The organism is bacterium (genome assembly GCA_016703265.1).
Lineage (GTDB): Bacteria > Krumholzibacteriota > Krumholzibacteriia > LZORAL124-64-63 > LZORAL124-64-63 > CAINDZ01.
This window is the reverse complement of sequence record JADJCK010000003.1, coordinates 574529-632199: the sequence shown is the minus strand read 5'-3', so window position 1 is coordinate 632199 and position 57671 is coordinate 574529. Positions and strand designations below refer to the sequence as shown.

The 57671-nt window shown below is 67.5% G+C and carries 46 protein-coding genes (2 of these 46 running past the window's edge); 29 read left to right on the top strand and 17 right to left on the bottom strand.

What is annotated here, in order from left to right:
• Nucleotides 1-726, top strand: the final stretch of a protein-coding gene (ggt, locus tag IPG61_06940; protein ID MBK6733815.1) for a gamma-glutamyltransferase. Its footprint begins 990 nt before the window's first position; the window shows 726 of its 1716 coding nt (coding positions 991-1716); its start codon lies off the left edge, out of view; its stop codon occupies nt 724-726.
• Here ggt and IPG61_06935 read toward each other — a convergent pair.
• The 4 genes from IPG61_06935 to IPG61_06920 form a co-directional block, all read right to left on the bottom strand.
• A complete protein-coding gene (locus IPG61_06935) occupies nt 723-3227 on the bottom strand; it encodes a fused MFS/spermidine synthase (GenBank protein MBK6733814.1) in 2505 nt (834 codons plus the stop codon). The genes ggt and IPG61_06935 overlap by 4 nt on opposite strands.
• Before the next feature lie 102 nt (nt 3228-3329).
• Complete coding sequence (locus tag IPG61_06930) at nt 3330-3872, bottom strand: PepSY domain-containing protein (GenBank protein ID MBK6733813.1); 543 nt, start codon at nt 3870-3872, stop codon at nt 3330-3332.
• 84 nt (nt 3873-3956) lie between these two features.
• Nucleotides 3957-5135, bottom strand: coding sequence for a hypothetical protein (locus IPG61_06925; GenBank protein MBK6733812.1), 1179 nt, complete (start codon nt 5133-5135; stop codon nt 3957-3959).
• A gap of 2 nt (nt 5136-5137) precedes the next feature.
• Nucleotides 5138-6238, bottom strand: a complete 1101-nt coding sequence (locus IPG61_06920) for a hypothetical protein (GenBank protein MBK6733811.1) — start codon at nt 6236-6238, stop codon at nt 5138-5140.
• A 134-nt stretch (nt 6239-6372) separates the two neighbouring features.
• Here IPG61_06920 and IPG61_06915 point away from each other — a divergent pair, with 134 nt between their 5' ends.
• The 8 genes from IPG61_06915 to IPG61_06880 all read left to right on the top strand — a co-directional run bounded on the left by IPG61_06915 (nt 6373) and on the right by IPG61_06880 (nt 16018).
• Complete coding sequence (locus IPG61_06915; protein ID MBK6733810.1) at nt 6373-7008, top strand: class I SAM-dependent methyltransferase; 636 nt, start codon at nt 6373-6375, stop codon at nt 7006-7008.
• A 20-nt stretch (nt 7009-7028) separates the two neighbouring features.
• Nucleotides 7029-7418 (top strand): rhodanese-like domain-containing protein, encoded by a 390-nt coding sequence (locus IPG61_06910; protein MBK6733809.1) that lies wholly within the window; start codon nt 7029-7031, stop codon nt 7416-7418.
• A 57-nt stretch (nt 7419-7475) separates the two neighbouring features.
• Nucleotides 7476-7958, top strand: coding sequence for a DinB family protein (locus IPG61_06905; protein MBK6733808.1), 483 nt, complete (start codon nt 7476-7478; stop codon nt 7956-7958).
• 63 nt (nt 7959-8021) lie between these two features.
• Nucleotides 8022-9206, top strand: a complete 1185-nt coding sequence (locus IPG61_06900; protein ID MBK6733807.1) for a hypothetical protein — start codon at nt 8022-8024, stop codon at nt 9204-9206.
• A gap of 761 nt (nt 9207-9967) precedes the next feature.
• On the top strand, nt 9968-10915 hold the full coding sequence (locus tag IPG61_06895; GenBank protein ID MBK6733806.1) for a hypothetical protein: 948 nt from the start codon (nt 9968-9970) through the stop codon (nt 10913-10915).
• 317 nt (nt 10916-11232) lie between these two features.
• Nucleotides 11233-13899 carry a CRTAC1 family protein gene (locus IPG61_06890; GenBank protein ID MBK6733805.1) on the top strand — a complete coding sequence of 889 codons (2667 nt, stop codon included), beginning with the start codon at nt 11233-11235 and terminating at the stop codon, nt 13897-13899.
• A gap of 16 nt (nt 13900-13915) precedes the next feature.
• Complete coding sequence (locus tag IPG61_06885; protein MBK6733804.1) at nt 13916-14815, top strand: T9SS type A sorting domain-containing protein; 900 nt, start codon at nt 13916-13918, stop codon at nt 14813-14815.
• An 18-nt stretch (nt 14816-14833) separates the two neighbouring features.
• Complete coding sequence (locus IPG61_06880; GenBank protein ID MBK6733803.1) at nt 14834-16018, top strand: right-handed parallel beta-helix repeat-containing protein; 1185 nt, start codon at nt 14834-14836, stop codon at nt 16016-16018.
• 274 nt (nt 16019-16292) lie between these two features.
• Here IPG61_06880 and IPG61_06875 read toward each other — a convergent pair whose 3' ends face one another.
• The 4 genes from IPG61_06875 to IPG61_06860 all read right to left on the bottom strand — a co-directional run bounded on the left by IPG61_06875 (nt 16293) and on the right by IPG61_06860 (nt 23216).
• Nucleotides 16293-17333, bottom strand: a complete 1041-nt coding sequence (locus IPG61_06875) for an HNH endonuclease (protein ID MBK6733802.1) — start codon at nt 17331-17333, stop codon at nt 16293-16295.
• 95 nt (nt 17334-17428) lie between these two features.
• Nucleotides 17429-18907: an MFS transporter gene (locus tag IPG61_06870; protein MBK6733801.1), complete on the bottom strand. Its 1479-nt coding sequence runs from the start codon at nt 18905-18907 to the stop codon at nt 17429-17431.
• A complete protein-coding gene (locus tag IPG61_06865) occupies nt 18904-20253 on the bottom strand; it encodes a VCBS repeat-containing protein (GenBank protein MBK6733800.1) in 1350 nt (449 codons plus the stop codon). Before IPG61_06865 ends, IPG61_06870 begins: the two co-directional genes overlap by 4 nt.
• On the bottom strand, nt 20250-23216 hold the full coding sequence (locus tag IPG61_06860) for a transglycosylase domain-containing protein (protein MBK6733799.1): 2967 nt from the start codon (nt 23214-23216) through the stop codon (nt 20250-20252). Before IPG61_06860 ends, IPG61_06865 begins: the two co-directional genes overlap by 4 nt.
• Before the next feature lie 266 nt (nt 23217-23482).
• On the opposite strand from IPG61_06860, the gene mtgA reads away from it, so the two are divergent.
• Nucleotides 23483-24289 carry a monofunctional biosynthetic peptidoglycan transglycosylase gene (gene mtgA, locus IPG61_06855; GenBank protein MBK6733798.1) on the top strand — a complete coding sequence of 269 codons (807 nt, stop codon included), beginning with the start codon at nt 23483-23485 and terminating at the stop codon, nt 24287-24289.
• Between the two features lie 68 nt (nt 24290-24357).
• Here the strand turns inward: mtgA and IPG61_06850 are convergent, their stop codons facing one another.
• The gene (locus IPG61_06850; GenBank protein MBK6733797.1) at nt 24358-24840 is read right to left on the bottom strand and encodes a hypothetical protein; all 483 of its coding nucleotides are present in this window, start codon (nt 24838-24840) and stop codon (nt 24358-24360) included.
• 300 nt (nt 24841-25140) lie between these two features.
• Here IPG61_06850 and IPG61_06845 point away from each other — a divergent pair, with 300 nt between their 5' ends.
• A complete protein-coding gene (locus IPG61_06845) occupies nt 25141-26364 on the top strand; it encodes an MFS transporter (protein ID MBK6733796.1) in 1224 nt (407 codons plus the stop codon).
• Between the two features lie 60 nt (nt 26365-26424).
• Here the strand turns inward: IPG61_06845 and IPG61_06840 are convergent, their stop codons facing one another.
• Nucleotides 26425-27852, bottom strand: a complete 1428-nt coding sequence (locus tag IPG61_06840; GenBank protein ID MBK6733795.1) for a hypothetical protein — start codon at nt 27850-27852, stop codon at nt 26425-26427.
• Between the two features lie 356 nt (nt 27853-28208).
• On the opposite strand from IPG61_06840, the gene IPG61_06835 reads away from it, so the two are divergent.
• The 13 genes from IPG61_06835 (at nt 28209) to IPG61_06775 (ending at nt 37650) form a co-directional block, all read left to right on the top strand.
• On the top strand, nt 28209-28784 hold the full coding sequence (locus IPG61_06835) for a hypothetical protein (GenBank protein ID MBK6733794.1): 576 nt from the start codon (nt 28209-28211) through the stop codon (nt 28782-28784).
• 30 nt (nt 28785-28814) lie between these two features.
• Entirely contained in the window at nt 28815-29447 is a 633-nt protein-coding gene (locus tag IPG61_06830) for an energy-coupling factor ABC transporter permease (protein MBK6733793.1), read from the top strand.
• A complete protein-coding gene (locus IPG61_06825; protein ID MBK6733792.1) occupies nt 29444-30004 on the top strand; it encodes a hypothetical protein in 561 nt (186 codons plus the stop codon). The genes IPG61_06830 and IPG61_06825 overlap by 4 nt, the downstream gene beginning before the upstream one ends.
• Nucleotides 29991-30800 (top strand): ABC transporter ATP-binding protein, encoded by an 810-nt coding sequence (locus tag IPG61_06820; GenBank protein MBK6733791.1) that lies wholly within the window; start codon nt 29991-29993, stop codon nt 30798-30800. Before IPG61_06825 ends, IPG61_06820 begins: the two co-directional genes overlap by 14 nt.
• A 184-nt stretch (nt 30801-30984) precedes the next feature.
• Entirely contained in the window at nt 30985-32013 is a 1029-nt protein-coding gene (locus IPG61_06815) for a 4Fe-4S dicluster domain-containing protein (GenBank protein ID MBK6733790.1), read from the top strand.
• A gap of 14 nt (nt 32014-32027) precedes the next feature.
• Entirely contained in the window at nt 32028-32879 is an 852-nt protein-coding gene (locus IPG61_06810; GenBank protein ID MBK6733789.1) for an FAD/NAD(P)-binding protein, read from the top strand.
• On the top strand, nt 32879-33628 hold the full coding sequence (locus tag IPG61_06805; GenBank protein MBK6733788.1) for an NADH:ubiquinone oxidoreductase: 750 nt from the start codon (nt 32879-32881) through the stop codon (nt 33626-33628). The genes IPG61_06810 and IPG61_06805 overlap by 1 nt, the downstream gene beginning before the upstream one ends.
• Nucleotides 33625-34932 (top strand): Ni/Fe hydrogenase subunit alpha, encoded by a 1308-nt coding sequence (locus IPG61_06800; GenBank protein ID MBK6733787.1) that lies wholly within the window; start codon nt 33625-33627, stop codon nt 34930-34932. The genes IPG61_06805 and IPG61_06800 overlap by 4 nt, the downstream gene beginning before the upstream one ends.
• Before the next feature lie 6 nt (nt 34933-34938).
• On the top strand, nt 34939-35388 hold the full coding sequence (locus tag IPG61_06795; protein ID MBK6733786.1) for a hydrogenase maturation protease: 450 nt from the start codon (nt 34939-34941) through the stop codon (nt 35386-35388).
• Nucleotides 35381-35776 (top strand): response regulator, encoded by a 396-nt coding sequence (locus tag IPG61_06790; protein ID MBK6733785.1) that lies wholly within the window; start codon nt 35381-35383, stop codon nt 35774-35776. Before IPG61_06795 ends, IPG61_06790 begins: the two co-directional genes overlap by 8 nt.
• Nucleotides 35777-35801: 25 nt before the next feature.
• Nucleotides 35802-37175 carry a HAMP domain-containing histidine kinase gene (locus IPG61_06785; GenBank protein MBK6733784.1) on the top strand — a complete coding sequence of 458 codons (1374 nt, stop codon included), beginning with the start codon at nt 35802-35804 and terminating at the stop codon, nt 37173-37175.
• Nucleotides 37172-37462, top strand: a complete 291-nt coding sequence (locus IPG61_06780; protein MBK6733783.1) for a hypothetical protein — start codon at nt 37172-37174, stop codon at nt 37460-37462. The genes IPG61_06785 and IPG61_06780 overlap by 4 nt, the downstream gene beginning before the upstream one ends.
• Before the next feature lie 2 nt (nt 37463-37464).
• Complete coding sequence (locus tag IPG61_06775) at nt 37465-37650, top strand: hypothetical protein (protein MBK6733782.1); 186 nt, start codon at nt 37465-37467, stop codon at nt 37648-37650.
• Nucleotides 37651-37671: 21 nt separating this feature from the next.
• Here the strand turns inward: IPG61_06775 and IPG61_06770 are convergent, their stop codons facing one another.
• The 4 genes from IPG61_06770 to IPG61_06755 all read right to left on the bottom strand — a co-directional run bounded on the left by IPG61_06770 (nt 37672) and on the right by IPG61_06755 (nt 44176).
• Complete coding sequence (locus tag IPG61_06770) at nt 37672-38937, bottom strand: HDOD domain-containing protein (protein MBK6733781.1); 1266 nt, start codon at nt 38935-38937, stop codon at nt 37672-37674.
• A gap of 50 nt (nt 38938-38987) precedes the next feature.
• On the bottom strand, nt 38988-41429 hold the full coding sequence (locus IPG61_06765; GenBank protein MBK6733780.1) for a glycogen/starch/alpha-glucan phosphorylase: 2442 nt from the start codon (nt 41427-41429) through the stop codon (nt 38988-38990).
• A gap of 184 nt (nt 41430-41613) precedes the next feature.
• Nucleotides 41614-42981, bottom strand: a complete 1368-nt coding sequence (locus tag IPG61_06760; GenBank protein ID MBK6733779.1) for a hypothetical protein — start codon at nt 42979-42981, stop codon at nt 41614-41616.
• 1 nt (nt 42982) lies between these two features.
• The gene (locus tag IPG61_06755; GenBank protein ID MBK6733778.1) at nt 42983-44176 is read right to left on the bottom strand and encodes an FIST C-terminal domain-containing protein; all 1194 of its coding nucleotides are present in this window, start codon (nt 44174-44176) and stop codon (nt 42983-42985) included.
• A gap of 205 nt (nt 44177-44381) precedes the next feature.
• Between IPG61_06755 and IPG61_06750 the strand changes: the two genes are divergently transcribed.
• Both IPG61_06750 and IPG61_06745 read left to right on the top strand, forming a co-directional pair.
• A complete protein-coding gene (locus IPG61_06750; GenBank protein MBK6733777.1) occupies nt 44382-46268 on the top strand; it encodes a protein kinase in 1887 nt (628 codons plus the stop codon).
• On the top strand, nt 46192-47076 hold the full coding sequence (locus IPG61_06745) for a PD40 domain-containing protein (GenBank protein ID MBK6733776.1): 885 nt from the start codon (nt 46192-46194) through the stop codon (nt 47074-47076). Before IPG61_06750 ends, IPG61_06745 begins: the two co-directional genes overlap by 77 nt.
• Nucleotides 47077-47170: 94 nt before the next feature.
• Here IPG61_06745 and ppk2 read toward each other — a convergent pair whose 3' ends face one another.
• On the bottom strand, nt 47171-47998 hold the full coding sequence (gene ppk2, locus IPG61_06740; protein MBK6733775.1) for a polyphosphate kinase 2: 828 nt from the start codon (nt 47996-47998) through the stop codon (nt 47171-47173).
• A 261-nt stretch (nt 47999-48259) separates the two neighbouring features.
• Here ppk2 and IPG61_06735 point away from each other — a divergent pair, with 261 nt between their 5' ends.
• Both IPG61_06735 and IPG61_06730 read left to right on the top strand, forming a co-directional pair.
• Nucleotides 48260-49291: a S41 family peptidase gene (locus IPG61_06735; protein MBK6733774.1), complete on the top strand. Its 1032-nt coding sequence runs from the start codon at nt 48260-48262 to the stop codon at nt 49289-49291.
• A 212-nt stretch (nt 49292-49503) separates the two neighbouring features.
• Nucleotides 49504-50007: a hypothetical protein gene (locus tag IPG61_06730; protein ID MBK6733773.1), complete on the top strand. Its 504-nt coding sequence runs from the start codon at nt 49504-49506 to the stop codon at nt 50005-50007.
• A gap of 113 nt (nt 50008-50120) precedes the next feature.
• On the opposite strand, the gene IPG61_06725 is transcribed toward IPG61_06730, so the two are convergent.
• Both IPG61_06725 and IPG61_06720 read right to left on the bottom strand, forming a co-directional pair.
• Entirely contained in the window at nt 50121-54536 is a 4416-nt protein-coding gene (locus IPG61_06725) for a T9SS type A sorting domain-containing protein (GenBank protein MBK6733772.1), read from the bottom strand.
• Nucleotides 54537-54554: 18 nt separating this feature from the next.
• Complete coding sequence (locus IPG61_06720) at nt 54555-55169, bottom strand: hypothetical protein (GenBank protein MBK6733771.1); 615 nt, start codon at nt 55167-55169, stop codon at nt 54555-54557.
• A 765-nt stretch (nt 55170-55934) separates the two neighbouring features.
• On the opposite strand from IPG61_06720, the gene IPG61_06715 reads away from it, so the two are divergent.
• Nucleotides 55935-57671: the 5' portion of a T9SS type A sorting domain-containing protein gene (locus IPG61_06715; GenBank protein ID MBK6733770.1), read on the top strand. 354 nt of this gene lie beyond the right edge of the window; 1737 of the gene's 2091 nt are visible here — the first part of the coding sequence; the start codon lies at nt 55935-55937; the stop codon falls past the right edge of the window.

Here is a 57671-nt window from a genome sequence, read left to right as displayed (position 1 = left end):
TACTACGCCGATCCGCTCTTCGCCAAGGTGCCGGTCGCGGGCCTGCTCTCGAAGGACTATGCCCGCGAACGCGCCCGCGGCATCAGCCTGGAAACTGCTGCTTTACGCGACCTGCCCGGCGACCCGCCCGCGCTCAGCCGCATGGAGACCACCTACCTGTGCGCGGCCGACAGCAGCGGCATGATGGTCTCGCTCATCCAGTCCAACTACACGGGTTTCGGTTCGGGCTACGTGATCCCGTCGCTCGGCTTCTGCCTGCAGGATCGCGGCAACCTCTTCGACCTGCAGCCCGGCAGGCCGAATTCGCTGGAGCCTGGCAAGCGGCCCTTCCACACCATCATCCCCGCGTTCGTGACGAAGGACGGCCGGCCGCTGATGGCCTTCGGCCTGATGGGCGGCGACATGCAGCCGCAGGGCCATGCGCAGGTCATCGTCAACCTGGTCGATTTCGGGATGAACCTGCAGGAGGCGGGCGATGCGATCCGCTTCCACCACACGGGCTCGTCCGAACCGACGGGCACGGTGATGACGGACGGCGGCGTGCTGCACATCGAGGACGGATTGCCGGCAGCGGTGCTGGAGGAACTGAAGCGGCGCGGCCACACGCTGGAAAGCGAACCGGTGGGCGCCTACGGCGGCTACCAGGCCATCCGGCGCGACCCGGACACCGGCGTCTACTGCGGCGCCACCGAGAAGCGGAAGGACGGCTGCGCGCTCGGCTACTAGCGGTACAGCTTCAGCAGGAACGGAAGCTCCATGTCGCCGGGATCGCCGGCGCGCGCTTCCTCGAGCAGGGCCAGGCCGCCGGCGTGATCCCCGTCGAGCAGGTGCGCCAGCGCCTCGGTCACCTTCGCCTGGCTGCGGGCCGCCACGGCCAGCCGCGCCTCGTCCGGCACGTTGCTGAACACCGAGGCCGGCGCCACGCGCGCCGCGGCCAGCAGCCGCAGGTTGCGCACGAGGTTGTCCGGGTCCAGGCAGCCGGGCGCGAAGAATTCCGTGTAGCAGCGATCGTCGGTGTTCTTCGGCAGTGCGCCGCACAGGCGCTCGATGGCCGCCGCGTCGAGCACGAGCGTGGTGGCCAGGTGGTACGGCTCCAGGTGGAAGCTGGAGTCGCGGCCCAGCGAGCCGACGCGCGCCGACCACTGCGCGAAGTCCAGCCGCAACGGCGTCGTCGTGCCGAGCAGCACCGCATGGTACTGGCCCAGCCAGACCGTTCCCTCGGGAAACACCGAATGGAACGTGCCGATGATGCCCAGCAGCTCGCGCTCGCCCAGCTTGTGCAGCGGCAGGTACTGCGAGACCATGCCGCCGGGGTTCAGGTGGTCGCGGCATAGTTGGAACCATTCGGCCGTGTAGAGGCCGCCCGAACCGAGGATGGGGTGCGTCGGGTCGCACGAGATCAGGTCGTAGCGCCGGCCCGAGCGCTGCAGGTGATGACGGCCGTCGCCGGCAATCAGGCGCAGCCGCGGGTCGCGAGCCACGTCGCGATTGAGCTCGCGGTAGTGGATGGCCGCATCGCGTAGCCCCGGCACCAGTTCCACGCACTCGATGCTCTTCACGCCCGGCTGCGCGGCGATGGCCGAGGTGGTCACGCCCATGCCGAAGCCGACCACCAGCACGTCCTTCACGTCCAGGCCGGCCAGGTACGGCAGGTGGCCGACCATCTTGACCGCCTTCACCGCGTCGTACGAGGAGCCGATGACGGCGCTGTTGTTGACGAACGAGTACTTCGTGGCCTCGGGACCGCCGCGATCGCGCCCCACCGAGAGCGTGCCCTCGACCGTCTCGCGATAGACCAGCAGGTCGCGCCCGAACTTCACGAACGAGGGCGGCAGGATGGGCACCACCGGCAGCAGCAACGCCGTCACCAGCACGACGGCCGCCGCGGCGCCCGGCGCCAGCCGCTCCAGCGTGGGCCGGCCGCTGCGCGGGCCGACCAGCGCGGCGGCGCCCAGCAATGCGGCAGCCACCAGCAGCACCGAACGCACCGCGCCCAGCCAGGGCAGCAGCACAAGCGCCGCCAGCACCGGGCCGAGCACCGAGCCGGCCGTGTTGACCATCAGGGTGAAGCCCACGTCGCGACTGAGCGAGCCGCGGTCGCGCACCACCAGCCGGCAGGCCAGCGGCAGCGCATAGCCCGCGCAGGCCGCCGGCGGTAGCACGATGAGCAGCGCGGCCACCAGCGGGATCACCAGCACGCGCAGGTACGGATCGGCCAGCGCCGACTCGAAGGGGAACATGAGCACCTGCGGCAGCTTCGCCGCCAGCGCCAGGGCCACCAGCGTCAGCAGGCCGAACAGCGCGATGGCGCGCGACAGCGCGCGTGGCCGGCGCTCCGGCCGCGGGCCGCGGCGCGCCAGCCAGGCGCTGCCGGCAAACGAACCGGCGATGGCCACCGCCGCCACCAGCGCGAACGTGTAGCTCGTGTTCGTGAAATAGACGCGGAACATGCGAAACCACAGCACCTGCAGCGCCAGGCTGGCCAGGCCACAGGTGAAGGTGGCGAGCAGAATCGCGTTGCGCGCCACGCTGCCGCCCGCGACATCCGCCGGCTTCGCCTTGCGGCCGGCCGTCGACGCAGGCGCCTCCATTGTCGGTGCAGCCGCCGCCATCGCAACGCCCGACCCCTCATGCCGCCGCGACCACGCCAGCAGCCAGCCCGCCAGCAACAGGTCCATCACGACAGCCAGCGCGATGGTACCCCGCTGCCCCAGCGCGCCGAGCAGCACGAATCCGGTCGCCAGGGCGCCGGCGGCGCTGCCCAGCGTCTCGATGGCATAAAGCCGTCCCAGCGAACCCGTGATCGAAGCCTTCGCGCCGATCGCCAGCCGACTGAGCACCGGGAACAATCCGCCCATCAGGAACGCGGGCACGAGCAGCGCGATGATCGCCACGGCGTAGGAAGCGGCGACCGGCGCCCCGGCCAGCGCGGGCACCACGCCGGCCACGATCGCCTGGCCCGCGGCGCTCAACACGCCGATCCCGCCGAGCAGCAGGGCCAGCAGCCGCGCGGGATGCGTGTCGGCATCGGCACGGCGGCCCCAGGCCCAGGCCCCGGCGCCCAGCCCGGCCATGAAGGTGCTGAGCACGACCGTGGCCGCGGACACCGTGGCGCCGAGGCTGAGCGCCAACTGGCGGTGCCAGCACACTTCGTAGACCAGGAAGGTGAAGCCGGACAGGAAGACGACCAGCGGCAGCAGGCGGATGTCGCGACGGTCGGGGCTCATGACGCTCGCAGACTGGGGCGTGACGACAACAAGGCGACGGCCCCTCGCCGTCGCGCGAAGCCCAAGCATAACATCGCGGCCCGGACCAGCGATAGCCTGCGTTCAGGCCGCCTTGCGCATCGCTTCAGGCCGTCGCAGCCGGCTTCGCCGCCGCTTCGCCAGCAGCGGGGCCGCGAACATCCAGATGCCCGTCACCCACATGACGAACAGGATGATGCCCGCGGGCAGGAACACGCCCAGCCGCCCCGCCTCGCCGCCGAAGAACGAACCGTCGTGCAGCGACTCGATCAGGTCTGAGCGACGGTAAGCGCTCTGCAGCACGCGACCGGTGCCCAGGTCCACCTGCGCCTCCCAGCCGTTCTTCAGCCAGACCTTGGCCACCCCGCGCCCCGGGCGCACGTCCAGCCGGCGCACATCATCCCATCCGGCCACCTGCAATGCGGGTACGGCGCGCACGCCGTCGAGGATGGTCTCGAACCCGACCACCGGCACGGTCCCGGTGCCGCGCTGCTCGGGCGGCTGCACCCAGGTCCAGTGCTTCTTCACCTGTAGCATCAGCCCGGTGGTGATGATCACCAGCACCGGCAGGGCGACCAGGGCGGTGGCCCAGTAGTGGGTCCGGCGGTTGAGCAGGCTGGCCTTCATGGAGATGCGGCCCTTTCGGAGGTCGCGAAGCAGGGAAGGGGGCAACCGGTTTGATACGCGGCAAGGCGGGCGGCGGTTCCCGGGCTAAGGCGAGAACGTCACCACGGCGCCGGCCGTCCACCAGCCGTCGAGCCCGTCGGTGACGTCGACCAGCGCCGCGTGGCGACGCACGGTCAGGCCGTAGTCGTGGCCGTGGCTGTCGCGCAGGCGCAGGCCGAGGCCGAGATGGGCCGAGGTGAACACGTCGTTGGCCAGCGAGACGCCGAGGCCGCCGTCGAGCCACGGCCGCCAGCCGGCGGTCGCCGGCGTCCAGCGAAGGTCGAGGCTGATCGTCGCGATCGACTGCAGTTCGGTGTAGGTGCCGTTGCCGCTGCTGGGCGGTACGTCGGCGCGCCCGCCGAGCGCGTGGAAGCGGATGACCGGTCCCAGATCGACCCCGGGCGCCGGTCGGCCGAGCAGGCCGGCGCCCAGTTCCAGGCCTTTGGTATCGTAGGTGTCGCCGGCCGCGGCGGCGTGGCCGAACTCGACCAGCACACGGGTGTAGACAGGCGGCTTTTCGATTGGTGACTTGTCTGTCTGTGACTTGTCGCTCGCAGCAGCCACCCGCGCCGCGGCGATCGCCCCGGCGCGCGCCTTGTCGTCTTCCGGCCACACAGCGTGCCAGGCGTGGCTCGTCGCACCCACGCCGGCGCCAAGCAGGCTGCCGGCCATGCCCGTGACAGCACCGCCGGCCATGGCGCAGCCGATGATGACGGGCACGTCACTGGTCTCCTCGCCGCCCAGCCCCGCGAGTGCCGAACCCACCAGGCCACCGAGAAGCGCGCCGATCACGAACCCGGATCTTCCGCCCGTCTCGCGGCCTTCGGCGGCGCCCGATCGCCGCTGCTGCACGCGCGCAACCTGACTGAGGACCACCGGCACGCGCCGGCTGTCCTCGGCGTGCGGCGCCAGCCAAAGCGTGTCGCCGGTGATGGCGCGGGGAAAACCCTCGAACTCCTCGCGCGAGAGCAGCGACAGGCGCAGCATGCTGCGGCCGCCCAGCGCCCTCAGGAACGCGTGCAGGCGCGCGGTTTCGGCGGAATCGGCGGATGCTGATCGGGATGCCCGCGCGGGTGGCGCCGGCGGTGCCGGCGGCACGGGCCGCGGCAGCGGCGGCAGCGGCGCCGGCGGCACGTTGGGCTGCGGGGGCATGCGCAGCGGGTACTGCGCCGCGGCCGGGCAGGCGGTGCACAGGCAAGCCAGCAGGAGGAGTGTTGCGCGCATGCTCACGGTCCGAACGTGATTCCCGCGGACACGGCCCAGAATCGGCCGCGCTCGCCGTCGGTGCCGGTCAGCGCGAAGTAGCGTCGCAGCGCCAGGCTGTACTCGTTGTGGTTGTCGCCCCGCCAGCGCAGGCCTGCGCCCAGATGGGCGCCCAGGAAGAGGTCACCCGCAGCGCACCAGCCGATGCCGCTGTCGAAGAACGGCCGCGACCCGACCGTCGTACTGTTCACGCGCACATCCAGGCCGAGCGACAGCTGGCTGCTCGTCGAAGTGGGATACGGCACGTAGTCGTCGTAGGGGTAGTAATACTGGTACTCGTTCAGGACCAGGCCCCTGATGTTGTGGTACTCGACGAAGGGACCCATCTCGACGCGATCGCCCAGGCGTCGCAGGATCCCCAGGCGCCCGCCGGGTCCGCTGCCGTCCTCGATCGCGTCCGTGTCGTGCGACCAGCCCGCTTCCACGCACATCCGCGTGCGGGCGACGGTCCCGTCGGGATGTTCACCGCCCTGGCTGTCACCCAACGGCCAGATCGTGTACCAGTCGTGTGTCATGGCCCCGACGCCGGCGCCGATGCCGCTGCCGAACAACGCGCCGGTGCCCGCGCCCATGAGGCTGGCCATCGCGACCACGCCGACATCGCCGATATCGTCGTCGCCGTCTTCGGAGATGGCCGCCACGACCACGCCCAGCAGCACGCCGAGCCCGCCGCCCACCAGCGCGCCCGACTTGGCGCCCCAGCCGGCGCCCCGGGCCAGGCCCGATTGACGCTGCTGCACCCTGATGATGTCAGTCACGGGCGCCGCCAGCAGGTGCGCCGGGTCGGGGGTCGCGATGCCGGCGGCGTACTCGGTCGGCGGCACCAGCAGCAGCGTGTCGCCATAGACGCGCCAAGGATGGCCTTCGATGATCTCGCGGGTCGATAACGTCACGCGCAGCGGGTACTTCGCGTCGACGGTGGCCAGGAGCTCGCGCAGGTCGCGCGGCGCCACCGGCTCCGCCAGCGGTCCGGTCGCGAACTCCGTGGAGCGGTCGTCGGCGCGCGCGCCGCTGGCCACGGCCAGAACCATCATCGGCAGCAGCAGGCGGGCAAGACGGGACATGGATGCTCCGGTTGGCCCGGGTACAATGCTGAATACGGCCGGTCGGCCACCGTGAACATAGTCATTGCCGATAGCGCTGTCAGCCGGTTAGTGATGGTGTATCATGATGGGTACCCCGAAAGCCTGGAGGGAACATGGCGCACAATCCCTGGCTGGAGATTCCGCTGGCGGACTACGAGGCGCACATGGCGCTGCCGCAGGTGGCGCAGGCCGCCCTGCTGGGCGATGTCCTGGCTGACCTGCTGCGGGCGCATCGCCCGGCCTCGGTGGCCCTGCTCGGCTGCGCCGGCGGCAACGGCTGCGAGCTCATCGACCCCGCGGTGACGCGGCGCGTGGTGGCCGTGGACCTGAACCCCGCGTATGTGAACACTTCCCGCGCGCGCTTTGCCGACCGTTTCGCGTGCTTCGAGACGATCTGCGGCGATGTGGAGCAGGACCTGCGCTGCGAGCCCGTGGCACTGGCCTACGCGGCCCTCCTGTTCGAGTATGTCGAAGTGGCGCCGGCTCTGCGCACCGTGGCCGCCATGCTGGCCCCCGACGGCGTGCTGGCCGTGGTGCTGCAGGAGCCGAGTCCCGATGTGGCCGCCGTGACGCCGTCGCCGTACGTCAGCCTCGGCGCCCTGGCCGCGCGCCTGCGGCACGTGGACCCGGACGCGCTGGCCGATGCGGCAGAAGACGTGGGCCTGACCGAAACCTCATGCCGGCGGGAGTTGTCCGCCGGCGGCAAGAATTTCGTCGTGAAGACTTTCCAGCACGGCTCCAGGCCGTGACAACCGGGAGCAGATGCCAGGTGGACGACCAACTCAGCTTCTACGAGAGCAAGCTTGCCTTCGAGATAGACAGCTTCGACCTCAATGAACTGCGCATGACCAATGCCGCCGTCGTCGTGATCGACGCCCGCTCTGCAGCGGCCTACGAACGCGAACATATTCCCGGCGCCATCAGCCTGCCGCATCGTGAAATCAACGCCGACACCACGACGACATTCGACCGCTCCGCGCTCTACATCACCTACTGCGACGGCATCGGCTGCAACGCCTCGACGAAGGGCGCGCTGGCCCTGTCGCGCCTGCGTTTCCGCGTGAAGGAACTGGTCGGAGGCGTGGAATGGTGGAAGCGCGACGGCTTCCCCACCACCGGCGGCAAGGGCGCAGGCAACAGCAGTTGCGGCTGCGGCTGAACCGGCGCCGTTGCGCCGGCGCAAGTATCCACCGACTCTGCCGGGAAAGGCCCGCCCATGCACACACCCGAGGCCCTGCTCGACCTGCACGATCGCTGCCACCGCAACCTGCGCGACCTGCTCGCCCACTGCGCCACGCTGGACGCCGCCGACCTGAACCGCGAACTGCCCGGCTTCGGCTATCCCACCGTGCGCCTGCAACTGCACCACGCCATCGGCGGCGAGGAGTACTGGATCGGCGTGCTGAACGGCATCGTCCGGGTCGACGACAACGATGCCGACTTCCCCACCATCGCCACGCTCGAGGCCTGGCGCGCCCGCGTCTTCGCCGCCACGGAGTCGTACCTGCGCGCCGTCGCCGTCGAGACGCTCAACACCGCGCGCCCGCACGCCACCTGGGGCGGCCGCACGCGCACCTTTGCGCCGGCGCACGCCGTGCTGCGCACACAGACGCATCTGTATCATCACCAGGGCCAGGTCGTGGCCATGTGCCGGTTGCTGGGGAAGCCGTCGGGAGGGTTTGATTTTCCGATGTGGTAGGTGGTCGCTGGGCTTGGCTCGCGATGGCTGTCGACCGGCGGGCGTGCGCTGGAGGAGTGTTTCATGCGAACGTTGCTTCTATTGTCAGCATTGGTCTGCGCTGCGCCTGCAGCTGGCGCCGTACTGCGTGTAGAGCGCGACGGCCACGGAGACTACTTGTCGATCCAATTGGCGGTAGATGCGGCGGCCAGTGGCGATACGATCCTGATAGGGCCGGGACGCTACAATGAGGGTGCGATCTGGACAACGCCCGGCTGGACCGCGTTCGTACGCGTTGTTGTGAGGCAAGCAGAACTCACTTTGATCGGGGCGGGCCCCGAGTTGACGATAATCGGTCCCACAACAACCTGGGATCTCACCCAGGGCGGGAATCGGGGAATGGACGCGGGCACGTATTGGGGCAATCGGCGCGTCTTTGTTTCGGGCATTGGCTTCGAGAACATGGGATACGGAGTGACTTGTGCTGAAGCACCTGATGCCGCAGTCTTCACGAACTGTCGTTTTCGGGCCAACGCCCATTCGATGTTGTGTGCATTCGGCGGCTCCCTTGAGGTTCGTGATTGCAGCTTTGACCAGGTATACCGCAACTATCAGCACATTGTGGCATCCGGGCTGTCATCCGTATTGATCAGTGATTGCGACTTCAGCCTGGCAACGGTCAACACCTGGAGTCAGACCGGCGTTCATCTACAGGGTGTACCATCCGCAGTCGTGACGGACTGCAGATTCCTTGGCGGAGCTTCTGGCTTGGCGCTTCTTGGCGTAGATGCCGCCACGGTTTCGAATTGTATGTTTTCCACGCAAACGGCAGGCAGAGTCGAAGTGTCGAATGGCATGATCATTGGCTACAGTACGGCGAACTTGACAGACTGCACATTTGACTCTCAGGTGAATGCGGTGTGGGCCAGCGAGCGCCCCAATATCCGGATGGAACGAGTCAGCATCTTGGATGTCGCAATGGCCTCATTGAACTTCGACTCGATGAACTCATTGGTGGTGCACGAGAGCCTTCTTGCTCGGGGCGCACAGTACACTATCCTGCAAAACTACCCTTGCGATGAGAGTCCGCAGGGCGAAGGGTTGCCCCATTTCGACCTGACAAACAATGACTGGGGAACGTCAAGCGCCGACAGCATTGCCTCGTGGATCCGTACGTGCGACTACATTGTGGACTTCGTCCCATTCATCGGGCAGCCGGTGGCCGTTGAGAAAAGGTCGTGGGGGGATCTTAAGGCGCTTTTTCGGTAAAGATTTTCCATTTTTCTCTCTCGCATTCACGCTGCGCGCCCCGACCGAGGAGCTAATCATCTTTCGCACGGGAATCGACAGGGGTCTTGGTGGACTACGTTTGAGAACGGCGCTCACCCGCGCCCAAGCCCGCGCCGCCCTGCGCATGTTGAATCCGACTTTGCTTGCAGTGGAGCAGCGGCTGGCGCCGCGCGTGATCATGTCTCCGTCGCGGCCCGGGAAAGTGGCGACGTCGTCAGTGGCCGTTTCCGTAGCTAGGAAGGCACGACGCAACATCGCGCGCTACCCTTGGCTGATTCGGTGATCGCGATGACTTGCGCGCGCCATTGACGACGAGAACCATTGCATTGCCGCCCCCACGAGCGTGAAATTGCTGCGAGCAAGACAATTTCATTTGACGATACCAATGCGCGGCTGTAGCCTCATCTCGATTTCTATCGCACCGCCTTGTTGCGGCAGTATCCAGCGCAGTTGCCCAAGGCTGGATTCAGCATGGCTCAGATTGGGGCGAAACGTGATGGGGGGTGTCTCGCCGGCATGATTCGGCCCCGTCCATTTGTGCTAAGGTTCCGGACCGCGGCGCAAGCCTGCACTATCCATACCCCAAGTGGGCAACGAGTTTCGCCGGGCGATTCAGCTTTCAACAAGACTCGGACGGATCTATTCGCTCTAGCGCGGTATGCCTGCGCCGTCAGTCCCCAGCCAAGCATACGACAGCATTCGCTGGCCTCGTGCAGGACATTTGCGAATCGGAGGATGACATGGTTACGGCAAGATTGGACCAGATCGACGGCCGACGGCTGCTCTTGGCAGCGCTGCTGCTTACCTGCGTTGCTGCCGTACCGCCGGTGTACGCGCAAGAGGTGATCTTGTCGGTTTTTGGTGATGCTGCCGGCGGGCCGGGACAGGATTATGGTGCTGCCGCAGCATCGGGCTACTTCAACAACGACGATCAACTGGATTTGGCCGTCGGCGCCCCCTATCACATGTTGCACGGAGGCGCCGTATTTGTGTTGTGCGGCCCGTTTATCGACGGGGTGCCGGCTGGAGGTGCGATCAGCCTCCCGCAATTGCCCAACGACAACGGGGAGTTTGGGCGTGCGGTCTCGTTCGCTGAATCATATACAGTCGATTCTGTCCTGGGTGTTCGGCCGACATGCGTCGTGGGTGCCCCTTACGCAAACAACCAGCGCGGCCGAGTAGTTGACTACGCGCAGCTTTCGCAATCTCTGGAAGAAGATGTGCTGTCGTTCTCTATTGGTATTACAGATTACCTGGATACTGCAGACCATGCGGGCCACGTGGTATCGTCCTGCGATTTCAACGGAGACACCTACGCCGATGTGATTGTTGGCACAGACCACCACATCTCCGATGCATTGACGGGGAAGGTCTTTGTCTTCTTTGGCGGGCCCAATAAGGACAACCGATTCGACGTCATCATACGGCCGACATATCAGCGCGTGGGTGGCTGGTCGCAGTTCGGCGGGGTGGTCGCTGGAGTTCGAAGCATCACTGGGGACAACTGCGGAGATCTGATCATCGGTGACGCCGATCGCGGCTCTGTCTACATAGTCTTCGGCCGGCCCTTAGAAAAGAGCCACGACGATCCACCATTCGAAATCCTCATTTCTGGCAGCGGCGGGGAAGCACTTGTGAAGACTGTTCCTATCGATGGGATTGTGCAAGCGGCCGGGGTGGCGATCTAACTGGTGACACCGTCGCGGATATAGTATTGGCAACCCGCACGTCGTCAACAGGCACCGTGTACGTGTGCCCTGGGCCGATCACGGTCTCCGGGCCGCTTTCGTTTCACGCGACAATAGATGGACCGGCTACTTTTGGCGAGCAGCTCGACTTGCGGGGTGACGTGGATGGCGATGAATTCAATGACCTAATCATAGGGGGTCGGCGCGTAACGACCTATGGACAGAGCACCGGCCGGGTCTCCATTGTACTTGGTGGCCCTCGGCTACTGCAAGGTGCAGTGGTTCACTGCCCCTGGAACGCAATAACGACCAGATCAGTGTGGCAATTGGTGCCGCCGGGCCTGGAGAACGGCGCAGAATTCGGCTCATCCGTGGGGTACCTCGGCGATCAGGACGGCGATGGAAAAGACGAGATCTTTGTGGGAGCGCCCGCAGCGGGTACTCCGACTGGGCAACCGGGAGAGCTATTCGGCTTCAATCTTTCGGAATCGGCAATTGACATTGCCGCAGAGGCCGCGCCGATAACGGCAGGGCCTACCTGCGGCGCTTCTAACCTATTAGCGGTCCATGTTGAGTCGCCGGCCGCGGTCGATGTCTTTGCCGACGTATCTGACCTTGGCGGCGGCGCTTACCCGGTGCAGCTCTTCGACAACGGTCTCAATGGCGATGTGACGCCAGGTGACCTCATTTACTCCGCAAACGTTGCTGGTGCTCTCTATGACACCTCAACGAAGACAGTCGAGGTGTTCGCACGCGGCCAGGCAGCTAGCGGCGGCTTCGCAATCAAGAATGTCCAGGTACCAATCCTCCCCTCGCCGCTGGTTGCCCCGTACGCCGAGTATCCGCTGTCCAAGTCAAGTCCTGCGCTCCCACTATTTGCCGTACGAGTCTCCCCGTGCGGTGGCGCGCCTACGCAAGTAAGAATGACCGCTCCATCCGGCTTCTACTGGGGCCAACTCAATCTGACCGATCAAGGGCCGCCCGGCGATTTGGTTGCGGGAGACGGCATATGGTCTTATTCGGGAAGCGACACGGACATCATCCTGCCGCCACCGGGGTTTTACGACTTCATCTACATCGTGAACTACCCAGATGACATCTTGTCAGGAACGGCTAAGTTCCAAGTCATTGAGCCGACGGCCGTCAGTTACGTGAATAAGTCGAGCGGGACCGGGCTCGACTATGCTGGCCAGCCGTACAGCAGCGTTGCCGTTGATTTCACGCCGGGTCCGGGTGCAAAGGACTTGTTCATCAGCATGCTCGCCGAACGTGGCGCGTTGTACAAGTGTAGTTTCGTTAGTTCGGCGGGTGTCCCGCATTTCCAGTCCGGCTCGTCGAGCGACACTGGTGGCGAGTTGCCCCCAGTCGGCATTTTGGGACTTGCGGCAGCAGACTTCAACAACGACGGCCGCGATGATCTGTTTGTTGCGGCACAGGAGCAGGGAGGGGCTCGTCTATATCAGGCCGCGGCGTCCGGCAATGCCGTATTGCAGAACGTGACGAGCGCTTTGATTCCCAGCGATGCACTTGATAACTCCCTTACTGGAGCTTGGGGTGATTACGACCGCGACGGTCGCCTGGACCTTTTCGTGGGCTGCGGCGTTGTAACAGGGGAGCCAGGCGTTGACTCCGGTACACCAGCAAACGGAATCCTGTTGCGCAATGACACCCGCAGTGGTGGCGGATTCGTGGATGTTTCCGCCTCGACTGGGGTTGGTAATCTGGCCCAATACGCCGTAACTGCCACATGGGGTGATATCAACGGCGACAAGTTCCCAGACCTCTTCGTCGGCGATGCAAGTGAGTCCGGTACCGCCAGCAGGCTGTTCAGGAATGGCAAGGATGGCGGCTTTGCCGACGAAGGCAGCACTCGTTTCGGCGGGAATCTGAATTCGGTGGTCGGAGCTTGCTTTGGAGACGTGGATGCGGACGGCGATCTAGATCTGACCGTGGCGACGCGTACCGGAGCCGCGATTCGAATCAACACAAGTGCAGGAACCTACACTTCAATCGTCCCAGTAGGCGCCGCGACGACTGTTAGTGGCGTGAACGTATTTGACTTCGACTACAATGGTGTCCAAGACGTGCTCTTGCTGTCCGCGGATAGTGCATCGACGCCGAAGCTTTTCAGGGGTGCGTCGAGCGGCGGCAATCTGTCGTTCGCGGACGTAACGAGTGCTGTGGGCCTGAACTGGCCAGGTAAGATCGGCGGAAGTGTACTGTCTGACTTCAACAACGATGGCGACCTTGACTTGTATCTCGGTCGAGCCATTGCTGAAAGTGCACACTTCTTCACCGCTGCCGGACTGGACCCGACCACCGACGCATATACGCAGAATTGGCTGCGAGTGACGCTCACGTCGAACCTCGGAGTTCCCAACAACTACAAGGGGATTGGCGCCAAGGTAACCGCAACGCAAGGCGCAAATCAGTTTGTCCGTGTTGTCGACGGCGGCAGCGGCCGCGGGGGACAAGATGACAGTGTGCTGATATTTGGCTTGCCTAGCAGTGCCCCTGTGGATCTTGTGTCCGTTGCGTGGCCGAACGGATACGTCCAGAGTATCAGCGGGCCAATCTCGGTGGGCACTGTCTTTAATGTGGTGGACGATACGCAGGCGTTCTCCGTAACGCAAGCCACGGGAGGCTACGAGATCATTCCCTGCGAGGGCGTGAATCGGTGGAATTTCACGTGGAAAACTAGCGTCGGCACAAATCCGGCGCTTGATCGTATCGTATACAAGATCGACGACGCGGACCTGCAAAATGGTGGCACCATGGTGTTGGCGACTGACGCGGGTGTCAGCCATCTGTGTACCGTGAATGCTGCCGGCGCGTACGTGCATTCAATATCGTACGTAGTGCCATGCGGTGCTGATCGCGTCGTCTATTTCGCTGCAACTAGTGCGGCGGTGACGGAGACTACCAGCCAGACTAGGAGCTTTGCAGAGTCCATTTGCTCGGTCTGTGACCCCAACCAGCAGTAGAAGGAGCGTGGGTACAATGGTCAACAAGCACGCAGTGACAATGTTAGCGCTGGGGCTGCTGACGTCCGGGGTCGCGCTTGCTGGCAGCGGTCAAGCCGCGGGTGACCTGCCAGCAGTCAGTGGCATTCTGAAGATGGAGCCGGTCACGGAGCACAGCTACATCGCTGCGTGGCTCCCCGTTCCCGACGGAATGAGCCTGGCGGGAATCAAGTGGTTCAACAACGACGAGTATGCGCCGTTTCCCGAGGTGATGGAGCTCCACGACAGTGAGGATGGCCTGGGGAGCGTTGGCGCGTGCACGATGATTGCCAATGAGGTTGACGGCGTGTCGCTCGGCTGGAGCGAATTGACTTTCGGTCTGCCGATTGCCTGCGGCGGCGACGGGGCCTTCGTCATATTTCGCATTCCCGCCAACGCTGCGGTGACTGCGGATGGTGCGGGTGGTGGGGCCGGCGTTGGCTTTGCGAGCGGCGACGGAGCCCGCGGCTGGGTTACTGTGGACGGACAGAACTGGGTCGGGATTGACTCGTCCTTTGGCTTGGCTATCGAGCCGATACTGGTGGCCTACTCCTCTGCCTCCGGCAAGAGGGCAACGGACGCTGGTCGCGACGGCCAGCTAGCCTTGGATGCGGCGCATTACGAGACGGGTCTGTGTTCCGTTTCTCCCAACCCGTTCAATCCAGATACTGAGATTCAGTTCACCTTGCGCGAGGCGACGAGGGTCGCAATCTCTGTGATTGATGTCAGCGGCCGCCGGGTGGCCAGCCTTGTCGACGATTCGCTTGACTCGGGGCTGCATTCGGTTCGATGGGACGGGCGCGACAGTACTGGCCGAGGTGCCGCGAGCGGTGTATACTTCGTTCACATGACGGCAGGCGAGCTGGCCTTCAGTCGGCGAGTGCTGTTGGTGAAGTAGTGACCAGGAGCGGCTTTGGTGCATATGTTGACGTGGATTGATTGGCGGGCCCCCTGGTGGGGCCTGCCCCTTCTGTTGGTGGTAATCCTTGCGGCGCCGCCTGCCGAATCTAGGGTCTGGCGTGTCGAGAAGGACGGCTCCGGTGACTACGCGGTGATCCAGGACGCCGTCGACGCCTCGGCCAGTGGCGATACGATCATGATCGGTCCGGGGCGATTTTCGGAATTCACCGACCATATATACGCGGGCAATGTCTGGCATACTTATGTGCACTTGGTGTCTGGTTCGCTCACGTTTATCGGTGCAGGTGAGGGTGCCACGGTAATTGGACCGGAATCTCCTGGGACATGGGAGTCATGGGAGTATGCCACCGGTGTCTTCTACTGGCCGGCTACAACAAGCAGCGAACTTGTGCTCGAATATCTAATGGTTGAAGATGTAGTGATAGGAGCTTATGCCGAGAGTGGCTCGGTTGCGATCAGCAATTGCGCGCTTCGTCGAGCCAAGGCCGGGATCTGGACGCACACACCGGGAACGGTGCAGTCGTGTAGGTTCGAGGGCGTATATGATACCGGGGTTATCGCATCAAGCCCGTCACATGACGTTACGGTCGCGCAGTGCGAATTCCGTAATACGAGAACTGCATTCTATTTTAGCGGTGTGGCAAATGTCGCAGTTCGTGACAACAATGTCGCTGAATGTGAAAATGTAGGTTACTTGAATCAGTGCTCAGGATCGGTAGTTCGCAACTCCCTTTCAGTGACCACAGGAGATGGCCTGATTGTCTATGGACCCGGGTCCTACACAGTTGCAGACAACGTCTTTGACGGGGGAACAGCTAACATCTATTTCGGGCTCGGAGCCAGCAATGCCATCTGCGAGCGCAACGTGTTTCGTGGCTCACGCGACACCGCAGTCGATATCGTTAGTTGCACTCCCCGAATCATAAGAAATGATATCTTCAAGGACCGCGGTCGCGCTGTGATTCTCGGGGGCTATCCACAATTGCCAGATCGCTTCGTCGACATGACGGGCAATTACTGGGGCACGGCGAATCCCGATTCCATCTCCGCGTGGATAGTGGATGGTCACGACATTGTAAGTCCCCAGATTCACGGTTTTGTGAATTTCCAGCCGTTTTCATCCGCGCCGGTACCGACAGAGAGGACGAGCCTTGGGGGCGTGAAGGCGCTGTTCAGATAGCGGCATCCAGTTTCTCTCTCTCCCGTTCACGCTGCGCGCCCCGACCGGGGAGCCAATTCAAATGGGGCTCGGAACGTGAATCCCACCCCCACGAGTTAACTCCGATCCCGGCGCGGATCGGAGTTTTCGTTTGTCCGCACCCGGACGTCGATCGCGGTCACCGATGACGGCACCACTTGGACGATGGGTATCGACCTGAACGGTGGTGCAATCCTGCGTATCCGGTGCCGCCGATGATGCTATATTCGCGTCGTCGCCGCCACGGAGTCGTACCTCATCGGTTCGCTGACGCGCCAACTCCCGGCACCAGCTCCCGCACTGCAACCTGCGTGTTCTTCTCATGCGCAAACGCATGGCACCGGCTGCACATCGTGACCAGGTTCTCTTCCCGATTCGAACCGCCCAGGCTTCGCGGCACCACGTGATGCACTTCGAGGAATCGCGTAGCCCCGCAACCGGGCGTCGCGCAGCGATGCCGATCGCGCGCCAGCACCGAAGCCCGCACCTTCGGCGGGATGATCGCCTTGTTCGCCCCGCCGGGCTCGCGCACCCGCGCGTCGCAGGCGAGCGCCGCGACTTGCGCCGGCGCAAGTGCCTGTTCGCCGAGCGAGGTGACTACCGCAGCGGCCTCGCAGTCGGGGCACTTATGAACGATGACCTGGACTGCCGGCCCCTGCGACGGTGCGGCCGCCGCGGCCACCAGTGCTTCCAGTCCGTCCAGGATGACATCCAGCCGCTCGGCGCCCGCCGCCACGAGCCCCAGCTTGTAGGCCTTCTCGATCAGTGCCTCGAAGCGGGCGCGTTGGAGGCCGTCGGCGCGCAGGCTGATGGTGGTCGACACGGCGGTCGCCGCCGGCACCGCCGGCACCGGTGCAAGACTCAGCTGGGCCGGCGCATCTTGACGACGGGCCGACTTGATCGCGACAGCCAACGACCGCCGCCCGCTCGTAGCCGCCTGCGCCACCCACGCGGATTGCGTTTCCGCGGTCGCGACACGCGCCACCTGCTGGGCCTTGGTCCAGCCCACCTCGCCGGAGGCCACCGCGGCGCGCAGCACCGGCAGGCGCTCGAGGTCATCGGCCAGCCTCTTGAACTGCCAGTAACGGTTGTCGCTGAAGCCGAGGGCCACCCGCGCGTAGATCTGCAGCGAGGCGTGGCCGAGTTCGCGGTACAGCTCGCGCTTCTGCACTTCGGCGAACCAGAGGACGGCGCATTCGCGCGCGCGGTCGCAGGCGGTCAGGGCCTGGCGGAGCGCGGCGTCGACCTCAGGGGCGGGCTGGTTTTCGGCGAAATCGGGCAGTGCGATGGTGGTCATGATGGGCTCGGCTTTCCCGGGAGGGTGACCGAAATTGTCGATGGCGTAAATATAGCAAAATTAAAATTAACGACAACTGAAATATGGCAATAAATTTACAAACATACTGTATACAGTATTGCGATTGTGCCTGGCCTTAAGTGGCAAACATGCGGCGCGATGGCGCTCGACAGGAACCGAGAACCCCGCGACTTGCGCCGGCACAAGCAGGATCGCCCGCCCTCACCGCCCCGCCACCGCCACCCCCGCCCCCCAGTCCTCCTCAACCTCCGCCACAACGCCACCGAAGAAACCGCCGACGCCACGAACAACCCGAACGCCAGCCAGAACACCGCGCGCAGGCCCCACAGTTCGTAGACCGCGTAGCCGACCAGTGGGCCGATGGTGCCGCGGATGCCGACCATCGCCACGTGGATGCCCTGGTAGTAGCCGCCCTGGCCCTTGGGGGCGAAGGCCATGCTGCCCACGTTCCAGGTGATGTTCACGCCGGCCATGCCGACGGTGTAGATGGCGAACGCGAGATAGACGAGGGGCAGGGCCGCGCCGGCGTCGGCGATGCCGGCGGCGTCGAGGGCCACGGGGTAGAAGGCGAGCGCGAAGAAGGCGACGGCGCACAGGCGCACGGGGTGGTAGCGGTCCATGACGCGGCCCATCAGCGGGCCGAGCATGGCGACGCCGACCTGGCCGACGAGCACGCGCGCGGTCGAGATCTCGTGGTAGCTCAGCTTCAGTTGTTCGGTGAGGAAGACCGGGACGACCGGGCTCAGGCACATGAACGCCGCGCCGTAGGTCATGAAGTTGATCTCGAACCAGTTGAAGGCGCGGTCCTCGCGGTAGATGCGCATGGCGTCGGCGAACGGGCGCGCGATGCCGCGCCAGATGCGGCCGGGCTGGAAGGGGCCGACGGCGCGCGCGGGGAGCGGGAACGGGCTGCGCAGGCGGAAGGGTGTGGCGTCGGGCGGCGTGCCTTCGGGAACGGGCGCGCGCGAGAGCAGGAACAGGTAGAGGAAGCCGCAGACGCCGAGGAAGGCGTAGACCCAGCGGAAGAGATCTGGGTCGCGGTCGAGGATGCGACCGAGGCCGAGGCTGGCCACCACGGCGACGCCGTTCTGGATGCCGGTGGCCCAGCCGAACCAGCGGCCGCGCATCGTGGGGCGGAAGTTCTGTTCGAAGATGTTGTTCTGCGCCGGGTAGACCATGGCGGCGAAGAAGTAGACCACGGCCAGCAGCAGCGACATCTGCACGGCCGAGTGCACGAACAGGGTGAGCAGCATCACCAGCCGTCCGAGCACGCCCGCCCAGACCAGGTAGGCGCGGCGGCCGCCCCGCGTGGCCAGCAGGTGGCCCCAGTAGAGGGCCAGGAACATGCCCAGGTTGTCGAGCACGGCCGACAGGGTGATGAGACCGGTCGAGGCGTGCAGGCTCTTGGCCAGCACATAGGGGATGAGCAGGTAGCCCGACCACCACAGGCCCTGCAGCACGGCGCCCGGCAGGAACAGGCGCAGGGTGGCGCGCTCGAGCGGCGTCGGCACCACCTTGACGCGGGCCGCGGGGGCTGTGCGATTGCGGCTCATGGGCGCCTCAACAGCAGCAGCCAGGAGCGGCCGGGCAGGCGGCGGTCGCCGCTGCCGGTGGCCAGGATGATTTCGTTGAGGCCGTCGCCGTCGACGTCGCCGACGGCGGGCCAGGACGATTCGACGTGTTCCTCGCTGAAGTCCACCAGCAGTTCCTTGCGTGTGCCGCCCTCGGGATAGACGTCGTAGCGGTAGACGTGGCCGAGGCGTTCGCTGGTGATGCCTTCGGAGCCGCCGTCGCCGCGCGTGGTGACGATCAGCTCGTTGCGGCCGTCGTTGTCGGCGTCGGCAATGATCATCATCTTCTCGAAGTACGCCAGGTCGAGGTCGGCGGTTTCGCGGTCGAAATCGTACACGGGCACTGCCTCGTGAGCGATGCGGTAGCCGAGCAGCGTGGCCCGGTTGACGGCCTGCTCGCGCTTCCAGCCCACGATCAGGTCGTTGCGGCCGTCATTGTCGATGTCGCCGACGGTGAGCGAGGCGTAGAAGCAGGGCCGGCCGTCGAAGCCGTCGAGCACCAGGCGCGGCTCGGGTTCCGGGTCGCCGCCCGCGTCCAGTTCGTGGATCTGCACGCGGGCCTGGCCCTCGCGAAAAGCACTCACGACGAGAAGTTCGAGCCGGCCGTCGTTGTCCACATCGGCCAGCTGCGCGTCCTCGCCCGATCCCGACAGGTGGAGCACCTTGCGCGCGGCGACATCGCGCAGTTCCGGGTCCGCGTCGTAGCGCACGACCTCGCCGCCGCCGCAGAACGCGGAGATGATCTCCTGCACGCCGTCGCCGTCAAGGTCGGCTGTCGCCAGGCCGTGCGTGTAGGCGCTCAGGTTGCAGAGCGGGCGCGAGACGAGACGGCTGCCGTCGGCGCGCAACAGGTGCAGCATCGCGGGGGTGCCGTCTTCCTGGCCGGTGCCGGCGATGATCTCGCGCCGGCCGTCGCCGTCCAGGTCGACCACGCGGACGCCCAGGGCCATTCCCGGCGGCGGGCCGGCCAGCTGGTCGGCCAGCAGGCGCACGCTGCGGTCCTCACCATCCAGCGTGAAGAGGTAGAGGCGGCTGTCGGGGGTGGTCGAGGTGAGGATGTCGGTGCGGCCGTCGTTGTCGCCGTCACCGATCTCCACGTCCCAGCCGGCGTACGACTGGTCGATCTCGGCGATGACCTCGGCCGTCCAGCCGTCGGCGTACCAGGCCAGTTCGGACGCGGTACGAGGTGCGGCAGGCGCTTGGCCGAGGGCGGGGTCGTAGCTGATGGCGGCCAGACCCAGGCACGTCGCCGCCGCCACGAACGATCGCCGCTTCCCGCCTGCGCCAGCCGGCCTTCGAGCGGCGATGGCGCGGGCGGGTGCGTTCACGGCGTGGTCGTCGCGACCGGCGCGGGCGAGGGCGCCGGCGCTGTGGTCGGTGGCGGCGCCGCCTCCGTGAGCGGCGGCGAGAGGATCAGTTCCTGGAGCTCGGGCGCCAGGACACCGAGGATCGCCACGGGCAGCGAACTGGTGAAGCCGTAGCGGTCGGCCTGTTCGCCCGGCACGTAGGCCGTCAGCACGCCGTAGAAACGGTCGCCGATCAGGAAGGCGAACGTCGACGTGCGGTTGATGGCCGTCGAGCTGATCTCGTTGCCGCGCGAATCGTACGTGGTCGAGCGGTTGTCGCCGGTGCCCGTCTTGCCGCCCACGGGGATGGGCGTGCCGTCGGGCATGCGGTAGGCGCCCTTCAGCCGCACTGCGGTGCCGCCCTCGACGATGCCGATCAGTTCCGGGCGCACCGCCTCGGCGATCTCGCGGCGGAGCACGCGCTCACCCTGGGTGGGCGTGCGGCGCAGGCGCGTCTCGAAGGGCGTGCCGGCGCCGAAGGTCATGCTCGTGATGCGCGCCGAATTGAAGCGCACGCCGCCGTTGACGATGATGCCGACCAGCTCGGCCAGCGCCGCGGGCCGGTCGGCCGAGCTGCCGATCGCGGTAGCGTAGGAAGGCACCAGCGACTCGAACGGATAGCCGAGGCGCTTCCAGCGCGCGTGCACCGAGTTGAAGGCGTCCACTTCCATCAGCGTCTGGATGCGCCAGTCCTGGCGCTGCTTGTGGCGCACCTTGAACAGCCAGGAATAGGCGTCCTGCCGGGCGGCAGCGCCGGCCTTGGTGATCTCCGAGTACGGGGCGCCGGGGTGCTCGCGCATGTAGCTGAGCAGCCACAGTTCCAGCGGGTGCACGCGGCAGATATAGGCGCGATCCTGCAGCGAGAAGTCGTCCACCGAGTAGCGGTCGTAGAGGTCGCTCAGCGCACTGTCCGAGATCTTCGAGCCGGGCATGTGCGAGCGCATCCAGACCTTGAACTCGTCGAGGTCGGCCCCCGGCACCACCGAGCGGTGGACCACCGCCAGCTTCGTCGGCGCGCGCGACATGTTGTCGAGCAGCACCTCGATCTGCTCGTCGGAGGGCAGTTCCTTGTACTTCTTGTAGAACTTGTTCATGAACACCTGGCCTTCGCGGTCGGCGAAGCGCTGCAGGTATTCCAGGCGCCGGGGGTCGTCCTTGTCCTCGAGCAGCTCGGGCAGCGACTCGTGCCGCGACAGTTCATAGCGCACGATGTCGCGCATCATGCGGATGAACACCAGGTTGATGGAGCGCCGCAGGCCCTCGCGCACCGTGACGGTGCGATGGTCGTCGTCGGGCTCGAAATTGGAGAAGCGGTGCACGCCGCCGCCGGTGAAGAACGACTCGCTCGTATTGGCCGAATAGCTGCGGTTGAGCGCCGCATCCAGTACCGCCGCCAGCGAGGTGTCGCCGCCGGCCGAGAAGTAGTCGACGGCCCAGCGGCCGAGGCGGTCCGAGGGCGCCACGTTGACAGCGCGCAACGAGTCGGGCCCCATCACGCTCAGCTTCGCCTGCAGCTCGCCGATGCACTCCAGGTAGGTGACCAGCGTGCGCAGCTTGGCCGTCGAGCCCAGCTCCAGCTTCACGCCCTCGTTGATGTTCAGCGGCTGGTTGTAGTTGTCCACCTGCACGCGCAGGACGTCGGCGCCCTCCACGTGTTCGTACAGCGTGAAGCTGTAGATGACCTGGCGCGGGTCGCCGCGTTCCAGGAGGCGGAAGCCGCGCAGGCCGTGCGAGTCGAGGAACGCCGGGTCGCCCATCTTCGACAACACGCGCGTGACGCCCTCCTGGGCATTGCGGTCCAGCGTCGTGTGCACGATCAGGTCGAGGCGGTCCAGGTCGTAGAGCTGCGGCACGTCGAGCATCGTCAGCAGGCGCGGGCGCACGGCGTTGGCGGCCTTGCGCTCGATGTAGTCGGTGCGCCGCTTGCCGGGATCGGTCGGCTTCAGCACGAGCTTCTGCGCGAGCGCGGCCTCCAGGAGGTCGGCGGGAATGACGCCCTCGCGCCCGAGCACGTTCAGGTACTCGTTCGTGCGCTCCTCGAGCGCGTCGCGCTTGGGATCCAGGTAGTAGGCCGGTCGCCGCTGTGCGAGCAGCAGGCTCAGCACCTGCTTGTAGGCCATGGCGCGCTTCTGCAGGTCGGGCTGGCCGTCGGCGGCCGGGGCCAGCAGCTTGTTGACCTGGTCGAAGTCGGCGCCGTACCAGGCCTCGACGCCGTCGCCGACGCCGATCACCTCGCCGTGCCCCGGCACCGCACCCAGCGGCAACGCGTTGATGTACTCGGTGACGATGCGCTGGCGCGCTTCCATCGTCTCCTCGCCGTGCAGGTAGGCGCGCAGCGAGGCCGAGGCGACCTGGCGGAACTTCTCGCTGACGTTGGAGGTGCGCCCCTCCGGCGAATGGCGGAACTTCTCCATCTGCGTGGCCAGCGTGCTGCCGCCGGTCACGCGCTGCTCGGGATCGAGCTGGTGGATGCCCAGCTGCAGGATGGAGCGCGCGAGGCGATCCCACTCCAGCGCCGGGTTGCGGTACGGGTACTTCGGGTCGAGCAGCTCGCGGTTCTCGATGAACAGCAGCGACTGCACGGTCAGGTCGGGCACCGCGGCGAAGTTGGCATAGGTGCGCGTGGGGCGGCGCGCGTCGTACATGGGCTCGTCGTCGTCGGCCATCAACACCAGGCCGGCGCGCGTCTTCTCCCAGTAGGTCGTGAACAGGCCCTTGTCGGTCAGCTCGCGCATGCGTTCGGACCAGCGGGCCTGCGCCTCGACGGTGAATCCGCGCGCGGTCGCCAGTTCGACGAACGTGGGGATGCCCACGTAGCCGTGGCGCACGTCGTAGGGACCGTCTTCGGGAAAGCGGATGTCCTGGCTGGCGCCCGGCTCCACATCCCAGGTCAGGTCGCTGGCCAGCCGGCTGATGTGCCGCGCCTGTTCGCGCGATGACTTCATCTCGCGGGCGACGAACACCACCGCGGCGATGATCAATAGAAAGGAGACGCCTATCACCAGGCGTCCGATCAGTCCCGGCCTCCAGTCGAGGCGGGCGCGGGGAAGCGTGACCACGGAGCTCCTCTCCAAGGCATGCCGGTTCAAACCGATTCCTGTCCGGCTCCAACAACCTAGTATACTGCGCCGGAGTCAAGCCTGTGAACGGGCATTGCGACGCACTATCGGCGACCGGCGCCCCGGCTTCAGTCACGATCCGGAAGGAACCCATGGATTCCGGCCCGACCCACCCTGAAGGCAGCCCGTACCCGGCCGGGATCCCGGAGGGTCCGGTACCCCCGATCCGGCCGGTTCGCCCGGCCCAGCCACGCCGCCGCGTGCGGCGTCTGGCCCGGCTGCTCGTGCGCCTGGCCCTGCTCGCCATCGTGGGCTCGGTGGCGGCGGTGGCCCTGTGGCGGTTCGCGCCGCCGCCCCTGTCCGGGGTGATGGCCCAGCGCTGGCTCGAAGCCCGCCTGCACGGCCAGCCCTTCCGGCTGGACTACCAGTGGACGCCGCGGCGCGATATCGCCGCCACCCTGCCACTGGCGGTCATCGCCGCCGAGGACCAGCGCTTCTTCCGGCACGATGGCTGGGACGGCGAGGCCATCCGCCAGGCCCTGGAGGAGGCGAAGGAGGGCGGCCGCCGCCGCGGCGCCTCGACCATCAGCCAGCAGACGGCCAAGAACCTCTTCCTCTGGACGGGCCGCAGCTGGCTGCGCAAGGGCCTCGAGACCTGGTACACGTTCTGGATCGAGTTGCTCTGGCCCAAGGAGCGCATCCTCGAGGTGTACCTGAACCTGGCCGAGTGGGACGAGGGCGTGTTTGGCGTCGGCGCCGCCTGCCGCCGCCACTTCGACACCACGCCGGCGCGCCTCGATCGCGCCCGCGCCGCACGCCTGGCCGCCGTGCTGCCCAACCCGCGCCGCATGGACGCCGGGCATCCCTCAGCCTACGTGCTGCGTCGGCAGGGGCAGATCCAGGCCCAGATGGGGCACCTGGACGGCTCGGAATTCACGGCCCCGCTGCGCGGCTGGTAAGGCCTGCCGCCAAAGATCGCGCGGCCGGCGGAAGCCTCCACCGGCCGCGCGGATCCTTGTCGCCGGTGCTACTCGTCGACCTCGACCTCTTCCTCGATCTCGGCCTCGATGCCCGGCGTCGACTTGTCGTCGTCGGCCAGGCGGGTGCCTTCCAGTTCGACGGCGTTGTCCTGGTTGTCCTCGCGCAGGATGGGGATCTCCTCGAAGGCCTCCGTCTTGCCGGCCGCGACCTTGGCGTTCGGGTCGACAACCACCGCGACCTCGGTCTTCACGCCCTCGACCTCGATCATTTTGATCTCGCGCACGACCACCACACGGTCCTCGTGCATGAGCTCCCAGCCCACGACCAGGCCCACGGGCACCACCCAGAACCGGCGACCGCGCACCATGCGCAGGGCCACGCGACGGCGCACACGGCGGCGGATGCGGCGGCGCACGCGGCGACGGCGACGGCGACGGCGCGCGGGCGTGGCGGCATCGGCCAGGTGCGGCAGCAGGGTCAGCGACACGGCGCCGGCCACCAGGCCGGTCAGGAACTGCCTGCGATCCATGGTCTCCTCCTCGGCTGTCGGGGCCCGGGCCGCAGGGGCGCGGGCGGATCTGAAAGACCGTTCGGGAAAGCAAGCGGCAGGCCATTCCGGGGTAGAATCGATCGTCGATGCAAGATGTAATCATGAAACAAGTTGCGCGTTCGTGCGCAGGTGCCCGCCGGGAACGCCCGCGCGCCCCGGTACCCCGGGGAACATCACCTGTTCCCGACCGGAAACGCCCGGACCGGCTGACACCCGGCCCTGTCGCCCTTATCATGGCGCGCTTACGCGACACCGTCGCGCAGCCGGCAAGGACCTCCCGTGAACAAGTACCTGACATTGCCGAGGACCGTCCACGTCCTGTGCGTGGGCATCCTCATCAACCGGGCCGGCACGCTGCTGGTGCCGTTCCTCACGCTGTACCTGCAGAGCCGCATGGGGCTGGGCATCGAGACGGCGACGCGCATCCTGGGCGCCTACGGGGCCGGCGCGCTGGTGGCGGCCCTGGTCGGCGGGCAACTGGCCGACCACTTCGGGCGCAAGCGCGTGATGGTCGGCAGCCTGGCCGGCGGCGCCGCGGTGCTCGCGCTGTTCCCGTTGCTGCATTCGTCGTGGCAGATCGCCGGGGGCCTGTTCGTCTTCGCGATGATCGGCGAGATGTACCGCCCGGCCACGCAGGCGATGATCGCCGACCTGGTCGAGCCCGAGCGCCGGCCGCAGGCCTACGCGTTGATGTACGTGGCGGTGAACGTCGGCTTCGCGATCGCCCCGGTGATCGGCGGCCTGCTCGCCGCCACGAACTTCCGCTGGCTGTGCTGGGTCGACGCGCTGACGAACGCCGCCTACGCCGTGATCCTGCTGGTGATGGTGCGCGAGACGCATCCCGCTACCGCCGCGGGCGAGGCCGGCGCCGTCGTCGACCGCGTCGGCTGGCGCGCTGCGCTCGGCGTCATCTCGCGCGACGGCACCATGCTCGCGTTCTGCGCCGGCATCGTGCTGGTGGGGCTGTCGTTCATGCAGGTGGCCTCCACCTTCCCGCTGTACCTGGGCCAGCTGGGCATCGACGCGAAGCAGTACGGGCGCATCATCGCCGTCAACGGGCTGATGATCACGGTGCTGCAGCTGCCGTTCTCCTCGCTGGTGGCGCACTGGCGGCGCGACCGGGTGATGATCGCCAGCGGCATCGTGCTGGGCGTGGGCTTCTTCCTCAACGCCTTCGCGCGCACGCCGTGGCAGTTCGCCGCGGTGGTCGTGGTGTGGACCGTGGGCGAGATGATGAACGCCGTCTTCGCCCCGACCATCGTCTCCGAGCTGGCGCCGACCGCCCTGCGCGGCCGCTACATGGGCATGTTCACGATGTGCTTCTCGAGCGCGGCCATGTTCGGCGCGCCGCTGGGCGGCATGGTGCTGGCGCGCGGGGGCGGGCGGGCGCTGTGGACGGCGGTCCTGCTGATGGGCCTCGGCGCCGCGGTGTTCTCGGCGGTGGCGGGGCCGGGGATCAGGCGGCGGACGGGAGCGGGCGCGCGCGCGCTTGCCGCACATTGAAGGTGTGCGCCCCGGGCAGCGGCGATGCGCGACCCGGGGCGCGACGGGGTTTACCTCCGGCTATTGCATGTGCGGGTTGCCGTGGCCGCGCACCCGATGGTCCACCAGCCAGTCCAGGATCGGCTGCCAGACAAGCTCCGGCGACTCTCGGGCAATCCACAGGTCGATGTGGCCGAAATCGTACAGCGCCTGGTCGTCCGGCAGCAGCTGGACCGTCAGATTGGTGATGTCGCTGCTGCCGAGCAACGCGAGGCAATCGTAGGTCGTCGGCCCGATGCCGCCGGCGGCGGCGACGTTCAGCACCGGCAACGTGATCTCGCCGAAGTGGTCGTCCCACGGCATGTCCTGCTCGCGGCACCCCCAGATGGCATAGTCGAGGATGAAGCGGGCCGGTTCCCAGGGCGCGCCGGCGACCATGAAGTCCAGCCACTGCCCGACCGTCACGTGCACGAGGTCGACCGGCAGCTCGTTCTCCCAGGTGCCGGCCAGGTAGTGGATGCCGCCCACGTTGAAGATGGGCCCGGCGCCGAAGTAGATCGCCGCCTGCAGGTTGGTGAGGCCCGCAAGAACAGGCGATTCGCCGTCGGGATCATCACGCGCCAGGTTGCCCAGGTAGTCGAAGCCGACGAAGTAGCCGTAGTCGCCGGAGTCGACCAGGCCCTGGTAGAACGGGATGTAGTCGCAGTTCTGGATGGTGTTCCATTCGTCGTCGTCGGTGATGGGGCTGTAGTCCACGGGAATCCAGCCGCCCACCTGGCGCCGGCCGGGCGGCAACTGGGTTTCCGCGTTGATCAGCGCGTAGCCCGTGGCCGAGCCGCTGCTGTAACCCAGCAGGTTCATCTTGTCGAAGCCGTTGCCGGTCAGCAGCCGGACGGTGCGGGCCAGCGTTACGGCCAGCCCCAGGTCCTTGTACTGCTTGTCGAGGCCCCAGTCGGCCATGAAGGCGAAGTCGGACGTCGCGGCCGGAACCAGGTTCCAGGCCTGGTCGATGCCCCAGACGTCGACGCCCGCCCGCGCCCAGTAGACGGCAGCGCCGAAGTCGTCGGGCGTGCTGGCCGAAAGCGTGCCCGGCAGGAACATGCCGACGAAATTCTTGGCGTCGCCGTGCTGGAGGAAGACCGACATCTGCGTGCGGGCCGGCACCCGCGGCCGCGTCTCGCGCACGACACGGTGCAGCCCGATGCGATCCTCGGGAGCCGGGCCCACCCGCACGGTCCAGAAGTAGTGGGCGATGCCCGGCGCGACTTCGGTGCGATCGACGAACGTGACGAGCCCGATACATTTCCCGCCTGAGGGTTCAGGCAGGACCTGGTCCTCGGCCGGTTCCCAGCCGGCCTGGTGCAGGATGTCGGCGGCCAGGAGTGCGGGATCGGCCGACTGTGCGTCGGTCATGACAGTGGACTCGGGCGCCGCGGCGCGATCGACATTGCAGCCCGCGCCGGGCATCATCAGCAGCAGCAGGATTCCGAAGGTGAGCAGCTTTTTCATGGTCACCCCTCTCGATTCGAATCCGGTGACTCACAGATTCCGCGGGGCGAGTGGGTGGCGTGCATCCGGTGCGCGCCGTCGGATAACGCATCCTCCTCGATGGCTCAGGCGTGAACGGGGGCCTCGGTCGGCATCGACCTGGGTTGGGCAGGCGGGCGAGGGTGCCGGAGGTCGCCGCGACCTTCCGGTGCGGCCCGGCCAGAGTAGCACGTTTGTCGGGACGTTGGCCGGGATTCAATATTCAATTTCGTATTCTGTTGTCGGAAAGCCAGATACGCCGGTTTGACCAGCCCTTTCGCAGATGCTATCGTCCATCGCATGTCAACCCGTTAACAACCTTCGGTTGGGGGGAATCCATGCGCTCGGCCACCACTGCCCTGATGATCGCCGCAATGCTCGCCCTGGTTCTGGCGACGACCGCCCTTGCCCACGGCGTCCGCACCGAAGTCGCCGTCGGCGCCATGACCGTCGCCACGTTCACGCACGAGGACGGCGCACCCATGGCCGGCGTCCCGTTCACCGTGACCGCGCCCGCCGGCGACGGGGCCTTCCTCTCGGGCAATACCGATGTGCACGGCCGCGTGGTCTTCCTGCCTGACCGGGCCGGCGCCTGGAAGGTGCGCGTGGCCGGCGCCGACGGCCACGGCGCGGTGGTCACCATCGACGTCGACAGTACCGCGATCAGCATGTCGTCGCAGTCCGCGACCGTCTATGAGCACGAACACTCGCAGGTCGACGAGCCGACGGCCGCGCACGACCACGACCACGCGGCTGCCGGTGAGCACGAGCACGACCACGAGCCTGCTGCCGATGCGCCCGCGCCCGTGAAGGCCGCCGCCGGCAAGCGGATGGGCGGCGTCGCCGCCGGCGCCGGCGTGCTGGTCATCGTCTTCGGTCTCGTCTTCATCCTGCTGCGTCGTCGCGCCAGCTGACCGGCGCCGCACGCCAGAGCGGAGGCGTCCGTGCACATCCCCGACGGCTTCATCGCCCCGCAGGTGACCGTGCCGGCCTACGGCGTGGCCGGCGTGCTGTGGGCAACGGGGATCGGCCGGTTGCGCCGCACGCTGGAACCGGAAGCGGTGCCGCGGCTGGCGGTGGCCACCGCAGTGGCCTATGCGCTGATGCTCGTGGCCATCCCGCTGCCGGGCGGCACCACGGCGCACATCACCGGCGTGGGCATGATGGCGGCGCTGTTCGGCGCCTGGCAGACGTTCCTCTCGTTGTCGCTGGTCTTCCTGATCCAGGCGCTGATGCTCGGCGACGGCGGCATCACCGCGCTGCCGGTCAATGCGCTGTGCGTGGGGCTGGGCGGTGGCCTGGCTGCGCGCGGCGTGCTGGCGCTGGTGCCGTGGCGCGTGCCGGCCGTGTTCCTGGCCGGCTGGATCGGGGCCGTGGTGCCGGCCGTGCTCGTGGCGCTGGTGCTGGGCTGGCAGCCGCGCCTGGCCCACACCGCAGATGGTCAGCCGCTCTACTTCCCCTTCGGCTGGGCGATGACGGTGCCGGCCATCGTGCTGCCGCACCTTCTGGTCGGCGTGGCCGACGGCATGCTGGCGGTGATGGTCTGGCGCGTGCTGGGCCGGAAGGAGCGGCGATGAGGGACCGCGCGCTGCTGCTGCTGTACCTGGGCGCGGTCGCGGCCGGTTCGCTGGTGCACGACGGGAGGGTACTGGGAGTGGCGCTGGTGCTGGTGCTGGCTTCCGCGGGCCTGCGTGCCGGGAAGCTGGCGCGACGCACGCTGCTGGCCACGGCGCCGTTCCTGCTGGCGGTTGCCGCCGGTTGGGCGGTGGTCGCCGCCGGTGACGGTTGGGCGTCGGCACGGCCGGCCTTCACGCGCATGGCCCTGCGCGTGGCGCTGCTGACGGCGCTGGCGTTCCGTGTATTGCCCCTGGTCTCGCTGCCGCGCGCGCTGGCCTTCAGCGCCACGCTGCGGTTCGTGCTGGTGCTGGCCACGAGCCAGGTGCTGGCGTTCCGCCGCTTGTTCGGCGACTTCCGCCTGGCGCTCGAAGCGCGTTCGCCGCGGCGGGTCGGCCCGCGGGTGGCGCTGCGCCACGGGGCGGCCACCGCGGCCTGGTTCCTGCGCCGGGCCGAGCACGACGCCACCACCATGACCCAGGCCCTGGACGCGCGGGGGTTCTTCCTTGATCGCGACTGAACAGCTGTCGCACGATTTCGACGGGCAGCCCAGCCTGTGCGGGGTCGACCTGCGCGTGGAAGCGGGGCAGAAGGTGGTGCTGCTGGGCAGCAACGGCTGCGGCAAGTCGACGCTGCTGAAGCTGCTGGCCGGCGTGCTGACGCCGACGAGCGGGCGCGTGACGTACGAGGGCCGCTCCGTGCACGAGGGGCTGCGCGACCGCGCCTTCCGTCGCCGCTTCCGGCGCGAAGTGGGGCTGCTGTTCCAGCAGGCCGACGCCATGCTCTTCAATGCGACCGTGCTCGAGGAGATCGCCTTCGGCCCCCGGCAGCATGGCCTGCCCGACGCCGAGGACCGCGCCCGGCAGTGGGCTGCGCGCGTGGGGCTGGAACCGGTGCTCGACCGCGCGCCGTGGACGCTCAGCGCGGGGCAGAAGCAGCTGGTGGGGCTGGCCTCGCTGCTGGTGCTGGATCCGCGGCTGCTGCTGCTCGACGAACCGACCGCGGCCCTGGACCCGCGCAGCAGCGGCTGGCTCGTCGACTTCCTGCAGGACCTGCCGCAGACGCTGGTCGTGGCCACGCACAACCTGTCGCTGGCCGCCGAGCTGGGGCGGCGCTGCCTGGTGCTGGGCGAAGACCACACGCTGATCCACGACGGTGACGCCCTGGCCGTCGGGCGCGACCGCGACATCCTGCTGCGCGCCAACCTGCTGCATCGCCATCGGCATCGGCATGGTCCGGACGGTCCGGCCGGGCCCGGCGGGGACGGTGAGGGTCCGTTCGAGCACAGCCATTACCACGCGCACGACTGGGACTAATAACGGTCAAATTGAGGATTTCCGTATATGTAACACGTTTGATTTCATCCGCTTAAGATTCTCCTTGCCAATGGTTGTTTATCAAATAACATTTTCAAAACGCAGCCGGCGCCTCTCGCATGGGTGGCCGGCGGACCCGCGGCCGCGCCCGGGTCCGCGCGATCCAACCATGAGGGGTGCACGCATGGCTCAGCAGTTCCTGGAGCAGGCGCGGGTCGCCGACTTCGTCGCCCACCTGCAGAAGCGCCACACCGTCTACGCGCCGCATCGTCGCGGCAGCCGTTCGTACGCTTTCGAGGCGACCAGTGACCCTGCCGGGGTGGTGCTCGAGTACCCGCGCACGCTCGGCTCGGTGAAGAAGTTCTTCCTGCCCGCGCGCGAGACGCTGCTCGAATTCGACCTGAAGGCCGACTCGGCGACGATTCCGCCCGTGGCGCCGGTCGACGCCGTGTTCCTCGGCGTGCACTCGTACGACCTGGCCGCCGTCCGCCGTCTCGACCACAACTTCCTGCACGGCAATCCCGAGCGGAACTACGTGACGAGGAGGCAGGGCGCGCGGTTCATCGGGGTTTCCTACGCGCCGGACAAGTATCACTTCGCCGGGTCGGTGGGCATCGATCCCTATGACATGACCGGCAGCGACGTGTTCCTCACGCGTCACCCTGACGGCTGGATCGTCGATGTGCTCACGCCCGAAGGCGAGGCGCTCGTCGACGGGTTCGCGCTGCCCCTGCACACCATGCCCAAGCCCAAGCGCGAGCACTTCACGCAGCACATCTACGTGCCCCAGGACCGGCTGAACAGCATCATGGCCAACAGCCATGACCATCCGGTGTGGGAAGAGTCGTCGCGCAACTGCCTGGGCTGCGGCACCTGCAACCTGGTCTGCCCCACCTGCTACTGCTTCGACGTGCAGGACCATGTGGCAGTCACCGTCGACGGCGGCAACCGCGAACGCACCTGGGACGGCTGCATGCTGCGCGGCTTCTCCGAGGTGGCGGGTGGCGAGGTCTTCCGCCACAAGCTGGCCGCGCGCCAGCGCCACCGGGTCAACCGCAAGTTCAAGTACCTGAGCGACGCGACCGGGCAGCCCTGGTGCGTCGGCTGCGGCCGCTGCACGGCGGCGTGCACGGCCGGCATCAGCATCGTCGAGATCGTCAACCGACTCATTCGCGACGCCGAGCGCGAGGAACAGGTCACGGGCCAGGCCTGAGGGGGAAAGACGGCATGGAACTGCACACCCTGAAGCCGGGCCACGAAGCCCGGGAACTCTACCTGCCGGAAATGGCGGAGATCACGGCGGTGCGGAAGCTGACCGAGATGGAGACACTCTATACCATCCGGCTTCCGGGCGGCCGCGACCTGGGCCACAAGCCGGGCCAGTTCGTGGAAGTGTCGCTGTTCGGCGTGGGCGAGGCGCCCATTTCCGTCTCCTCGTCGCCCACGCACAAGGGCGAGTTCGAGATGGGCATCCGCCGCGTCGGCATGCTGACCGAGGTGTTGGCCGGGTACGGGCCGGGGCGCAAGGTCGGCATCCGCGGGCCGTTCGGCAACGGCATCGACGTCGAGAAGTTCAAGGGCAAGGACGTGCTGATCGTCGCGGGCGGCATCGGGCTGGTGCCCATGCGCTCGATGATCAACTACGTGCGCGACAACCGCGACCAGTTCGGCCGGCTCATCATCTGCTACGGCAGCCGCTCGGACACCGAGCTGCTGTTCACGGATGAACTCGCGGCGTGGGAACGCGACCCGAAGATCGAGTACCACGTGACGGTCGACCGCGGCTCGGAGTCGTGGCAGGGGCGCACGGGCGTCATCACCACGCTGCTGCCGGGTCTCGACCTGGACCTGCCCAACACCGTCTGCTGCATCTGCGGGCCGCCGGTCATGTACCGGTTCGTGGTGCTGACCCTGCGCGGCAAGGGCCTGCCTGACGCCAACATCTACATGTCGCTCGAGCGGCGCATGAAGTGCGGCGTGGGCAAGTGCGGCCACTGCCAGATCGACAGCACCTATGTCTGCCAGGACGGGCCGGTCTACCACCTGCCCCACATCGCGAAGCTGCGGGAGGCCCTGTGATGGCGCAGAAACCGCGCGTTGCAATCTTCGATTTCACCGGCTGCGAAGGCTGCGAGCTCTCGCAGCTGAACTTCGAGGACCAGCTGCTCGACATCCTGGCGCAGGTCGACATCGTCGAGTGGCGCGAGGCCATGGACGACCGTGCCGACGAATACGACATCGCCTTCGTCGAGGGGGCGCTGTCGACGCCCGACTGCATCAAGCGCATCCATGACATCCGCCGGCGCTCGAAGGTGCTGGTGGCGCTGGGTTCGTGCGCGGTCGACGGCGGCGTCAACGCGATCAAGAACCTGCACCCGATCGAGGAGGTGCGGGCCGAGGTGTACGGGAAGGACCAGTACCTGTTCCCGACGCTGCCCGCCCTGCCGCTCTCGGCGGTGGTCAAGGTCGACCACAACGTGCGCGGCTGCCCGATGACGCAGATCGAGTTCCTGAAGCTCTTCACGGCGTTGGTCATGGGCAAGAAGCCGATCGAGCCCGACCACGCCGTCTGCGTCGAGTGCAAGCTGAACGAGAACGAATGCGTGTACGCCCGCGGCATGATCTGCCTGGGGCCGGTCACGCGCGGGGGCTGCAACAGCCAGTGCACCAACTTCGGGCAGTACTGCATCGGCTGCCGCGGGCTGGTGTCCGACCCGAACCTGGCGGGCATGGCCGAGACGCTGGCCTCGCACGGGCTTGCCATGGACGAGGCCTGGAAGCGCCTGCAACTCTACAACGCGTACCGGCTGCAGGGGGTCAGGGCATGAGCAGGGATTTGGACATTACCGTCAAGCACCTGACGAGGGTCGAGGGCCACGGCAACATCGTCGTGGACATGAAGAACGGCGTGCTGAAGAAGGCGCAGCTCGACATCGTCGAGGCTCCGCGCTACTTCGAGGCGCTGCTGAAGGGGCGCAGCTTCCACGAGGCGGCCATCATCACCTCGCGCATCTGCGGCATCTGCTCGCTGGGGCACCAGCTCACCTCGCTGAAGGCCACCGAGCAGGCCCTCGGCCTGCGGGTGACCGAGCAGACCGTGCTGCTGCGCAAGCTGCTGGTCCACGGCGCCACGCTGCAGTCGAACGTGCTGCACGCCTACTTCCTGGCGGCGCCCGACTTCCTGAAGGTGAAGTCGGTGATCCCGCTGGTGGGCACCCATCCCGAGGTGGTGCTGCGGGCCCTGCGCATGAAGAAGCTGGCCAACGACATCGGCGACGCCGTGGGCGGCCGCGCGGTGCACCCGATCACCTGCGTGCCCGGCGGCTTCACCTACGTGCCGACGGCGGCCGCGCTGCTGGAGCTGCGGCGGCGGCTGGTCGAGGTGATGGTGCCCGACTGGCTGGCCACCGTCGAGACGATGAAGGCCCTGGCCGGCGCCATCCCCGCCTTCGAGAGGCCGACCGAGTACATCTCGCTGCGCAGCGACGACGACTACGCGCTGTACGACGGCGACATCTGCAGCACCGACACCGGCCGCGTGCCCGACAGCGAGTACCGGCGCATGACAAACGAGTTCGTGGTGCCGCACAGCACCAGCAAGCACTGCAAGGTCAACCGGTCGAGCTACATGGTCGGTGCGCTGGCGCGCTGGAACAACAACCACGACCGGCTGAGCCCCGTGGCGCTGGAGGCGGCCGCGGTGCTGGGCCTCAAGCCCGGCTGCACGAACCCGTACTTCAATACGGTGGCCCAGGTGGTCGAGGCGGGGCACTGCGCGCTGGACGCCGTGGCCATCATCGACAAGCTGCTGGCGAACGGCCTTAAGGACGAGACGCCGAACCAGGAGCCGACGCAGTACGGCACCGGCATCGGCGCCACCGAGGTGCCGCGCGGCATCCTCTACCACGAGTACACCTACGACCGCCAGGGGCGCATCACGGCCGCGAACTGCATCATCCCCACGGGTCAGAACCTGGCCAACATCGACGACGACATGAAGAAGCTGGTGCCGGAGGTCGTGGCGACGAAGTCGAAGGAAGAGATCACGATGTGGCTCGAGATGCTGGTGCGGGCGTACGACCCGTGCATCAGCTGCTCGGTGCACATGCTCGACGTCGCATTCGAGGACTAGCGGGCCATGAAGGTCATCGCGGTGGGCAACGCGTTCTGCGGAGATGACGGCGTGGGCGCCGCGGTGCTGGCGGAGCTTGCCGGAATGTTGCCCGCGACCGTTGGCCTTGTGGATCTGGGCACCGACGCCCTGGCCCTGGTCGACGAGTTGGATCCCGGCACGCCCTGCCTGGTCATCGATGCGGCCCGCATGGGCCGCGAACCCGGCGCCGTGGTGGTGTTCCGGCCGGAGGATACCCGGTTCCGTATCCGCAGCGACGGCATGTCGCTGCACGGGCTGGGGCTGGTCGAGGCGTTCGCGCTCGCGGAGCGACTGGGCCGCATGCCGCGCGACCTCAAGGTGATCGGTGTGGAGCCCGCCCAGGTCGGGCTCGGGACGGGGCTATCGGACGCGGTGGCGGCAGCAGTGCCCCGCGTGGTGGATCTTATCAAGGCGGAGGTCTTGCGCCATGAGTGAACGGACCGTGCTGGTCATCGACGACGACATCGACCTGGTGGAGATCATCCGGGTCACGCTCGAGCGCGAGAAGCTGCGCGTGATCGACGCCCAGAACGGCGAGCGCGGGTTCGCCCTGGCCAGGGAGCAGCACCCGGACCTGATCCTGCTGGACGTCATGATGGGCACGGTGGACGAGGGGTTCCAGGTGGCCTACCGGCTGCGCAGCGATCCCTTGACCAAAGACACGCCGATCATCATGCTGTCGGCCGTGGGCGAGCGCACCGGCTTCACCTTCGACAAGGGCAAGGACGCCGAGTTCCTGCCCGTCAGCGAGTTCATCGAGAAGCCGGTCAGCCCGCGCAAGCTCGTGGACCTGGTGAGGCGGCACCTGCCGACCACCAACTGAACCGGGTGCCGACCGGGAGGCTCCGTTGCGGCCGGACCAGACGCTGACGCCGGAAGCCTCGCTCTTCGTCTCGGCGACGTCGCTGCGGCATCGTCTGGACTGGTTCAACCGCCTGCGCTGGGGCGCCGTCGTCGTGCTGGTGGCGGCCGTCACCGTGCTGGGCAGCGTCACCATCATCCCGCTGCCCGTGGGCCCCATGCTGGCGGTGGCCGGTACCCTGGCGCTGATGAACCTGGGCTATGTGGCCCGGAACCGCCTCTTCGCCGCCCGCGCCGTCCGCACCGAGATCCGCATCGTGAAGCTCGAGATGGCCTGCGACCTGCTCCTGCTGACGTTCGTACTGAACCTGACAGGTGGCGTCGAGAACCCGTTCCTCTACGTCTACGTGCTGCACGTGGTGATCGCTGCGCTGCTGTTCAAGGGGCGCGAGATCTTCCAGATCACCTGGCTGGCCATCGCGCTGTTCACGGCCGAGGTGCTGGGTGAACACCTGGGCTGGCTGCCGCACCACCACCTGCTGGGCGCCAGCACGATGACGCACGAGACGCGCTATATCGTCGCGGTGCTCATCTCGTTCTGGTTCGTGATGCTCAGCGGCGCCTTTGTCAGCGGATCGATCATGCGGCACAACCGGGCGATCCGCGACGAACTGGTGGCCCGCCAGCGCGAGCTCCTCGAGGCGGACAAGGCCACGCTCGAGTTCTTCCGCTTCGTCACGCACGAGGTGAAGTCGCCGGTGAACACCGCGCGCAGCGCCATCGAGGCGACGCTCGAACTGCACTGCGACGGACTCGACCCCGGCGCGCGCGACCTGCTCGACCGCGCGCAGAAGCGGCTCGACCAGGCCACCGAGATCGTCAAGGACCTGGCCGACCTGACGCGCACGGGCGTCCTGCGGCACGAGCCGCCCACGAACGTCGACCTGGCCGCGGTGGCGGCCCGCATGCTGGACGAGCAGCGCGAACTGGCCGGGATCACCGGGCAGCGGCTGGAGTTGAAGGCACCCGACGGAGGCGTGACGGTGACCACGAGCGAGGGGGCTGTGGCGAAGATCCTCGGCAACCTGGTCAACAATGCCGTACGCTACAACCGGGCAGGCGGCCCTGTCACCGTCACCGTGACGCCCCTGGCGGACGGGGCGCGGCTGGAAGTCGTCGACGAGGGCATCGGTATCGCACCGGGGGAACAGGCCCGGGTTTTTGACGAGTTCTACCGCACGGCCGCGGCGCAGCAGCGCAGCAGCCTCGGTACCGGCCTGGGCCTGCCCATCGTGCACCGGCTCGTGCACGAGCTGGGCGGCGCTGTCGTGCTGCACAGCGTTCCGGATCAAGGCACGACGGTGACGGTCGATCTTCCATTGGTGCCGCCAATGACGGCCGGCGCAGGAGGAACAGCGTGAGCGGGAAGATCGAGTGCGGCGGCCTGACGCGGCGTGAGAATCTGGTGCTGGTCGAGTTGCGCGGCTTCGCGCCGCTGGCCGGCCACCGGCGCAACGTGCTGAAGCGCTTCGGCGACTACGCCATCCCCCTGTGCTACCTGACGGTCGGCTGGGACGCCGATGACGCCGAGAACCTCTCCATCTGCCTGAGCCGCGCCGACCTGGAGCGCGCCGAGCCGCTGCTGGCGATGCTCTCGACCGAGATCGCCCCCGGCGCGTCGTCACCTGGCACCCGGTCACGATCCTGACCGTGTACGGCCCGCACTTCCTGGAGCGCTACGGCCTGGCCAACGAGTTCATCGCCACGCTGGCCGACCATCGGCTGACCGTGCTGTCGATCTGCTCGTCGGTCAACAGCGTCTCGTTCGTGGTGCACGAGCGCGATGTCGAGACCACGGTGCATGCGCTGTCGGAGCGGTTCAACTGGCCGGACTAGGGGCCTGCTGTCGCCCGGCGCCTAGGCCTTCCCGGCCATCGCGTCCAGGTCGCCGGCCACCGTGGCCGCATCCAGGAACGCCTCGCGCACGACAACCGGGTCCAGGTTCAGGCGGCGCGCGGCGGCATCGACGTCGGCCCAGCGCCCGTCCTCCAGGTCCCGCACCAGCTCGAGCAGCGGCAGGTACTCGCTGTTCTGTTCGCCGCAGAGCGCGGCCTTCAGGCCGCTGTCCAGCGGCAGGAACCCGACCACTTCCGGCATCGGCATGCCCATCATGGCGTCCAGCAGCGAGAACAGCCCGAGCAGGTGCATGCTCTCGGGGTCGAAGCCCCAGAACGAGTACCGCGACGCGATCACCTCGAGGAACCGGGCGCGCTGCGAGGCCAGGCGCAGCAGGTCGGCCTGGGCGGCGGTCTGGCTGATGTCGCTCAGCAGGACCACGCGCAGCCAGGTGCGCACGCGGCGCCAGCCCAGCAGGCTGATGGCCTGGGAGATGGAGTTCACGCGGTTGGTCAGGTTGAAGGATGCCGAGTTCAGGTACGTCAGGAGCCTGAAGCTGACCGTCGCGTCGCTCTGGATCTGCGTGGCGATGTCGGCGAAGTCCGGGTCTTCGGCGCCGATCAGCTTGAGCAGGTTGAATCGCGCGATCTGTCCCGATGACACGCGCCGCAGGCGGACGATCTCGGGCGCCTTGCTGAAGGCTCCCTGGAACAGCCGGAAGCCCAGTTCACGGCAGGCGACGACGCTCTCCGAGTCGGGGACGTCGTAGGCCATCGGCATGGCGGGGTGGCGCTTGATCTCGGCCAGGAGCCCGGCCAGTTCCGCCGGCGTGCGCCCTGCAACCGTCACGCCGATGATGTCCGCCTGCCGGTAGAGCGCCTCGTATTCAGGCCTGGCCGTGAAGTCCGGCACCGCAACGGCGAAGCCGTCGCCCTTCAGCCGTTCCAGCCGCGCAGCCACGCCGTCCCGCGCGAAGATGCCCTCGCCGATGAGCACCGTGGTGCAGGAGGGCGGCAGCGCGTAGACCCGGTCATCCAGGACGCTCTTCTCCGACAGCGCGACCATCACCCGCAGTTGACGCGCGATCAGCTGCTGCAGGCCCGCACCCGTGCTGGCTGCGACCGACACCGGCACGTCGTCGCCCAGGGGAATGCCCGTCGGCGATTCGTCGGTGTTGCCCACGCAGAACAGCTCGTAGCCCCACAGGTGGCGCTGCTGGTCGAAGATGGCCTTGCGGGCGACGGCAACGGCCGCCTGTCCGGTTCCGCTGCTCTCGTGCGAACTCATGCTGACACTCCCTGTCAGGTTGCGATGACCGCGGTCGTCGGGTACCCCGATCAACCGACCAGCGGCTCGACGTTCCAGATCCGCTGCGCGTACTCGAGAACCGAACGATCGCTGGAGAACTTGCCCATGCGGGCCGTATTCAGGATGGACATCCGCGTCCAGCGTTCCGTGTCGGCGAACGTGGCGGCCACCTGGTCCTGGGTCGCCACGTAGTCCGCGTAGTCGGCCAGCAACAGGTAGTGATCGCCGCCCTCGATGAGCGAGCGCAGGATCGGCGCGAACAGCGTCCGGTTCCCCGGCGAGAAGTGTCCGCTGCCGATCATGTCCAGGACGCGATGCAGTTCCCCGTTGCGGTCACGCCAGGCGCGCGGGTCGTAGCCGTCGGCGCGCGTCCGGTTCACCTCGGCGGTCGTCAGGCCGAAGATGAAGATGTTCTCCCGCCCGACCTCTTCCATGATCTCGATATTGGCGCCGTCCAGCGTGCCGATGGTCAGCGCCCCGTTCAGCGACATCTTCATGTTGCCCGTGCCCGACGCCTCGAGCCCGGCCGTGGAGATCTGCTCGGAGAGGTCGGCCGCGGTGACGACCTTCTCCGCCTGGGACACGCAGTAGTTGGGCAGGAAGATGACCCGCAGCTTCCGGCTGGCGACCGGGTCGTCGGCGATGGTCGCGGCCACCGAGTTGATCAGCTTGATGATGAGCTTGGCCTGGTGGTAGGCGGGAGCCGCCTTGCCGGCAAAGATGACGGTCCGGGGCACGACGCCCTCGCCGCCGCCGTCACGCAGCCGGTTGTACAGCGTCACCACGTGCAGCACGTTCAGCAACTGGCGCTTGTACTCGTGGATGCGCTTGACCTGCACGTCGAACAGCGTGGTCGGGTCCACCCCGAAGCCGGTGCGGCTGAGGATGTACCGCGCCAGGCGCCGCTTGTTGGCCAGCTTGACGTCGCGCCACTGGCGGCGGAACTCGCGGTCGTCGGCCAGTGGCGCCAGGCCTTCCAGTTCCTCGAGGTGGCGGATCCAGCCCGGGCCGATGTGGTCGGTGATGAGCCGTGACAGCAGCGGATTCGACTGGTAGAGCCAGCGCCGCGGCGTGATGCCGTTGGTCACGTTCTGCAGCCGCCCGGGGAACACTCGCTCGAAGTCGCGGAACAGGTCCTCCCGCAGGATCCGGCTGTGCAGCTCCGCCACGCCGTTCACGGAATGACTGCCCGTGATCGCCAGGTTGGCCATCCGCACGCGCGGCTCGCTGCCTTCCTGGAACAGCGACAGGCGCGCCGGCAGCGCCGGCTCATCGGGGTGGTCGCGCCGCACATCGTCCAGGAACCGCCGGTTGATCTCGCGGATGATCTCCAGGTGCCGCGGCAGCATCCTGCCGATCAGGTCGACGGGCCAGGTCTCCAGCGCCTCGGGCAGCACCGTGTGGTTCGTGTACGCGAAGGTGCGCGTGCAGGTCGACCAGGCCTCGTCCCAGCCCAGGCCCTCGTCGTCCATCAGGACGCGCATCAGCTCGGGCACGGCGATCGTCGGGTGCGTGTCGTTGAGCTGTATCGCCACGTAGTCGGCGAACTCGGCGATGTTGCCGCACTGCCGCCGGAAGCGCTGCATGATGTCGGCGATGGTCGCGGCCACCAGGAAGTACTGCTGCCGCAGGCGCAGCTCGCGGCCCTGCTCGTTGTCATCGGCCGGGTAGAGGACCTTGGAGATGTTCTCGCTGTGGACCTTGGCCTGGACGGCGCCCGCGTAGTCGCCGCGGTTGAAGACCTGCAGGTCGAACTCGCGGCTCGAGCGCGCGACCCACAGGCGCATGTTGCTCACGAACTGCGTGCCGAAGCCGGGGATGAGGATGTCGTTGGCCATGGCCATGACGATCTCGCCGTCGACCCAGCGGTGGCGCAGGTTGCCCCGCGCGTCCTCGTACGTCTCGGTGCGCCCGAAATAGCGCACGGGGAACAGGTGCCGCGCGCGACACACGTCCCAGGGGCTGCCCGACTGCGCCCAGTTGTCGCACTGCTCGCGCTGGTAGCCGTCCTCCAGCGTCTGCTGAAAGATGCCGTAGTCGTAGCGGATGCCGTAGCCGTAGCCGGGAATGCCCTGGCAGGCCATGGAGTCGAGGTAGCACGACGCCAGCCGACCCAGGCCGCCGTTGCCCAGACCGGGATCGGCCTCCTGCTCCTCCAGATCGGCCAGGTCGAACCCGAGCGCGGCCACGGCCTGCGCCGCGGCGTCCTCGAGATCCAGGCTGATGAGGTAGTTGCGCAGGAAGCGCCCGGGCAGGAACTCCATGGACAGGAAGTAGACGCGCTTGGCCGAGTTGTCCGAGAGCGTCCGCTGCGACTCCGTCCAGCGGGCGAGCAGGCGCTCGCGCACGCACTGCGCCAGGCCCAGGTAGCACGAGTACCGGTCCTGGGATTGCGCGTCGTTGCCCAGGGTCACCCGGATGTGGCGGAGGATGTCCTCGCGCAACTGGTCCGCTGCGGAAGCGCCTTCCATCGTGGTGTCCGTCGTCTCGTCCGTCGCCAATCGCATCGCTCCACCTCGTCCGCCCGTGCCCGTAGGGATCGGCCCATGCCGAAGCGGCACCCGGATTTCGGACGGGAGCCGCGGCGAAGTCTGTATCGGCCGCCGGGTTGCGGCCCGTAGTGTTTGTTTGTCCCACCCGGGAGTCGCACCGGGATCACCGGACCGGCGCCTCGGGGACAGCCTCGGTCGCCAGCGGCAGGCGCAGGCGGAAAACGACACCGGGATCCCGGTTCTCCACCTCGAGCCCGCCGCCGTGCTTGTTGACGATGATGTCCCAGGCGATGCCGAGCCCGAGGCCGGTTCCGTCGCCGACCTTCTTGGTCGTGAAGAAGGGCTCGAAGATCCGGGGCAGGTCCTCGCGGGGAATGCCCGGGCCGTCGTTGGCGATCTCGCACCAGACGGCCTGGTCGTCGGCCCAGGTCCGGATCGTGATGAGTCCCAGGTCGGGGCGACCCTGCCCGCGGATGGCCTGGGCTGCGTTCACCAGGATGTTGAGGATCACCTGGTTCAACTGCCCCACGTTGCACAGGACGGGCGGGACTTCGCCGAGGTCGACCAGGCATCTTGCGGCGTACTTGATCTCGTGGTTGGCGATGATCAGGGTGTCGGCCAGGGCCGTGTTGAAATCGGCGAGGGCGAAGTCGTCCCTGCTGTCCATCCGCGCGAACGTGCGCAGGCTGCGGACGATGTCGGCGACGCGCTGCAGCCCGTCGGCGTTCTCGTGCAGGAGCTTCGCCATGTCCTCGATGAGGAAGTCGATATCCAGATCGCGCTCAAGCTGGAGGATCTCGCTCTCCGGCCGGCCTTCGCGGTAGGCGCGCACGAGCGCCACCAGGTCGCCGAGGTAGTCGCCGAGCGTGCGGAAGTTGCTGGCCACGAAGCCGACCGGATTGTTGATCTCGTGCGCCACGCCCGCCGCGAGCTGCCCGATGGCCGCCAGTCGTTCGGCGTGGAGCAACTGCGTGTGGGCCGTCGAGAGTTCGCCCACGGTCTGCAGGTGCCCGACGGACTGGGATAGGCTGGCGGCCAGGCCATCGAGGAATTCGGCAGCCCGGGCGCGGAAGTGGTTGCGCTCGGTGTGGAGGAACACCAGCGACAGCGTATAGGGCCCCCGGTAGATCTCGGTCACGATCGCCGAGCCTGCCGCGGGTGGGCAGAGCGCATCGCAGCAGGTGCAGCGTCCGGTGTCGAAGTGGACCATCGACTTGAGTCCGCGGGAACGGCGCAGGAGCGAGGAGGGGGCCACCTCGATCGGTCCCGTGCAGCCGGCCGTGGAGTGCAGGACGGAGAACTCGCCGCGATCCTGACGTATCATGGCCGCGGCGCTGAACCCGAGGATCGGCGCGAGTCGCACCGACAGTTCCTGCCACAGGACAGCAAGATCGGGCGCGCCGGCGATGATTTGCAGGCAGGACACGAGGTCGCGGTACTGCTCGGTCGTGCGCTTCTCGCGCTGCCACGCACGATCCAGGTCGAGGACCGTTTCCTGGAGCTCTTCGCGTATGCGGACGTCGGTCGTCATGTCACCTGCCGAAGACCAGGATCGAGATCATCAGATTGCCGTGATGGTTGTCGCCGCCTACGAAGCAACCCTGCTCGCCGAAGGTGAACAGGCCCAGGAACGGCTTGCCGCCCAGGGCGCCGTCGATGCCAGCGACGACGTCATCCATCTGGTCGCGCACCGCGAGCATGCAGCCGGCGCAGTACACCACCAGCGCTCCGGATACGCCGTCGGTGCCGTCGAAGACCGATCCGACGGCATTGGTCGCCACGCGCCCGGCGCGTTCGACCAGGCTGTCGCGGCTGCCGGCCAGCAGGTGCATCTCGTCTCCTTCGGCCACGTCCGTGAACAGCGTCAGTCCGCCATCACCGGTTGCGGTTTCCGGATGCGAGATCTTGTAGTACGGGATCCCCTGGATGCGGTGAGCCACGCGGCCGAGCGGGTTCAGCGTCGTTCGCGCCAGGATGACGCCGCCGCCTTCCCGCTCCTGCGAGATGCTCCCGTGCGTCCAACCGTCGTAGATCTCGGCTGCAGGGTGGTTGTCGATCTCGTATATCGTGCGACCTTCGGCCCGCGTCACCGTGCCGTGCGTGCCCGTCGGGGCATACCCGCTGTGGAATGCGTAGGCGAAGCGGCCGCTCGGGAACATGGCCGTGATGACCACCGCGTCGGCGGATCGGAAGCCGCGCGCGCACAGCAGCCAGCGTCCCTCGATGGTGTTGTCCGCGGCGCTGCCGCCGATGACAGGGACGTCGGGGCCGATCTCGTCGCGGATGGCCGCGAGGACCTGCTCCTCGCTGCCGGGTGAGCTGTTCAGCCAGATGAGGTCGGGTCGGGCTCCCACCATGTCGGCGTTGGCCAGGGCCTGGTGCAAGGCCTGCCGCGTCGCCTCACGGACCCCGAGCGTCAGAGGCGCCGCGCCGGTGCCATAGAATCCCTGGGGATCGCCGACGCCGAACAGGCCCAGGCCTGTTCCGTCCCGCCCGACATAGCCCGTCTCGGTCATGACGCCGGTGCAGGAGGTCGCCCCATGCAGCTGCGCCGCCGGAAACCGGGCCTCGAGTTCGGCGAACACCGTGTCCGCGTCGTAGTCGGCGCTGAAGTAGGCCGCGACGAGGCTGGGCTCATCGCCCAGTGTGGCGCGCAGGATCGACGCTGCGTCCCGCACGGCCGTCGCTGCGTCCCTTTGCGCCGATGCCGAACTGGCTACACGCATCCCAGCCTCCCTGCGGCCGTGCCGCAAAGCCACCTCACGTCCACCCCGTTGTTATCGGCGGTGCGTCCCGGTTCTTGATTCCCGGCGACGGTTAATGAAAACTGGTATCAATCCACTCCGGTTTGTGCCAGAATGTCGCTGCGTCCATCCCGCCGGCGATCGTCGGCTCTCCGCTTCCGTCACCCACGAAAGGGCAGGGGAACCGATGCTGGCTGCCGGCACCATGCTCGGTCCGTACCAGATCGTGGCTCCGCTGGGAGCCGGCGGCATGGGCGAGGTCTACCGCGCCCGCGACACGCGCCTGGGCCGCGATGTGGCCGTGAAGGTGCTGCCGCCGCACCTGGCCGAGACGCCCGAGGCCCGCGCCCGCTTCGACCGCGAGGCGCGTACCATCTCGCAGCTGAGTCATCCGCACATCTGCACGCTGCACGACATCGGACGCCAGGACGGCATCGACTACCTGGTGATGGAGCTCGTCGACGGCGAGACACTGGCGCGCCGCCTGGAGAAGGGCGCGCTGCCCGTGGCCGAGGTGCTGTCGCTGGGCCGGCAGATCGCGCAGGCGCTGGACCGGGCACATCGCGCCGGCGTGGTGCACCGCGACCTGAAGCCCGGCAACGTCATGCTGACGAAGGGCGGGGCCAAGCTGCTCGACTTCGGCCTGGCGCGCGCGCTCGGCCTGGCGCCGACGACCGATGCGATGTCGCAGTCGCCGACGATGACCGGCCCCCTCACCGTCGAGGGGACGATCGTCGGCACGTTCCAGTACATGTCGCCCGAGCAGCTCGAGGGCCGCGAAGCCGACGCGCGCAGTGACCTCTGGGCGCTGGGCTGTGTGCTCTACGAGATGACGACCGGCGTGCGCGCCTTCAACGGCGGGAGCCAGGCGAGCCTGATCGCCGCGATCATGGAGCGCCAGCCGCCCCCGCTGTCGTCCGTGCAGCCGGTGACGCCGCCCCAGCTTGATCGCGTCGTCACGCGCTGCCTGCAGAAGGATCCCGACGCGCGCTTCCAGAGCGCCGGCGACCTGGCCTTCGCGCTCGAGCACGACGGTGCGAGCGCGACCGGCGCCGCGGCGGGGCGGCCGGCGCCTCCAACCGCGCGCCCCGGCCGTGGGCGGCTCGTCGCGATCGTGGCGGTGGCAGCGGTGGTGGTGGGAGCCCTGCTGGGTGTCGCGATCAGCCGGCGCCTGGGCACCGCGTCGGTGGCGAAGGGCGCCGACACCCAGCCCGTGCGCCGCTTCGACCTGGTGCTGCCGGACTCGCTGCCGCTGACCTACGTCGGCGACGCCATGCTCGGGATCGAGTTGAGGGCGCTGGCACTGTCCCCGCGCGCCGATGTGCTCGTCTACGTGGGAGGCAGGCGCGGGCAGTCGCGGCTGGTGACCGTGGACCTGGCGACCGGCACGACGCAGGCGCTCCCCGGCACCGAGGGCGCCTTCTGCCCGTTCTTCTCGCCGGACGGCGCCTGGATCGGGTTCCTCGTGCAGACCGAGCTGAAGAAGATCGCGGTGCGCGGCTCGGCTCCCGTCGTCCTGGCCGCCGTGGAAGAGCCGACCGGCGCGCAGTGGCTCGACGCGGAGCGCATCGCCGTCATCGAGAGGCAGGGCCAGGTCCTGACGTTCGTGCGCGCGAGCGGTGGTCGCCTGGACTCGCAGAAGACCTCGCCGCGCATCGGCTTCGCACAGATGCTGTCATCCGACCGCACGCGGCTGGCCTGGGCGGCAAGCCGTCAGATGGCCACCTATGAGTTCGCATCCGGCACGACGTCCTACCTGACGATCAACGGCCTCGAGCCGGAAGGCTCGCTGGTCGCGGCAAACCTGCTTTACGGGCTGATGCCCACGCTCCTGCCTTCGGGCCACCTGCTCTACGTGCAGGCGGGCAGCGGCGGGACGCTGGTCGGTGTGCCTGTCGAGCGCAAGACCCTGCGACCCCTGGCCGACCCGATCCAGGTCGCGACGAACCTGCGCGTCTCGTCCACGGGTATCCTGGCCCAGCTGAGTGCCGCCGACGGTGTCCTCGTCTACGCGGGAAGACCCGGGCTCCGGCACCCTGCGCTTCGTCCGCCGGAGGGCCGGCGGCGAGGATGAGGCCCTCGCCTTTCCGCCGGGAGACTACGGCGCCTTCGAACTCTCACCGGACGGCAGCCGGCTGGCCGTCATCAAGCGGCCGCCGTCGGGCCAGCCCGAGTTGTGGATCTTCGACCTGGAGCGGGGCACGCAGGAGCGGCTGCACGACGCGATCTACGGCCTGGGCAACTGGTCTGCCGACGGTCTCGCGCTGTGCGTGACGGCCGGAGGAGCGGGCGGCTCTCGGCCGGCGCTTCGCTTGCGTCTGGGTGGCGCCGGTGGCGTCGACACGCTCGCCGTCGGTACGGCCTCGGCCTACCGGACCGTCGTGGAATCGCCCGACGGTCGCTGGTTGCTGCGCCTGAGTGCGGACGGCGGCGTTGTCGTCGGCCGGGGCGACCCAGGCGGCCAGGGCACCGACATCCCCGACATCTCGCCCCTGTCCCGCTTCTCTCCGGACGGCAATTGGCTGGCGGGAACCTACAGCGAAGGCGGTCGCTCGGAAATCTACGTGTGCCCGTCCGACCAGCCGACGCGGCGCGTCCGTGTCTCGACCGCCGGGGGCGAGGAGCCGCACTGGGGCTCCGACGGAAAGACCATTGTCTATCGCTTCGAGAACAGTTGGTACCGCTCGGGCTTCCAACCCGGGCCACAGCCGGCGGTGGGGTTGCCGGAGCGCGTGCTCACCGGACCCTACGTCAATGTGCCCGGCTATTCCCACGCCGTGTTCCCGGACGGCAGCCAGTTGCTGGTGCTCGGTTCGGGTGGCGATGGGACGCGGCGGCTGCGGGTGGTGACGGGGGTGGAGGGGCTGTTCGCAGGGGAGTAGGCCTGGTCGTGAGCGTGTTGGCGGCACTTGCGCCGGCGCCATGATCCCGCTTCCGCGAAACCTGCGCCGGCGCAAGTGCGCCCCTTGAACCGGGTCAATCGTCCGGAAACAGGTCCGGCACGTAGTTCTGTTCCTGCCGCGGCGGCCGCCGGTAGCCCTGCGCCTTCTGGCGCGGCGGCAGCCGGATCGGCTCGGGTGTCAGGTCCTGGTACGGGATCAGGCTGAGCAGGTGCGAGATGCAGTTCAGGCGCGCGCGCTTCTTGTTGTCGGCATCGACCACGTGCCAGGGCGCCTGCTTGATGTCGGTGTGCGCGAACATCGCATCCTTGGCGCGACTGTATTCCACCCAGTGCGATCGCGACTTGAGGTCCATCGGGCTCAGCTTCCAGCGCTTTGTCGGGTCGTGGATGCGGGCCTCGAAGCGGCGCTCCTGTTCGTCGTCGCTGACCGAGAACCAGTACTTCACCAGCTGGATGCCCGACCGCACGAGCATGCGCTCGAACTCGGGGCAGGTCCGCAGGAACTCCTCGTATTCGGTGTCGGTGCAGAAGCCCATCACGCGCTCGACGCCGGCGCGGTTGTACCAGCTGCGATCGAACAGCACGATCTCGCCGGCTGCCGGCAGTTGCGCGACATAGCGCTGGAAGTACCACTGCGTACGCTCGCGCTCGCTGGGCACACCCAGCGCCGCCACGCGCACGAAGCGCGGGTTGAGCGGTTCGGTGATGCGCTTGATGGCGCCGCCCTTGCCGGCGGCATCGCGCCCCTCGAAGATCACGACCACGCGGTGCCCCGAAGCGCGCACCCATTCCTGCATCTTGACCAGTTCGATGTGGAGACGGGGCAACTCGCGCTTGTAGACCTTGTCCGCGAGCGGGCGCACCGGCCGCGCGACTTCCGGAGCTTCGAGCAATGTCGTCATGGAACTTTTTTCCCCCCGCACCGCCGACACCAATCGCCCCGGGGCTGCGGCATGGGCGATTGCCGGCGCACCGTTCCCCGGACGCAGGGGTGTGGCAAGGCGCGTGCCTGTCGGCGGGAATCCGGGCCGAAGTGCGGATATTCGGGGCCGCAGCCCCCGGGTGGCAGGACGCGTATAGCCTTGTGAACAAGTGTGATATCCGGTAGGATCGGCCCTTGTTTCCGGCAATTCGGCCTGGTGGCCGGCGGAAGGAACCCGAACATGATGCGACGTGTGCTCGTCCTGGGATGTGCGGTGGCGCTGGTCGCAACGGCCGGCCGGAGTGCCACCGTCGGCGACACGCTTGTCCACGAGGGGCTCGCGGCGATCGCGGCGCAGGCGATGGGGGCCGACGCCATCGACTGGGGACGGATCGAACGCGAACTGGCGGCGAAGTTCGGGCCCGGTGAATCGCACGCGGCGCTCGCCGCAGCCGTGGCGATGCTGAACGATCCGCACGCCAGCTTCTCTCCACCGGCGGCAGTCCCCGTGACGGAAGCCGCGCCGGCGGACAACGACGGGTCGTCACAGGCGTCGGCCGCCGCAGACGCCCCGGTGCATTCGATTCCCACGGTGCCCGAGGGGCGCCTGCTCGACGACGGCGTGGCATACCTGGTGGTGCCCGGTTGCCTGGCGCCGGACGTCGACGGCCTTCGCGCGTACGCGAAAGCGGCGGCGCTGGAGCTGGCGCGCCTTGGGCAACAGGAGCCCAGGGGCTGGCTCATCGACCTTCGCCTCAATGGCGGCGGCAATCTCTGGCCCATGTTGCTTGGGTTGCGCCCGCTGCTGCCCGAAGGTCCGCTCATGACCATGGTGAAGGACGGGCAGGTGCAAAGCCGGTTCGGTGTGGGCGAGGCGAGCGCCTGGATCGACTGGGGCAGCGGCGCCGAGGTGCAGCTCGATTGGGGCGTGGACGGTGCGCCCCCGACGATGGCGCCGCACACGGGACGCATCGCGCTGCTGACCGGCCCGTGGACCATGAGCAGCGGCGAAGCCCTCGCGATCTGCCTGCTGAACGGCACCCCGTCGCGCAGCTTCGGTGAACCGACGGCCGGCCTTACCACGGTGACGAACCAATACCGGCTTTCCGATGGCTCCATGCTCACGCTGCCGGTGGCGCGCATGGGCGATCGGGATGGCCACCCGGAGACGGGATCGCTCACGCCCATGCAGGCGGCACCTTTCGGCGACTGGCCGGAGCCCGCCGACGGCGCCGCCCTGGCGGCGAGGGCCTGGCTGCTCGAGACGCCCTAGATCCCGGCGCGCGCCGTCCGGCGGCGGTGGCATGCCGCCTGCTCTTCCCACCCTGCGCCCGGCACCCGACCGCAACAGGGCACAACCGGATACTTGCGGATCGCGCCCGGTGCCCCGTGGCGTGCGCAATGCGACGGCGTGCCCGCTGCGCCGTGCTTATTCTGTCTGGACAGCGGCCGCCGCGTCCGTCATGCACTCGAGGGAGGCCTCCCATGATCCGATCTACCCGAGCCTTTGCGGCCACCGCCTTATTGGCCATGGCCTGCGTGTGCATCATGGCTCCCGCTTCCCTGGCGCAGGACAGGCAGGTGCGGACAGTCACCGGTTCCGTCCCCGCGGCGGTCCTCGGCGCCTTCAACGATGCCTACCCGGATGCGGAAATCGAGGAGATGGCCAGCCTGAGCGAGGGCGGGCGGCCCCACTACGAGATCGCGGGTGTCGACGGGGGCATGGCGGTCAAAGCGGTCTACCTCGCCGACGGCACGCTTGTCGCGGTCGAGGAGGACATGATCCCGGAACTCCTGCCGGAATCCGTGACCAAGGCCATCGAGGAAAGGCATCCGGGGTCGAAGATCGTCAAGGCTGTGCGCAACACACGCGATGACGTCACGACGTACATGCTGAAGGTTGTCGCCGGTGGCCGCCGGCTCACGATGGTGCTCGACCAGGATGGTGCCGTACTTCGCGCCCGGGATACGGGCGGGAAGCGGCGGTAGGATAGCCATCGCCGGCGACCCCTTTGCCTCGCCGTGTCCCGGAAATGATTCGGCCGCCAATGCTCCCCGAGCCTGGCGGCCGAATCGTCTGAACCATCTGAACGGCTTCGCTTCTATTTCAGCAACATCATCTTCATCATGCCGGTCACCCCGTCGGCGGTCAGGCGCGCCAGGTAGACGCCGCTGGACACCCGCTCGCCGTTGTCGGCGATGCCGTTCCATGTCTCGATGTGGCGACCACTGCCACGCGCGCCGCTGACCAGCGTCCGGACCAGGTGGCCCTTGACGTCGTAGACTTCCAGGCGCACCTGGCTCGCGCGCGCCAGGTCGTAGGTGATCTTCGTCTGCGGGTTGAACGGGTTGGGGGTGATGTCCACCAGGCCGGTCAACTGCGGCGACGGCACCTGATCGTCCACGCCGCTTGCCCACATCGGCTTGATCACGAGATTGTACGTGCCTGCCTTCGCCAGCTCACTCGACGTCGTCTTCCAGACCGCCAGGCAGTAGTACCCTTCGGCGGGCACATTGACGACCACGAGTTCGTTGCCGCCCGGGCCGCCACCGGAGTGCGACGTGCCCAGCGCGTCGGACTTGCCCAGGTAGGTGAGATCCGCGCGATGCAGCGTCACGCCCCAGTCCACCGAACCGGAGAGGTTCATCAGGTGGATGCCCAGTTCCCCGGCCGGGAGATACAACTCCACCAGGTTGAGGATGCGCCCTTCCGGCAGGCTGAAGGGTCCGTAGATATCGTTCGGATAGGCGATCGATGTCGCCGACGCCGTGGCTTCGGTCGCATAGGTGTCGCTGCCGTTGTACCGGACCACGCCCGCGTCGTACGGCTGGTAACCGCCGGGGACCAGGTTGAAGTTGACCAGCACGTAGTCCGAGTACGACCCGCCCCAGTAGGAGCCGGTGAGGTTGTCGGCGAACCCGCTCTTGGCGCCCGCGCTTGCGTGATGCAGGCGCAGGTCGACGTCGCTGCCGCCGCCCGTCGGCATGGTCGCGATGGCCTGCCAGTAGCCGCCCCAGGGGGGCGTCCGCAAGCCGTCGCAGTTGGGATGGAAAGGCTCACCAGTGCTCAACGCGGCCCAGCCGCCGTAGGGATCGGCGGGCATTCCCCGGACCACCGGCGTGTTGTTGACCAGGGCCAGCGGCGACCACACCCATTGCTCGGTGTAGTCGTTGTTCCCTTCGTGGATCTCCTCGATCGCGTTCTCCGCGTCCGGCTTCCACGCCAGCGTGTGCCGGCCGCCGGAGAAGGTGAACGGGTAGCCCCAGTTGAGCATGCCGTTGGCGTAGCCCGGGAACCAGCCCCAATTCACCCACGCCGAGAAGCCGCCGTCGATGTGGACCTGGGCCGGCAGGCCTGCCAAGGACATGCCCGGGCTTTCGTTGCGCACCGCCACGTTCAGGAAGGTCGAGGCCGTATTGCCCGGGAGGACCAGCGGCGCCGGCACCGCCTCATTGGTGCCGTCGTGCGCCGCGCGCGGCACGATGGGCGCGTACCAGCCGGCCGCGTACAGGGGGACGAAGTCGGGCGGCGTTGCGTCGATCTCGATCGTCACGTTGATCGGCAGGTTGCCCTGATCCCAGTTCGCGTCGCGGTAGACCAGCAGGGCGTGGTAACCTTGCGAAGGGATGTTCAGGTCCATCCGGGCCCGGCCGGACGCATCGGAATACCCCCAGGCCGTCGGGTAGGGCAGGGCGCCGACGTCGAAACTCGCGTCCAGCCAATGCGCATGCAGCGGGCCGTTCGCCGGGTCGGTGTCGACGGTGATGCTCACCGCGCCGACCTGTTCCGCCGACACGAAGAACTCCCAGATCCGCAGCATCTGGTCCTGGCCGAAGGCCACGGTCACCGAGTCGCCATAGGCGATGTTGCCATTGGTGACATGGGTGATCTCGTAGTCTTCGGCGCGGCCGTCCTGATTGACGATACCCACGTCGAACGCGGTACCCCAACCCGTCCAGTTGTGGTTGACGATGACCGCGTCGATCGTGGCTCCGCCGATGTAGGAGCCGGCCAGCGGCGTCGCGAAGCCGGTCGAGGCCCCTGCGCTGGCGGCGAACAGTTCCACGTCACGATCATTGACGGCGCTGAGCGGCCGCATGACGGCCACGTCCCACCACGAGGTGCCGCTCATGCGCACGCCGTCGACGTTGCCGTAGAGCGGCGAGCCATCAGTGACGGCTTCCCAGCCCCCGGTCGGCTGCGGCGGCGCCGCGCGCACCACCGGCACGTTCGGCGTCAGCGTCGCCGGGTTCCAGATCCACTGATGGGCCCAGCGATTGTCGGTCTCGTTGGTCTCGGCCACCAGATCCGTGGCGTCGAGGCGCGCCTCGTAGGTGTGACGGCCGCCGCGGACGGTGATCGGCGGCGACAGGTTCGTAATGTACTGTCCGTTGAAGGCCGCCAGTTCCGGGAACCAGCCGAAGAGGTTCCGAGCGCCGTCGACAAAGATGTTGAGTTCGTGGTACGACGCCGTAGACGATTCGCCGCTGTTCCACAAGCCGACATTGCACCAGGTCGCCGCGGATTCGCCGGTGAGCATGGCGGGGGCCGGCACACTGCCGAAGCTGGCGTCGGTCGTCGACCGTGGCACCAGGGGGAAGTCCCAGCCGGGGAACTGGTAGAACGCCAGGTTGGCAGACAACGGTGCGCGTACCGTGTAAGGCCCGCTCCATGCGTAGGTACCGCTCCACTTCCCGGAGCGGTCCAGGGTCCGGATGCTGAAGTAGTAGGTGCCCGGCGCCAGTGTCGGCGTCGTGTAACTGGTCACGTCGCCGAGGTCCATGACGGCCGTCGGCAGGCCGATGCCGCCGGCGATCGTGATGCCGTAGCCTTCGACGCCGGAGACGTCGTCGGCTGCCCGCGTCCAGGCCAGGTCGATCGTCGGGTCCGCCGAGTCCCCGCCGACCGCGTGGCTCGGCGAGTACAGTCCGGTGACGGCCGGCGGGGGGCTCATGTCCAACTCGTAGCCGCAGTTCTTCGCCGTCGCCCAGAGGGCTTCGCTGTACCCGGGGTAACGATTGCGGAACGCGGCCAGGAATGACCAGGCCGAGGTCGGATGGTCCAGATCGACGGTGGCGATGACCTGGCTCCAGCCGAGCGACAGCTCATCGGTCTCCGGGAACGCCGCGTGATCGTCATTGGTGGCATCGCCGATGTCGCGCACCACTGCCGCCAGGAATCCCTCGGTGGTCAGGGGATCGGCGTAAGAGGAGAAACAGGTGCCGAGGCTCTCCATGTCGTACACCGATTGCGCCGCGAGTCCGTAGGTGGCCGCGTAGCTGCCCGGGATGACGTCCCCCATCCAGTCGGGGAAGCCCTCAGTGAACGAGATGTTGTCCGTCTCGGGGCACCACAGGCAGTGCCCGCAGCCGTCGTTGTCGCAGATGCCGTTGCAATAGAAAGGCGCCGGACTCAGCGCATAGGTTTCCATCCAGTGGTGCCCGTATTCGTGGCTGATCACGTTCTCGTTCCACTGCTCGCCTGTGCTGACATACATCTCGCCGTTGTAGAAGGCGCCGACCTCCCCGTTCGGCCAGTTGCAGCGGATGTAGGGCGCGTCGTAGCCGTAGCCCTGCCACCAGCGCCAGGTCCGCGTGAGGTTGGTCATCAGATGCAACGCCGGATGATCGTTGATGTCGCCCGGCTGCAGCCAGCCGAGGTCAAGGTCGCTGCCCGTAAAATTCCAGTTCGTGGCCGACACCCATTTGTAGGGGAAGCGTCCACCTTCCGGCAGCGGGTCCCAGGCGGGATTCGTCACCGAGAACTGCCAACTGACGGTCGAGGCCGTCACGTACAGATCGGGCTCGGCGTCAAAGACGCCGGGCACCCAGGTGACGGTTGCGTCGTACCAGCCCTGGGCGTCGGTGCGAAGACTGGCCAGCGCCCCACTGTCGAAAGGGTCGTTGTCGTCATAGATGAATATCGACACCCCGTCGGCTCCGACGGTCGTACCGTCGCTTCGCTGGTAGACGAACCGGCCATGCACGCGCACACTGCGCGATTTGTCGGGCACGGCCTTGTCCGTCCGTTCCGTCGGCGTGAACTCCATCGGTGGGAGCATGGCCCTCGCCTCGTCCGTCAGCGGCGGCACGTTGCCTGTCGGCTGCGCGGAAACCATGGCACCCGGCTTCAACAGACGGTTGATGGCGGCCGGCGAGAGATTGAACTGCCGGGTGACCGGATAGCCGTCCACCACGAAGCTGAACTCGAGCCACTGCTCCGGGTCTTCGGTCACCACGGAGAAATCCACGACCAGTGCCCGGCTCTTGTCCACGCTCACCTGCGGGGACACGGCCAGCGACAGCTGATCCCAGCTGGCACCGCCGAACCTCATGTCCTCGAGCACGAGGGGCGTGCCGGCCGTGATCTGCAACTGGCCCGTGAAGGGCACGCCCGGTACGGCCGCTCGCGGCTCGCCGAGGATCCTGATGTGAACCGGCGGACCGACATCGGCCCGGGCTCCGACGGTGCCCAGCAGGGCGACGATCGACGCCAGAAGGCAAAGCAGCTTACGCATGATCATGCCTCCTGACGGCTAGCGGACGGGGTTGATGGGCACGGGACGATCGACGACCGACTGCACGACGGGACGTGGCGCGTCCCAGTTCGCCAGTGCCGCCTGCAGTTGGTCGATGCGTGCCTGGTCGCCGTCGCGCGTGGCGAAGTCGAGTTGCACTTCCAGGAGCTGGCGCTGCGTGGACATCTTCTCGCGTTCGATCTCTTTCTGGATCTCCGCGGCGTCAGCGCTCCCCGACCCCGCTTCGAGACGGTCGATCATGGCCTGGATCTTCTGACGCTGCCCGTCGATGACGGCGTCGAAGGCGGCGCGACGCTCAGTGCGGGCCGCATCGGCGGGCGCGGCGGCGTCAGTGCCCGCAGGCCGCTCGAGGGTCATGGCGCCGCTGCGCAGGGCCTCGATCTCGGCCTGGTTGGCCGGCAGGTCGGGAATGCCCGCAGCAGGGTCGGCGACCATTGGGGTAGCGCCCGGCACGCCCGGCAGTCCGGTGACGACGGACGGATCGGACACGGCAACCGGGGCGTTCACGGCCTCCCGCTGCGGCTCCTGCCCTGACGATTCGACTGCGGCCTGAATAGGTGCCGCGGCCAGGAGCACCAGGACGGCGGGAACGAGACGACGAGCGAGAAACATGGCGGAGCCTCCGGTCAGGGGTTCGGTGGCGGGGTCGCCGCGGTCCCGGAAGCCGCCGCCCGGTGGCGGTCGGTGGCATCGCGGCTCCCGGAAATCCCACAAGTGTGCTTTGATTAAGAGACTGGCGGCCCGCAGAAATCATGATCGATTCTCAGTTTATTTTACAGAAAGGTCACTATTGACATAACTGATTGGTATTGAATTAGTTGGGCACGATATTGACTCCATCCCGATGTCGGTCCGGCCTGCCGGGGAGCCTGCGGACGGGCCTTGGGCTGCGGTTTCCAGGCGACGCGCAGCCATCCTCAGCCAGATGAGGACCTGCACCAGGAGCGCGAACAGGCTGAACGACAACAAGCGAAACAGGACCTGGGTCTGCACCGCGGAGAATGTCCCGCCACCCAGACGGCAACCGCATCCAGGGACTACAGCCCCGGATCACTCCTCATCGTTGGTGTCTATATCGACGTTGCCCCAGTGGCGATGAGCTTCCGTGCCTGCGCGACCGGGCGGTTTCCGTACCTTTAGCACAGTTGCCCGGCGACGGCGCTCGATTGACCGGCGGGCGCGCGGTATGGGACAATGAAGCGGTGATGATCGGGAAGACCATGGGGGAGGCGGACCATGTCGAAGCGAATGAATGCGGGAATGTCGGCTCCGGATGCCGCGCGGTGTACGCACATTTCAAGGCGATGTTCTCGCCCCGCACGGACGGCTTGGCTCCTCGCCGTCATCGTGGCGGCAACCCTCGACAGCGTGCCGGCTATGGCCGCCGACTGTGCCGACTACGGCAGCTTCATGCGCAGGATCGGTGAAATCGCGACCGTGGTCTCGGCCGGCGATCTCGCCGTTGCCGGCGACGTCCTCTGCATCTCCGGCGGTTTCTCCGGCCTCGCACTGGTCGACATTTCCGATCTGGAGAATCCGCAGCACCTGGGTGTCGTCGACACGCCCCACATGGCCTACGCCGTCGCCGTCTCCGGCCACATCGCCCTCGTCGCGGACTATCGTGCGGGACTTCAGGTGATCGATTTCACCGACCCGTCGGCCCCGACGCTCGTGGGCAGCTTCGACACACCGGGCTACTCCTGGGATGTCTGTGCGCAGGACACGCTGGCGTACATCACCGACAGCGACGTCGGGCTGATGGTGATCGACTTCGGCGATCCCGCGCACCCCGCGCTTGTGGGGCAGGTCGCGATCGAGGGCTTTGCCGCTCGCCTTGCCCTTGCCGGCAACCTGGTGTACGTCGGGACCGATTCGAACGGTACGCTGATCGTCGATGTCACGGACCCGCAGGCGCCGGTGGTTGTCGGCCACGTGGTGATACCCTCGTCCGTAGCGAGTCTCGCCGTGGCGGGCGACATCCTCTATGTCGGCGACAACGCTTCCAGGCTCCTGTCGATCGACGTCAGCGTGCCGGCGGCGCCTCAACTGCTGGACCAGGTGCCTGTGTCGGCCGAAGGCGTCGCCGTGGTCGACGGTCTCGCGTACGTCACCACCTTCAGTTCCGGCCTGTCGACCTACGATGTCGCCGACCCCTCGGAGATGGTGCGGCGCGGTGACCTGGCGTTGCCGCAGGGCGCCAACAGCGTCGTCATCCGCGGAAACCGCGCACTGGTCGCGAACGGCGGAGCCGGTCTGCAGGTCGTCGACATCGCGAGCGTCGACAGCCCCCCGACTTTCGGGTCGGTCGCGATCACGAGCAACGTCACCGCCGTGGCCGCCATGGGTGATTTGGCCTGCTTTACGCGATACCCCGGAATGGGTGTCGTCGACGTGTCACATCCCGCAGCGCCCTTCCTGGTGGGCACTCTCGACCTGCCCGGCGAGTCCGTCGGCGTGGCCGTCGCCGGTTCACGCGCCTGCGTGGCGGCCGGCATGTCGGGCCTGCATGTCGTCGACCTCACCGATCCGGGGGCGCCTGCACTCATGGGAACGATCGACACGCCCTGGTCGGCTACGGGTGTTGCCATGACCGGCAGCTACGCGCTGGTTACGGATGGGGAATCAGGGATGCTGGTCGTGGATGTCTCCGATCCGTATGCGCCCGCCATCGCAGGTGTGGCCGACACGCCGGGTTCGGCCCGTTCGGTCGTCGTGGCGCAGGGCCATGCCTTCGTCGCCGACTGGATGTCCGGCCTGAGCGTGATCGATATCAGCGATCCTGAACATCCCGCCATTGTGGGCGGCGTCGACACGCCGGGGACCGCCTGGGGCGTGACCGTGTCGGGCAACGTCCTTTATCTCGCGGACGGCAGCGAGGGCTTCAGGGTCTTCGATATCACGAACCCCGCCATGCCCCAACTGCTGGCCGTCATCGACACCCCGGGCGGCGCCCGGCACGTCGTGGTCGAGGCGGGGTACGCCTTTGTCGCCGACGGCATCACCGGCCTGGTGGTGATCGATGTCGCGGATCCGTTGCATCCGGTCATCGTCGGAGGCGTCAACACCCCGGGCACGGGGATGGACGTGACCCTGGTGAACGGCGCCGTCTGTCTC

What these genes read in the sequence shown, in the direction of transcription:
- IPG61_06935 (MBK6733814.1), bottom strand. Translation starts at nt 3,227, where the DNA reads ATGAGCCCCGACCGTCGCGACATCCGCCTGCTGCCGCTGGTCGTCTTC.
- IPG61_06930 (MBK6733813.1), bottom strand. Translation starts at nt 3,872, where the DNA reads ATGAAGGCCAGCCTGCTCAACCGCCGGACCCACTACTGGGCCACCGCC.
- IPG61_06925 (MBK6733812.1), bottom strand. Translation starts at nt 5,135, where the DNA reads ATGCGCGCAACACTCCTCCTGCTGGCTTGCCTGTGCACCGCCTGCCCG.
- IPG61_06920 (MBK6733811.1), bottom strand. Translation starts at nt 6,238, where the DNA reads ATGTCCCGTCTTGCCCGCCTGCTGCTGCCGATGATGGTTCTGGCCGTG.
- IPG61_06915 (MBK6733810.1), top strand. Translation starts at nt 6,373, where the DNA reads ATGGCGCACAATCCCTGGCTGGAGATTCCGCTGGCGGACTACGAGGCG.
- IPG61_06905 (MBK6733808.1), top strand. Translation starts at nt 7,476, where the DNA reads ATGCACACACCCGAGGCCCTGCTCGACCTGCACGATCGCTGCCACCGC.
- IPG61_06900 (MBK6733807.1), top strand. Translation starts at nt 8,022, where the DNA reads ATGCGAACGTTGCTTCTATTGTCAGCATTGGTCTGCGCTGCGCCTGCA.
- IPG61_06895 (MBK6733806.1), top strand. Translation starts at nt 9,968, where the DNA reads ATGGTTACGGCAAGATTGGACCAGATCGACGGCCGACGGCTGCTCTTG.
- IPG61_06885 (MBK6733804.1), top strand. Translation starts at nt 13,916, where the DNA reads ATGGTCAACAAGCACGCAGTGACAATGTTAGCGCTGGGGCTGCTGACG.
- IPG61_06875 (MBK6733802.1), bottom strand. Translation starts at nt 17,333, where the DNA reads ATGACCACCATCGCACTGCCCGATTTCGCCGAAAACCAGCCCGCCCCT.
- IPG61_06870 (MBK6733801.1), bottom strand. Translation starts at nt 18,907, where the DNA reads ATGAGCCGCAATCGCACAGCCCCCGCGGCCCGCGTCAAGGTGGTGCCG.
- IPG61_06860 (MBK6733799.1), bottom strand. Translation starts at nt 23,216, where the DNA reads ATGAAGTCATCGCGCGAACAGGCGCGGCACATCAGCCGGCTGGCCAGC.
- mtgA (MBK6733798.1), top strand. Translation starts at nt 23,483, where the DNA reads ATGGATTCCGGCCCGACCCACCCTGAAGGCAGCCCGTACCCGGCCGGG.
- IPG61_06850 (MBK6733797.1), bottom strand. Translation starts at nt 24,840, where the DNA reads ATGGATCGCAGGCAGTTCCTGACCGGCCTGGTGGCCGGCGCCGTGTCG.
- IPG61_06840 (MBK6733795.1), bottom strand. Translation starts at nt 27,852, where the DNA reads ATGAAAAAGCTGCTCACCTTCGGAATCCTGCTGCTGCTGATGATGCCC.
- IPG61_06835 (MBK6733794.1), top strand. Translation starts at nt 28,209, where the DNA reads ATGCGCTCGGCCACCACTGCCCTGATGATCGCCGCAATGCTCGCCCTG.
- IPG61_06825 (MBK6733792.1), top strand. Translation starts at nt 29,444, where the DNA reads ATGAGGGACCGCGCGCTGCTGCTGCTGTACCTGGGCGCGGTCGCGGCC.
- IPG61_06815 (MBK6733790.1), top strand. Translation starts at nt 30,985, where the DNA reads ATGGCTCAGCAGTTCCTGGAGCAGGCGCGGGTCGCCGACTTCGTCGCC.
- IPG61_06810 (MBK6733789.1), top strand. Translation starts at nt 32,028, where the DNA reads ATGGAACTGCACACCCTGAAGCCGGGCCACGAAGCCCGGGAACTCTAC.
- IPG61_06805 (MBK6733788.1), top strand. Translation starts at nt 32,879, where the DNA reads ATGGCGCAGAAACCGCGCGTTGCAATCTTCGATTTCACCGGCTGCGAA.
- IPG61_06800 (MBK6733787.1), top strand. Translation starts at nt 33,625, where the DNA reads ATGAGCAGGGATTTGGACATTACCGTCAAGCACCTGACGAGGGTCGAG.
- IPG61_06795 (MBK6733786.1), top strand. Translation starts at nt 34,939, where the DNA reads ATGAAGGTCATCGCGGTGGGCAACGCGTTCTGCGGAGATGACGGCGTG.
- IPG61_06790 (MBK6733785.1), top strand. Translation starts at nt 35,381, where the DNA reads ATGAGTGAACGGACCGTGCTGGTCATCGACGACGACATCGACCTGGTG.
- IPG61_06770 (MBK6733781.1), bottom strand. Translation starts at nt 38,937, where the DNA reads ATGAGTTCGCACGAGAGCAGCGGAACCGGACAGGCGGCCGTTGCCGTC.
- IPG61_06765 (MBK6733780.1), bottom strand. Translation starts at nt 41,429, where the DNA reads ATGGAAGGCGCTTCCGCAGCGGACCAGTTGCGCGAGGACATCCTCCGC.
- IPG61_06760 (MBK6733779.1), bottom strand. Translation starts at nt 42,981, where the DNA reads ATGACGACCGACGTCCGCATACGCGAAGAGCTCCAGGAAACGGTCCTC.
- IPG61_06755 (MBK6733778.1), bottom strand. Translation starts at nt 44,176, where the DNA reads ATGCGTGTAGCCAGTTCGGCATCGGCGCAAAGGGACGCAGCGACGGCC.
- IPG61_06750 (MBK6733777.1), top strand. Translation starts at nt 44,382, where the DNA reads ATGCTGGCTGCCGGCACCATGCTCGGTCCGTACCAGATCGTGGCTCCG.
- ppk2 (MBK6733775.1), bottom strand. Translation starts at nt 47,998, where the DNA reads ATGACGACATTGCTCGAAGCTCCGGAAGTCGCGCGGCCGGTGCGCCCG.
- IPG61_06735 (MBK6733774.1), top strand. Translation starts at nt 48,260, where the DNA reads ATGATGCGACGTGTGCTCGTCCTGGGATGTGCGGTGGCGCTGGTCGCA.
- IPG61_06730 (MBK6733773.1), top strand. Translation starts at nt 49,504, where the DNA reads ATGATCCGATCTACCCGAGCCTTTGCGGCCACCGCCTTATTGGCCATG.
- IPG61_06725 (MBK6733772.1), bottom strand. Translation starts at nt 54,536, where the DNA reads ATGCGTAAGCTGCTTTGCCTTCTGGCGTCGATCGTCGCCCTGCTGGGC.
- IPG61_06720 (MBK6733771.1), bottom strand. Translation starts at nt 55,169, where the DNA reads ATGTTTCTCGCTCGTCGTCTCGTTCCCGCCGTCCTGGTGCTCCTGGCC.